Source organism: Vibrio sp. 2132-1, assembly GCF_033344315.1.
The window spans coordinates 57672-115342 of record NZ_JAWPON010000015.1 but is presented as its reverse complement, the minus strand read 5'-3'; the positions used below and the strand labels follow the sequence as shown (position 1 = coordinate 115342).

The 57671-nt window shown below is 46.1% G+C and carries 58 protein-coding genes (2 of these 58 cut by a window edge); 32 read left to right on the top strand and 26 right to left on the bottom strand.

Translation table 11 applies throughout. From position 1 onward, the window contains the following. Together R8N47_RS17415 and R8N47_RS17410 are read right to left on the bottom strand one after the other, a co-directional pair. Positions 1 to 2230 carry the 5' portion of a trimethylamine-N-oxide reductase 2 gene (locus R8N47_RS17415; protein WP_064354464.1) on the bottom strand. Its footprint begins 218 nt before the window's first position, so the window shows 2230 of its 2448 coding nt (coding positions 1-2230); its start codon is at positions 2228 to 2230; its stop codon lies beyond the left edge, outside the window. A 22-nt stretch (positions 2231 to 2252) separates the two neighbouring features. Beyond that, complete coding sequence (locus R8N47_RS17410; protein WP_053304006.1) at positions 2253 to 3347, bottom strand: NapC/NirT family cytochrome c; 1095 nt, start codon at positions 3345 to 3347, stop codon at positions 2253 to 2255. 270 nt (positions 3348 to 3617) lie between these two features. Here R8N47_RS17410 and R8N47_RS17405 point away from each other — a divergent pair, with 270 nt between their 5' ends. From R8N47_RS17405 to R8N47_RS17385, 5 genes are all read left to right on the top strand, one after another. Further along, complete coding sequence (locus R8N47_RS17405; RefSeq protein ID WP_054575246.1) at positions 3618 to 4133, top strand: GNAT family N-acetyltransferase; 516 nt, start codon at positions 3618 to 3620, stop codon at positions 4131 to 4133. A gap of 9 nt (positions 4134 to 4142) precedes the next feature. After that, entirely contained in the window at positions 4143 to 4874 is a 732-nt protein-coding gene (locus R8N47_RS17400) for a glucose 1-dehydrogenase (protein ID WP_005383319.1), read from the top strand. 1 nt (position 4875) lies between these two features. Then, on the top strand, positions 4876 to 5346 hold the full coding sequence (locus R8N47_RS17395; RefSeq protein WP_005374310.1) for a GNAT family N-acetyltransferase: 471 nt from the start codon (positions 4876 to 4878) through the stop codon (positions 5344 to 5346). Between the two features lie 119 nt (positions 5347 to 5465). Further along, on the top strand, positions 5466 to 5933 hold the full coding sequence (locus R8N47_RS17390; protein ID WP_064354463.1) for an HAD family hydrolase: 468 nt from the start codon (positions 5466 to 5468) through the stop codon (positions 5931 to 5933). Positions 5934 to 5966: 33 nt separating this feature from the next. After that, positions 5967 to 6494, top strand: a complete 528-nt coding sequence (locus R8N47_RS17385) for a GNAT family N-acetyltransferase (RefSeq protein WP_047102510.1) — start codon at positions 5967 to 5969, stop codon at positions 6492 to 6494. 37 nt (positions 6495 to 6531) lie between these two features. On the opposite strand, the gene R8N47_RS17380 is transcribed toward R8N47_RS17385, so the two are convergent. The 3 genes from R8N47_RS17380 to R8N47_RS17370 all read right to left on the bottom strand — a co-directional run bounded on the left by R8N47_RS17380 (position 6532) and on the right by R8N47_RS17370 (position 8529). Then, positions 6532 to 7122 (bottom strand): type II secretion system protein, encoded by a 591-nt coding sequence (locus tag R8N47_RS17380; RefSeq protein WP_225455765.1) that lies wholly within the window; start codon positions 7120 to 7122, stop codon positions 6532 to 6534. Positions 7123 to 7275: 153 nt separating this feature from the next. Continuing rightward, a complete protein-coding gene (locus R8N47_RS17375) occupies positions 7276 to 7563 on the bottom strand; it encodes a hypothetical protein (protein ID WP_005374318.1) in 288 nt (95 codons plus the stop codon). A gap of 66 nt (positions 7564 to 7629) precedes the next feature. Then, the gene (locus R8N47_RS17370) at positions 7630 to 8529 is read right to left on the bottom strand and encodes a DMT family transporter (RefSeq protein ID WP_005374320.1); all 900 of its coding nucleotides are present in this window, start codon (positions 8527 to 8529) and stop codon (positions 7630 to 7632) included. A gap of 92 nt (positions 8530 to 8621) precedes the next feature. Between R8N47_RS17370 and R8N47_RS17365 the strand changes: the two genes are divergently transcribed. After that, complete coding sequence (locus R8N47_RS17365; RefSeq protein WP_054575249.1) at positions 8622 to 10058, top strand: PLP-dependent aminotransferase family protein; 1437 nt, start codon at positions 8622 to 8624, stop codon at positions 10056 to 10058. Positions 10059 to 10153: 95 nt separating this feature from the next. Here R8N47_RS17365 and R8N47_RS17360 read toward each other — a convergent pair whose 3' ends face one another. The 3 genes from R8N47_RS17360 to R8N47_RS17350 all read right to left on the bottom strand — a co-directional run bounded on the left by R8N47_RS17360 (position 10154) and on the right by R8N47_RS17350 (position 13960). After that, a complete protein-coding gene (locus R8N47_RS17360) occupies positions 10154 to 11290 on the bottom strand; it encodes a glycerate kinase (RefSeq protein ID WP_042522351.1) in 1137 nt (378 codons plus the stop codon). 16 nt (positions 11291 to 11306) lie between these two features. Beyond that, positions 11307 to 12659 carry a GntP family permease gene (locus R8N47_RS17355; RefSeq protein ID WP_318070361.1) on the bottom strand — a complete coding sequence of 451 codons (1353 nt, stop codon included), beginning with the start codon at positions 12657 to 12659 and terminating at the stop codon, positions 11307 to 11309. A 158-nt stretch (positions 12660 to 12817) separates the two neighbouring features. Beyond that, a complete protein-coding gene (locus R8N47_RS17350; protein ID WP_081248201.1) occupies positions 12818 to 13960 on the bottom strand; it encodes a sugar diacid recognition domain-containing protein in 1143 nt (380 codons plus the stop codon). 234 nt (positions 13961 to 14194) lie between these two features. On the opposite strand from R8N47_RS17350, the gene R8N47_RS17345 reads away from it, so the two are divergent. After that, entirely contained in the window at positions 14195 to 14368 is a 174-nt protein-coding gene (locus R8N47_RS17345; protein WP_141135655.1) for a hypothetical protein, read from the top strand. 70 nt (positions 14369 to 14438) lie between these two features. Here the strand turns inward: R8N47_RS17345 and R8N47_RS17340 are convergent, their stop codons facing one another. Beyond that, complete coding sequence (locus tag R8N47_RS17340; protein WP_017634365.1) at positions 14439 to 14801, bottom strand: hypothetical protein; 363 nt, start codon at positions 14799 to 14801, stop codon at positions 14439 to 14441. 276 nt (positions 14802 to 15077) lie between these two features. Here R8N47_RS17340 and R8N47_RS17335 point away from each other — a divergent pair, with 276 nt between their 5' ends. From R8N47_RS17335 to R8N47_RS17310, 6 genes are all read left to right on the top strand, one after another. After that, positions 15078 to 16925 carry a M3 family metallopeptidase gene (locus R8N47_RS17335; protein WP_033907196.1) on the top strand — a complete coding sequence of 616 codons (1848 nt, stop codon included), beginning with the start codon at positions 15078 to 15080 and terminating at the stop codon, positions 16923 to 16925. 69 nt (positions 16926 to 16994) lie between these two features. Next, entirely contained in the window at positions 16995 to 17531 is a 537-nt protein-coding gene (locus R8N47_RS17330; protein WP_064354462.1) for a DUF924 family protein, read from the top strand. Positions 17532 to 17555: 24 nt separating this feature from the next. Beyond that, complete coding sequence (locus tag R8N47_RS17325) at positions 17556 to 17885, top strand: DUF4144 domain-containing protein (RefSeq protein WP_053350102.1); 330 nt, start codon at positions 17556 to 17558, stop codon at positions 17883 to 17885. A gap of 139 nt (positions 17886 to 18024) precedes the next feature. Then, complete coding sequence (locus R8N47_RS17320; RefSeq protein ID WP_025768760.1) at positions 18025 to 18510, top strand: VOC family protein; 486 nt, start codon at positions 18025 to 18027, stop codon at positions 18508 to 18510. Between the two features lie 174 nt (positions 18511 to 18684). After that, positions 18685 to 19110 carry a VOC family protein gene (locus R8N47_RS17315; protein ID WP_017821017.1) on the top strand — a complete coding sequence of 142 codons (426 nt, stop codon included), beginning with the start codon at positions 18685 to 18687 and terminating at the stop codon, positions 19108 to 19110. Between the two features lie 59 nt (positions 19111 to 19169). Continuing rightward, complete coding sequence (locus R8N47_RS17310) at positions 19170 to 19682, top strand: macro domain-containing protein (RefSeq protein WP_064354461.1); 513 nt, start codon at positions 19170 to 19172, stop codon at positions 19680 to 19682. Between the two features lie 133 nt (positions 19683 to 19815). On the opposite strand, the gene ygjK is transcribed toward R8N47_RS17310, so the two are convergent. The 3 genes from ygjK to R8N47_RS17295 all read right to left on the bottom strand — a co-directional run bounded on the left by ygjK (position 19816) and on the right by R8N47_RS17295 (position 24982). Next, positions 19816 to 22506 (bottom strand): alpha-glucosidase, encoded by a 2691-nt coding sequence (gene ygjK / locus R8N47_RS17305; RefSeq protein WP_064354460.1) that lies wholly within the window; start codon positions 22504 to 22506, stop codon positions 19816 to 19818. A gap of 115 nt (positions 22507 to 22621) precedes the next feature. Then, entirely contained in the window at positions 22622 to 23389 is a 768-nt protein-coding gene (locus R8N47_RS17300; protein WP_064354459.1) for a hypothetical protein, read from the bottom strand. Between the two features lie 456 nt (positions 23390 to 23845). Further along, entirely contained in the window at positions 23846 to 24982 is a 1137-nt protein-coding gene (locus R8N47_RS17295; protein WP_064354471.1) for an MBL fold metallo-hydrolase, read from the bottom strand. A gap of 180 nt (positions 24983 to 25162) precedes the next feature. Here R8N47_RS17295 and R8N47_RS17290 point away from each other — a divergent pair, with 180 nt between their 5' ends. After that, positions 25163 to 25408 carry a Rho-binding antiterminator gene (locus tag R8N47_RS17290; protein ID WP_005460845.1) on the top strand — a complete coding sequence of 82 codons (246 nt, stop codon included), beginning with the start codon at positions 25163 to 25165 and terminating at the stop codon, positions 25406 to 25408. 96 nt (positions 25409 to 25504) lie between these two features. On the opposite strand, the gene R8N47_RS17285 is transcribed toward R8N47_RS17290, so the two are convergent. The 3 genes from R8N47_RS17285 to ompW form a co-directional block, all read right to left on the bottom strand. Continuing rightward, positions 25505 to 26995, bottom strand: coding sequence for an MDR family MFS transporter (locus tag R8N47_RS17285; protein WP_005383288.1), 1491 nt, complete (start codon positions 26993 to 26995; stop codon positions 25505 to 25507). Then, the gene (locus R8N47_RS17280) at positions 26992 to 28017 is read right to left on the bottom strand and encodes an HlyD family secretion protein (RefSeq protein ID WP_064354458.1); all 1026 of its coding nucleotides are present in this window, start codon (positions 28015 to 28017) and stop codon (positions 26992 to 26994) included. Before R8N47_RS17280 ends, R8N47_RS17285 begins: the two co-directional genes overlap by 4 nt. 214 nt (positions 28018 to 28231) lie before the next feature. Continuing rightward, complete coding sequence (ompW, locus tag R8N47_RS17275) at positions 28232 to 28876, bottom strand: outer membrane protein OmpW (protein WP_064354457.1); 645 nt, start codon at positions 28874 to 28876, stop codon at positions 28232 to 28234. A 495-nt stretch (positions 28877 to 29371) separates the two neighbouring features. Here ompW and R8N47_RS17270 point away from each other — a divergent pair, with 495 nt between their 5' ends. From R8N47_RS17270 to R8N47_RS17260, 3 genes are read left to right on the top strand one after another with little or no spacing between them, the layout of a single operon-like run. Then, on the top strand, positions 29372 to 30022 hold the full coding sequence (locus R8N47_RS17270) for a Qnr family pentapeptide repeat protein (RefSeq protein WP_005374358.1): 651 nt from the start codon (positions 29372 to 29374) through the stop codon (positions 30020 to 30022). Positions 30023 to 30031: 9 nt separating this feature from the next. Beyond that, positions 30032 to 30343 (top strand): cupin domain-containing protein, encoded by a 312-nt coding sequence (locus tag R8N47_RS17265; protein WP_005383281.1) that lies wholly within the window; start codon positions 30032 to 30034, stop codon positions 30341 to 30343. 38 nt (positions 30344 to 30381) lie between these two features. Next, on the top strand, positions 30382 to 31002 hold the full coding sequence (locus R8N47_RS17260; protein ID WP_053308043.1) for an HAD-IB family hydrolase: 621 nt from the start codon (positions 30382 to 30384) through the stop codon (positions 31000 to 31002). A 115-nt stretch (positions 31003 to 31117) separates the two neighbouring features. Here R8N47_RS17260 and R8N47_RS17255 read toward each other — a convergent pair whose 3' ends face one another. Further along, positions 31118 to 32296, bottom strand: a complete 1179-nt coding sequence (locus R8N47_RS17255) for a lytic polysaccharide monooxygenase (RefSeq protein ID WP_031813569.1) — start codon at positions 32294 to 32296, stop codon at positions 31118 to 31120. Between the two features lie 214 nt (positions 32297 to 32510). Then, positions 32511 to 32951 (bottom strand): Lrp/AsnC family transcriptional regulator, encoded by a 441-nt coding sequence (locus R8N47_RS17250; protein ID WP_005482841.1) that lies wholly within the window; start codon positions 32949 to 32951, stop codon positions 32511 to 32513. A 114-nt stretch (positions 32952 to 33065) separates the two neighbouring features. Between R8N47_RS17250 and R8N47_RS17245 the strand changes: the two genes are divergently transcribed. Both R8N47_RS17245 and R8N47_RS17240 read left to right on the top strand, forming a co-directional pair. Further along, positions 33066 to 33650, top strand: coding sequence for a LysE family translocator (locus tag R8N47_RS17245; RefSeq protein ID WP_005482872.1), 585 nt, complete (start codon positions 33066 to 33068; stop codon positions 33648 to 33650). Positions 33651 to 33829: 179 nt separating this feature from the next. Further along, on the top strand, positions 33830 to 34603 hold the full coding sequence (locus R8N47_RS17240; protein WP_033907208.1) for a siderophore-interacting protein: 774 nt from the start codon (positions 33830 to 33832) through the stop codon (positions 34601 to 34603). Positions 34604 to 34702: 99 nt separating this feature from the next. On the opposite strand, the gene R8N47_RS17235 is transcribed toward R8N47_RS17240, so the two are convergent. Together R8N47_RS17235 and R8N47_RS17230 are read right to left on the bottom strand one after the other, a co-directional pair. Beyond that, positions 34703 to 35575 (bottom strand): LysR family transcriptional regulator, encoded by an 873-nt coding sequence (locus R8N47_RS17235; RefSeq protein ID WP_017633836.1) that lies wholly within the window; start codon positions 35573 to 35575, stop codon positions 34703 to 34705. An 80-nt stretch (positions 35576 to 35655) separates the two neighbouring features. Beyond that, on the bottom strand, positions 35656 to 36462 hold the full coding sequence (locus R8N47_RS17230) for an arylamine N-acetyltransferase family protein (protein ID WP_053308041.1): 807 nt from the start codon (positions 36460 to 36462) through the stop codon (positions 35656 to 35658). A gap of 293 nt (positions 36463 to 36755) precedes the next feature. On the opposite strand from R8N47_RS17230, the gene R8N47_RS17225 reads away from it, so the two are divergent. From R8N47_RS17225 to R8N47_RS17205, 5 genes are all read left to right on the top strand, one after another. Beyond that, positions 36756 to 37904: an S-(hydroxymethyl)glutathione dehydrogenase/class III alcohol dehydrogenase gene (locus tag R8N47_RS17225; protein ID WP_017821027.1), complete on the top strand. Its 1149-nt coding sequence runs from the start codon at positions 36756 to 36758 to the stop codon at positions 37902 to 37904. A 62-nt stretch (positions 37905 to 37966) separates the two neighbouring features. Beyond that, positions 37967 to 38806 carry an S-formylglutathione hydrolase gene (fghA, locus tag R8N47_RS17220; protein WP_064354455.1) on the top strand — a complete coding sequence of 280 codons (840 nt, stop codon included), beginning with the start codon at positions 37967 to 37969 and terminating at the stop codon, positions 38804 to 38806. 444 nt (positions 38807 to 39250) lie between these two features. Continuing rightward, on the top strand, positions 39251 to 39706 hold the full coding sequence (locus tag R8N47_RS17215) for a hypothetical protein (RefSeq protein ID WP_005374384.1): 456 nt from the start codon (positions 39251 to 39253) through the stop codon (positions 39704 to 39706). A 5-nt stretch (positions 39707 to 39711) separates the two neighbouring features. Continuing rightward, a complete protein-coding gene (locus R8N47_RS17210; protein ID WP_053303994.1) occupies positions 39712 to 40809 on the top strand; it encodes a GGDEF domain-containing protein in 1098 nt (365 codons plus the stop codon). 24 nt (positions 40810 to 40833) lie between these two features. Beyond that, complete coding sequence (locus R8N47_RS17205) at positions 40834 to 41223, top strand: hypothetical protein (RefSeq protein WP_017633832.1); 390 nt, start codon at positions 40834 to 40836, stop codon at positions 41221 to 41223. Positions 41224 to 41316: 93 nt separating this feature from the next. On the opposite strand, the gene R8N47_RS17200 is transcribed toward R8N47_RS17205, so the two are convergent. Both R8N47_RS17200 and R8N47_RS17195 read right to left on the bottom strand, forming a co-directional pair. After that, entirely contained in the window at positions 41317 to 42120 is an 804-nt protein-coding gene (locus R8N47_RS17200) for a Cof-type HAD-IIB family hydrolase (RefSeq protein WP_005374389.1), read from the bottom strand. 94 nt (positions 42121 to 42214) lie between these two features. Next, positions 42215 to 43102: a LysR family transcriptional regulator gene (locus R8N47_RS17195; RefSeq protein WP_064354454.1), complete on the bottom strand. Its 888-nt coding sequence runs from the start codon at positions 43100 to 43102 to the stop codon at positions 42215 to 42217. Between the two features lie 126 nt (positions 43103 to 43228). On the opposite strand from R8N47_RS17195, the gene R8N47_RS17190 reads away from it, so the two are divergent. The 3 genes from R8N47_RS17190 (at position 43229) to R8N47_RS17180 (ending at position 46506) form a co-directional block, all read left to right on the top strand. Continuing rightward, on the top strand, positions 43229 to 44095 hold the full coding sequence (locus R8N47_RS17190) for an MBL fold metallo-hydrolase (RefSeq protein WP_064354453.1): 867 nt from the start codon (positions 43229 to 43231) through the stop codon (positions 44093 to 44095). Beyond that, the gene (locus R8N47_RS17185) at positions 44089 to 44709 is read left to right on the top strand and encodes a DsbA family protein (RefSeq protein ID WP_064354452.1); all 621 of its coding nucleotides are present in this window, start codon (positions 44089 to 44091) and stop codon (positions 44707 to 44709) included. The genes R8N47_RS17190 and R8N47_RS17185 overlap by 7 nt, the downstream gene beginning before the upstream one ends. 117 nt (positions 44710 to 44826) lie before the next feature. After that, positions 44827 to 46506 carry an RluA family pseudouridine synthase gene (locus R8N47_RS17180; RefSeq protein WP_137282906.1) on the top strand — a complete coding sequence of 560 codons (1680 nt, stop codon included), beginning with the start codon at positions 44827 to 44829 and terminating at the stop codon, positions 46504 to 46506. Positions 46507 to 46603: 97 nt separating this feature from the next. Here the strand turns inward: R8N47_RS17180 and R8N47_RS17175 are convergent, their stop codons facing one another. Beyond that, complete coding sequence (locus R8N47_RS17175) at positions 46604 to 47944, bottom strand: MATE family efflux transporter (protein WP_064354450.1); 1341 nt, start codon at positions 47942 to 47944, stop codon at positions 46604 to 46606. 507 nt (positions 47945 to 48451) lie between these two features. Here R8N47_RS17175 and R8N47_RS17170 point away from each other — a divergent pair. Then, positions 48452 to 49600, top strand: coding sequence for a GGDEF domain-containing protein (locus R8N47_RS17170; protein ID WP_053308037.1), 1149 nt, complete (start codon positions 48452 to 48454; stop codon positions 49598 to 49600). Positions 49601 to 49603: 3 nt separating this feature from the next. On the opposite strand, the gene R8N47_RS17165 is transcribed toward R8N47_RS17170, so the two are convergent. Continuing rightward, positions 49604 to 49885: a hypothetical protein gene (locus tag R8N47_RS17165; protein WP_005374405.1), complete on the bottom strand. Its 282-nt coding sequence runs from the start codon at positions 49883 to 49885 to the stop codon at positions 49604 to 49606. A 132-nt stretch (positions 49886 to 50017) separates the two neighbouring features. Then, on the bottom strand, positions 50018 to 50302 hold the full coding sequence (locus R8N47_RS17160; protein WP_005383244.1) for a pyrimidine/purine nucleoside phosphorylase: 285 nt from the start codon (positions 50300 to 50302) through the stop codon (positions 50018 to 50020). A gap of 328 nt (positions 50303 to 50630) precedes the next feature. On the opposite strand from R8N47_RS17160, the gene R8N47_RS17155 reads away from it, so the two are divergent. Beyond that, complete coding sequence (locus tag R8N47_RS17155; protein ID WP_005374408.1) at positions 50631 to 51134, top strand: DUF2850 domain-containing protein; 504 nt, start codon at positions 50631 to 50633, stop codon at positions 51132 to 51134. A gap of 369 nt (positions 51135 to 51503) precedes the next feature. After that, entirely contained in the window at positions 51504 to 54050 is a 2547-nt protein-coding gene (locus R8N47_RS17150; RefSeq protein ID WP_064354449.1) for a glycosyl hydrolase family 18 protein, read from the top strand. Positions 54051 to 54218: 168 nt separating this feature from the next. Here the strand turns inward: R8N47_RS17150 and R8N47_RS17145 are convergent, their stop codons facing one another. After that, positions 54219 to 55076, bottom strand: coding sequence for an alpha/beta hydrolase (locus R8N47_RS17145; RefSeq protein ID WP_064354448.1), 858 nt, complete (start codon positions 55074 to 55076; stop codon positions 54219 to 54221). A 128-nt stretch (positions 55077 to 55204) separates the two neighbouring features. Continuing rightward, positions 55205 to 55795 (bottom strand): TetR/AcrR family transcriptional regulator, encoded by a 591-nt coding sequence (locus tag R8N47_RS17140; RefSeq protein ID WP_005374416.1) that lies wholly within the window; start codon positions 55793 to 55795, stop codon positions 55205 to 55207. A 250-nt stretch (positions 55796 to 56045) separates the two neighbouring features. Here R8N47_RS17140 and R8N47_RS17135 point away from each other — a divergent pair, with 250 nt between their 5' ends. Both R8N47_RS17135 and nhaD read left to right on the top strand, forming a co-directional pair. After that, the gene (locus tag R8N47_RS17135; RefSeq protein ID WP_005374418.1) at positions 56046 to 57071 is read left to right on the top strand and encodes an acyltransferase; all 1026 of its coding nucleotides are present in this window, start codon (positions 56046 to 56048) and stop codon (positions 57069 to 57071) included. A gap of 420 nt (positions 57072 to 57491) precedes the next feature. After that, positions 57492 to 57671: the start of a sodium:proton antiporter NhaD gene (nhaD, locus tag R8N47_RS17130; RefSeq protein WP_005374422.1), read on the top strand. The gene runs 1251 nt beyond the window's last position; only the first 180 of its 1431 coding nucleotides appear in the window; the start codon lies at positions 57492 to 57494; its stop codon lies off the right edge, out of view.

The window sequence follows — 57671 nt, the reverse complement described above, 5'->3', positions numbered from 1 at the left end:
TTCGGTCAGTCACTTCTGCACCAACCAATACTTGGCCACGGTTGTTAAACGCACGAACTAAATCGCCCGTTTTAATACCACGCGCTTTCGCATCTTCAGGGTGAATCCAAATAGGTTCACGGTTTGCAATTGCGTACTCTTCGCGAATCTTCGCGTAGTTAAACTGGCTGTGTAGACGATGCGCTGCGTGCGCGGTCATTAGCTGCAACTCGCCGTCTTTTGCATTGCCAGTGTACTCGGTTGGTGCCATCCACGTTGGGTGTGGAGGACAGTCTTCCAACTGATAACCTTCAATGGTTTTCGAGAAGATTTCGATCTTACCACTTGGTGTACCGAGTGGATTCATGATCGGGTCTTCACGGAAATCTGCGTAACGAACAAACTGTGCGTTCTTCTCGTTCCACTTCATCTCGATCAGTTGGTTATCTTCCCAGAACTTGCTGAAGTTCGGCATTGCTACGCGAGAGCCACGGCCACCTTGTTGCGCCGCCTTGTAGAAGCCGTACAGCCATTCCATTTCAGTTTTGCCTTCGGTGTATACGTCACGGCCACCCGGAGCTAGCATCTCGGCCATGTCCGCGAATACATCGAAGTCATTACGCGCTTCACCTTGCGGCTCAACCACTTGCTTCATTGGCACCAAGTGTTGGTTACTGTAGTCACCCGTCATCGTTAAGTCGTTACGCTCGAACGATGTGGTGATTGGCAGAACAATGTCCGCGTGCTTCGCAGCCGCCGTCCAGTAAGGCTCTGAAATCACGATCAGCTCAGGCTTTTGCCACGCTTTGATCAGACGGTTGGTGTCTTGGTGGTGAGTAAAGTTCGCACCACCTGCCCACCAAATCATCTTGATGTCCGGGAACGTCAGTTCATGACCGTTATGATGGTAGGATTGACCTGGGTTTTCCAACGCCTCGACAATACGCGCCACAGGGAAGCTTTGCACCGCGCCAGACACCGCCCAGTCGTTCCCCGCAGAAGAGCCGCCACCCAGCGATGCCGAAATCGCAGGAAGTACGCCAGCATCACGAGCAGGGTTACCACCGTTTGAGTAGTGGTAAGAGAAACCAAAACCACCGCCCGGTAAACCGATTTGACCCAACATTGTTGCCAGTGTAACCAGCATCCAGTGACGCTGCTCACCGTATTGTTGGCGCTGCATGCCCCAACCAGCCATCAGCATGGTGCGGTTTTTACTGAAGATGTCAGCCAGTAGCTCAAGTTGCTTCGCAGGTACGCCACAGATTTGTGATGCCCATTCTGCTGATTTTTCTACGCCGTCTTCTTCGCCCATCAGGTACGCTTCAAACTTGTCGTAACCTGCGGTGTATTTATCGAGGAAGGCTTTATCGTGCTTACCTTGTTTCACTAAGGTGTGTGCGATACCCATCATCATTGCCACGTCGGTCATTGGGTGAGGAGCAATCCACTCCGCATTCTCGCCAAAGAACTCGATGGTTTCAGAACGAATTGGGTCAATCGCAATGATCGTCTTGCCTGATTTTTTCAATTGATGGAAGAATTCAAGACCAGCACAGTCTGTTGAGCTCCACGCGATTTTTAGGGTGTTGATTGGGTTTAAGCCCCAAAGCACAACCACATCACTGTGCTCTAGTACCACTGGGTACGTGGTTTGTTGCTCGTACACTTCGATAGAGCCCACAACGTGCGGCATGATGATCTGCGCAGCACCCGTTGAGTAGTCACCCAAGTGGCCTGAATAACCGCCCGCCATGCTCATGTAACGTTGCAGCAAGGTTTGTGCTTTGTGCAGCACGCCACTTGAACGCCAGCCGTAAGAACCAGCAAACACAGAAGCCGGGCCATATTCTTTACGAATGCGCATGTGCTGCTCGTGTATCAGCTTGTAAGCTTCATCCCAAGACACCCGTACAAATTCATCGCTGCCACGAACTCCTTCGGGAGCTGATGGGTTTGCCAAGTAACCTTTGCGAACCATTGGGTACTTAACACGCGCTTTAGTGTGCACTTGGTCAGGACCGGTGCTTTGTAGGCTGTTTGGTACCGTTTGTGGCAATGCGTTCGTGGTTGAAACCAGCTTACCGTCTTGCACTTCACACAGCATTGGGCCCATGCGGCCCGCTGTCAAAATGCCCTTGCCACGCTGGTTTGAAGACGCAACAGACATAGGTGCAAATGAAGTGAATGCCATTGCACCAGCCGCCATACCAGTGCCTTTTAGAAATCCGCGACGGGTCATATTAGTCATAATCTTATCCTTCTATTTATCGTTAGTGACCAACCACATCTTTCGCGTGGTGCTGGAAGAACTTGGTTAGAATTTCTAGGTTCTCGGCTGAAATATCAGTTCGATCACCCATACTTTTCGCTACCGGTCCCCATGCATTCACTGTGAAGTGATTTGAAGGAATTTTCGCGTGACAAGTTGCACAGTAAACGTTGTCCAACTCTTCTGCGTATGACCATACTGGTTCAAGCGTGTCAACAACTGGAGAATCAATAGCGCCAGTTAGAGAAACCGCGCGCCATTCGTTGCCGTAAACATCTGCCTCAAATTCACCAGTTTCAAGCGCTTGTTGGCCTTGCTCTGTTAGCGTTGCTACGATGGCACGTTGACCTTCTCCCATGTAAAGCACTTGCTCTGCGCCTTTCATTTGGAATGCGTTCAACTTAACAGTGCGGTTGTCGCCTTCAGAGCTGATTACTTCCAACTTCGTCGTTGGGTTAATTTTACCCATCTCACCCATTGCGATTTCAGTCACAGGGTAAACGACTTTGGCACCAGGTGATGTTTTTGTGGTGAAGCTCATCAACGTTTCAAATGCCTTGCTGTCTAGCTCTGCTTCTGGTGCAAAGTGCGCCACACCTTTATGACAATCGATACACGTTTGATCGTTTGCTTTCGCGTAAGCGTGCATCTTCGCCGCATCACGTGATTGCTCAAACTCTTCCATTGCATCGAAATCATGACACGAACGACACGTCGCTGAATCATTTTCACGGAACTGAGCCCATACCGTTTCAGCCATATCTTTACGATGTGCTTCATATTTCTCTGGCGTGTCGATCTTACCTGTCACAAATTCATGGTAGATATCTTTCGACGCGCGAATTTTGGTGATCAGGTAATCCATTGGTTCTTGAGGAATATGACAGTCAGAACATTCCGCGCGAATGCCTTTCGCATTACTGAAGTGCACTGAGCCTTGGTACTCTTTGTAAGGGGTTTCCATAGAGTGGCACGAGAGACAAAATTCAGTATCTGAGGTGTAATGCATTACTACCGCACTCCCCCCCAAAGTTAACCAGCCCACACCAATGCCGGCAGCAACCAGCAGGGCAACATATCGTTTTTTTATTGACATAATTAGCAACACTTCCAAATAAAATGTAATTATAGGTCGCAAGTTACTACTTTATGGGTAGTCCTCTCTTGATCCACATCATTTCCGTGTTGCTCTGTATGCCTCAAGTATGAAATTTTGTTATTTGCATCTCAAAGATGAATATATGGCAATAATCCATTACCCAGCCAACTATTCACCACATAAATCACTTTTATGAATGCAACTATTTGATTAAACAGATAAGAGGATGAGAGACTGAATCTCCACATTGATGCAGTAAGGACACGCATGTCAGTTTATATCGAGACGCACAGAAGCCAATTAAGACCCATCAAAGCCAGTGACTGGGAACTCTTTCAACGATTACTCTCCGAACAAGAGGTTATTGCGCTCTGTTTCGATCGTCCCAGCGAAACAGAAATAAGAGAAAAATTTGCTTCGCGATTATTACCATGGACCCCAAATTGCCAGCATTGGCTTTGCCTTGTAATACTCGATAAGCAATCTGAACAACCCATCGGCATCACTGGCTTTGCTATTGAAAACGGTAAGGCAGAGGTAGGTTACTTACTTTTGCCGGAATTTCATGACCAACAGTTTGGAACAGAAACTCTTCAAGCGCTTCTATACTGGGCAACCTCGACACATAACATCAACCACTTTTCCGCGACGGTCACTGAAGGCAATATTGCGTCAGAACGTGTCCTGATAAAATGTGGTTTCGAACTCATTGAGGTCATTCCAGACGCATACCAAATTGGTGGCAAACCCTACGCCGATAAAATCTACTCACTACAAAAATAAGGACGTATTTTGAATAAAGTAGTCATCATTACCGGCGCAAGCCGAGGCATTGGAGCCGCAGCGGCGAAAAAGCTGGCCGAGCAAGGCTATCGCGTTTGCGTTAATTACCGCACTCAGCAAGAGGCCGCCGACCAAGTTGTGGCAGAAATACAAGCAAACGGTGGCAAAGCGATTGCCATCGCCGCAGACGTAGCCGATGAGAAGCAAGTGCTCTCCTTGTTTGATGAAACAGAACGTGAATTTGGTGCAGTGACGCACTTGGTCAACAACGTTGGCATCCTATTTACTCAATCGCCTTTGTCAGAAATCAGCTTGGAACGCTTTCAGAAAGTAATGAACACCAATGTGAATAGCTGTTTTCTCTGCTGTCGAGAAGCGGCGAAGCGATTCAGTGCAGGCGGTGCAATTGTGAATGTCTCCTCTGGAGCGTCGCGCTCAGGCGCGCCATTTGAGTATGTCGATTACGCCACATCAAAAGGCGCGATGGATACCTTAACTAAAGGGCTCTCGCTAGAGTTGGCAGAGCGCAATATTCGCGTCAATGGCGTTCGACCTGGTTTCATTTACACTGATATGCATGCCGACGGCGGAGAACCAAACCGAGTAGATAGACTCAGCCCTCAAATTCCTCTTAAACGCGGTGGCACGGTAGAAGAAGTGGCAAATGCGATCGCTTGGCTATTAAGTGACGAAGCCTCTTATGTCACAGGATCATTTATCGATATTGCAGGGGGCAGATAGAATGCAAGTCCATATCCGACAAGCGATTCCCGATGATTTAGACGGAATTTTTCAGCTTAATTTTCAAATTAATTCACTGCATTTTGCGAATGCGCCAGAAGCCTTTGTTGCGCCTTCAGAAGCTGACCGTGAATTTCTTGCACAAGCACTAGAGAACAAAGAGCGACTCTTTTTGATTGCCGAACGCGAACAGCAAATTCTCGGCTTCTTAACCGCGATGATCACCCAAAACGACACCGTCAGTTTTCTGATCAAAGACCCAATTTGTCGCGTGGGAACAATTGTTGTCGATGAAGCGCAAAAGCAGCAAGGAATCGGCCGCCAACTGCTCCAAGCCTGTGAGCAATGGGCGCGCGATGCCAATGCCACACAAGTTCGATTGGAAGTGATGGAATTCAATCAGCCAGCACAGCGCTTTTACGATAATCAAGGTTTTAAAACTAACTCACGCATTATGCTGAAACATTTGTAACGATAACGACAATTAAGCGCTTTTCACGACTAAACCCACCTAAATCGCATTTATCGATGCAATTTCCCCCCCTGATTTTAGAAAAAGACGATATGATGTGCGGATAAGGAGATTCGAACATGATTTATCTTTTCGATTGGGGGAACACCTTGATGGTAGATTTCCCTCACGCACAAGGAAAAATGTGCGATTGGGAACACGTAGAAGCAGTTCCTCAAGCCAGAGAAACACTGGCAATACTTTCCCAAAATCATCCCATCTACATTGCGACCAGTGCATCTGATTCCAACATGGAAGAGGTTCAGCGTGCATTTGTTCGCGTCGACTTAGACCAATACTTAAATGGCTATTTTTGTTTTGCCAACCTCGGTATCGCTAAACACCAACCTGAGTTTTATCTCGCCATCGCAAAACAGTTAGGGGTTAACGTGAGTGGAATAACCATGGTTGGCGATTTACCTCACAAAGATATTTACCCTGCGATGAAAGCGGGCGTAAACACAATTTGGTTTAACCCAACGGGCGCTGATGCACCAGCCGAAGCCATTCCTAACCAAATTCGTTGTTTATCTGAGCTTATCCCCTAACCGTTACTAACCTGCACTAATCAAGGAAGATGAATGCAAATCAGATCCATCAAGGTGAGCGATATCGCGCGCTTCACCGCGCTGTGGAATCGAGTGTACTCCGAAGGGGAATTTTTGATTTCTCCTGCACCCGATAACGCAACGCTTCGCAGAATCCTGCAACGTGTGGAAAACGAGTCCATCCCTCAGTTTGTCGCGTTTGACCGCCAAAAACTTATCGGTAGTGTTGAAATCTACCCAGCTGAGATGTGCGGTTACGAAAGAGGGCAACGCCTTCGCGTCGGTATTCTTGGTATTCACATCGACAAAAACTACCGAGGCAAAGGATTGGGGCGGAAACTATTGGCAGTCGCGATCGCACGTGGTTGGGAATTTGGTTACGACCAAATCGCACTCTACGTATACACAACCAACACACCAGCGATTGCTTTGTATGAACGGTTTGGATTTGAACATCAGGGAGAACTTGGGGAAGTGACCTTGCCAAATGGTAAAGTCTTGATGAGTCAAAAAATGATATTGTATAAAGCGCAAAGCCGTTCGAAAAGCCCAGATTTGTAGAGTCACGATAACCGTTGTTCGCAACACTTATTCGGGGTTAACACCCTTGCGTCACATGCCCTCGAACAATTGAATCGTTAGAGGCTTGATTCACGTAGTAGAAATAGCATGCTTCTTCTGCCAGTGTGTAACCTTGCGGCCAAATGTACACCACGCGATCAACACCCGATTTATCTAAGAACTGATAATCAGGAATAGCGACAAAATGAGCACTGTTTGGGTGCTGCTGACCGATGATGCAAAAATCACTGCCTTTGCACGGCACGTCAATTTTCGAATAACCTCTGGCTGGTAGATCGATTTCTAACAAAGCTCGAATACTATCGGCACTCGCTTCTGGCATGCCTTTGCGTGTTTTGACATGTCGGTCAATGTAGTGAACGTGCTCTTGGCCGTAAGCGTTATCAATCACTGATTGAGCATGAAAGAATTTGAGAGCCGTACCCAAAGAAGACTGAGAACTGTGCAGCATCGCAGCGTATGCTTGGCGATGAATATCGAGTAGTACTGGTAAAGCAGCTAATGCGATGAAAGCCAAAGTGGTAAGCACTATGGTGATTTCCATCAGCGTAAATCCCTTTGATTTCACGTTTCTTATCTCAACTAGCCCAAGACAATAGCCCCACATCCATGTGAGACCGAGCCAATATATCGCCAATTTCTTACGATTAAAGGCTTAAGGGGTAAGAAGAGACAAACACCACGCAAACTTGAGAACAGCAGCCAAAGAGCAGTGTAACAAAACGACGCTATGTGTCAGATATTAGACGGTTTTTACTCTCTAGTTACTGAGTAAAGGCACATTATTTCGCACCAGACCACGACGAACATTCGTGCACATTTTGCCAAAACGACGAATCTCATCGAACTGCGGAACAATGCCGCGCTCCATGGCTGACTCCCAATAAGTGACTTCTGAATCGACCATTTCCAACAATTTCTTCGGACAGCCAATGCACTGCCCTTCTGGTCCACATACAAACGTTTCTGGTTCATAAATTGGTAGTTCCGCTTTTACTTGCTCGATGATGCTACGCATGGCGGTCATTCGATCTGGCTTTACCTTCATCATTCTGCTCCACGGATTAAGATGAAGCAGATTGTACCCACTGATACGCAAATGTCCCTACCCAATTTAGGTATATTCTGTTTGAATCGATTTCTTTATCGTCAGATCCGGCTTTTTAACCACCAAATACACCGCCGTAGCTGCCAGTACGAAACCAGAAATCCCCATCCAATCAAATGACTCTCCAAACGCGAGCCAAGCCTGAATCGCCGTCGTTGGCGGCACCAGGTAGAATACAGAAGCTACGCTCGATGCAGCACCGTTCTTAACCATGTACAGCAGCAGTAGAATAGCTACACAAGAGAGCACGACGACCAACCACAACACAGTCAAAATAAACTCCAGTTCCCACTGCACTTGCATGGTTTCAAACTGCATCGCAACGGGCAGAAACATGACGAGCGCGGCCAAATATTGCACCGTCGCACCACCCACCATATCCACTTGTTGGCAATGTTTTTTCTGATAAAGCGTCCCTAGCGTGATACCAACCAAAGCCAACAAACACAAACCAATGGCCAACACTTTATGCTGCTCGGATTGCCACTCCATTTTGCCCATCAACACCATAGCGATACCGACAAAACCAAGAGCCAAACCCAACCATTGCGAGGGTTTAAATTCCTCACGAACAAACACCACCAGCAAAGCCGCGGTTAAAATCGGTTGAATACCCACCAGCAACGAACTCAACCCCGCAGGCATACCTAAGGCGATAGCGAAATAAGTACCGCCCAGATAGAAACCGTGGATCAATGCACCAACCACACAGCTGTGCCATAAATCTTTTCCTGTCGGCAACCTTCTACGCAATACCGCCACAAGAACCAAAAACAATAAGACATTGAATGCCATACGGATAGAAAGTAGTGTCGCTGGCTCGGCATATTGCAAACCAAAACGCGCACCAACGAATCCAGAAGCCCAAAGGATGACAAATACAAAAGGGATGGCTCGGATTAACATGATCGCCTCACTCACGCTTGTTTTATGTTTTGAGATACTGCTAATGTAATTAGGTACAGTGTTTTCAAAAAGTGACAGATGGAAGTGTTTTTATGGGTACAGATTTATTGGGAAGCGGTGAAGGGAATAAGTACCTCGTGGTGGAAAAACACCTCAAACAAGCCATCAGTGGTGGCGTTTATCAGGCGGATGATCGACTGCCCTCCATTCGCTCGTTGAGCCAAGAATTAAACGTCAGTAAAAATACCGTGATTCGTGCGTATCAAGAGCTGGAAGCACAAAACTTGGTGTACTCGGTTCCCAAATCGGGTTATCGAGTTAAAGTCGCTTTGCCGACCTCTCGCTCAATTCCGGATCCGACTCGCGTGGATTTGCTCTCGATCTGCAAAGAAATCCTTACTTATCCTGAATACCAAGAGCGTTTGCCTACCGGTTCTGCCCACCCAAACATTGACTCTCCCGCGATCAAAAGCTTGTACGCCGAGATCGGCCGCCACAGCCGCCAGCAAACGCATGTACCGAGCCATTACCAATTACCACCCGGTGATCACCTCTTAATCAAACAACTAGCGAAAATCACACAAGATTTGGGCACGCCAGCCAAGTTGGATGAGATCATGGTGACGCACGGCGCGCAACAAGCCATTAGCCTAGCGCTGCGCGCAACGACACAAAAAGGCGATATCGTCGCGGTGGAGTCCCCTTGCTATTTTGGCAACTTATTGATGCTAGAATCACTCGGCCTCAAAGTGGTGGAAATTCCGAGTTGCCCACGCGACGGTATGTGCCCCGAAGCCTTAGCAAAAGCAATGGCGACATGGGACATAAAAGCGATCATCGTAACGCCAAACTTCACCAATCCAACTGGTGCCATGATGCCGCTAGAAAAGCGTCAACAATTACTATTGGCGTCCGGCAATATTCCTATTATCGAAGACGATGTGTTTGGCGGGTTAAGTTATGATAAGCCGTTGCCAAGCTTGAGATTGCTCGATGACAAGCAACGCGTAATTTACGTGAATTCGTTATCCAAAACGCTCGATTCGCGTTTGAGAATTGGTTGGATGTTGGCGGGGCGATATCGAGACCAAATTGAACAATATCTACTGTGTGAGAACATGGGCAGTTTGAACCTGATGCAATCCGCCGTGGCAACGTTTCTAACGTCAGGCAAGTATCGAACGCATACTGCGCGAATGGGTCGGGTTTATCAAAACAACATGCGACGATTTATCCAGATGCTTCATCAATACTTGGATGAATACGAACCTCTAAAAAATCGATACCAGATCAACGCCGTACAAGGCTCGTTCTTACTTTGGTTGCGACTGCCCGAAGACACGGACAGCTATGCGTTGTATCAAGCATGCAATAAGCACAGAATCAGCCTACTTCCCGGCACCGTATTTGGCACTCAAGGGCAATATCGGCATTGCGTACGCCTCAGCGTGGCAAACTTTGGTCATGAAACCGATTGGAGTCAAGCGATGCAAACACTGGCAAAATTGATAGCAAAGCATGCCTGTTAACTCGCTCTTGCTAAATGAACTTATGCCTACACACGCAAACACGTAACAACAAAAAACTCCACGCAGAGGTGGAGTTTTTCATATCGTCATCGCCTTCAGTGCGACTTAATTTGCCACATTCTCGCGACGTTTTCGGCTAAGTTAGCAACGTTGACGTCGGCCTCTTTCATGGCCTCAGGTAAGCTCATCGCCCTTGGTACACAAGCAAACACCGCATCAATGCCGCACTCATAAACCGCCTGATAGTTGTCGCCCACACAGCCTGCTAATGCAATGACTGGTAAATTACACTGCTTGGCGACCTGAGCAACGCCCATCGGCGTTTTGCCATGTGCGGTTTGATGATCGATTCGACCCTCGCCTGTAAATACGATATCCGCATCCGCAACATGCTGAGCAAGTTTGACCGTTTCAAGCACAATCTCAATTCCCGGTTGCAAACGTGCTGGCGTGTACCCGAGCAAGGCCGCGCCCATACCACCAGCAGCACCCGCCCCTTCACGAGTCAGTACATGCTTACCCGTCGCTTGTTCCGTCAACTCGCCAAACTTGCGCAATGCGTTATCGAGCAGAGTGACGTCTGATACGGTCGCTCCCTTTTGCGGGCCAAAGATAGCCGACGCGCCTTTGTCACCACAGAGTGGGTTATCAACATCGCACGCTACCAACACTTCGCAAGTTGCTAAACGAGGGTCAAGACCAGAAATATCGATGGACGCAAGCGCCGCTAACCCGCCTCCATTTGGGGTAATTGCATGACCAGACTCATCAAGAAACGCCACCCCCAACGCGGTCAACATGCCCACGCCACCATCATTGGTAGCGCTGCCGCCCAAACCAATGATTAAGCGTTGAATACCTCTATCTAGCGCGTGTTTGATCAGCTGTCCGGTACCAATGCTACTGGTCAGTTTTGGGTCGCGAGCATCACTCGGCACAAGGTGTAGCCCACTGGCCTCCGCCATTTCAATAACCGCAGTTTCGCCGTCGCCGAGGATGCCATAAAACGCTTCAACATCATTCCCTAATGGCGCAGTCACTGTTGTGAAGACTTGTTCGCCTTGAGTTGCATCTATCAAAGATTGAACCGTGCCTTCGCCACCGTCTGCGACCGGAACCGTAACAAACTCAGCATCATGCCATACGCGAGCAAGACCCGTTTTTATCGCCTCGCTCACTTGTTTGGCGGTTAAGCTTTCTTTAAATGAATCAGGTGCAATTACCACTTTCATACGTATTTCCAGAGACTTATAAGAGAACGAGGCTCAAAATGTACACCAATGCCATTGCCGTGACACCTTGAACGAGCGTAGCCATGGTTTGCGCGCGGTACGCTAAGCCCACTGACATGCGGCTAAACTGCGAAACTACCCAGAAGAAGCTGTCGTTTGCATGAGAAACCGTCATCGCACCTGCACCGATCGCCATCACCGTTAATACGCGGCCCATTTCTGAATCTAGCCCCAATTGCGTAAGCATAGGCGCAACCAAAGCCGATGTGGTCACCAATGCAACCGTTGATGAACCTTGCGCCGACTTTAGCGCAGCCGCAACGATAAATGGCATGAAAATACCCACGCCCAGCGCCGATAGCGTCGTACCTAAGTATTCACCTAGCGGCGTGGCTTTTAATACCGCGCCAAATGCGCCACCAGCACCAGTAATCAAAAGAATAGGCGCAGCAGCCGTAATACCTTGGCTGATTCGCTCGCCAAATTCTTCAATCTTGTTGTCTGATTTGAGTAGGCGAACAGAAAGGAACAGGCCAATCACCAATGCCGTTAGTGGCTGCCCTAAGAAAGTCAGAACATCAAACACAAAACCTTCGCCCTGCGGTAGGCTTGGGAATTTCGCGATAGAGCCAAAACAGATCAATAAGATAGGAACAAAAATAGGAGCGAATGCTTGGCTCGCCGTTGGCAATTTGCCGTAAGACGCTTTGAGTGCTTGCCAGTCTTGCTGAATTTCTTCTGCGGCTTCAATGCCATCTGGTTCAACATGTTGGAATCGGTTCGCCCACAACATCCCCGCTAACGCCGCAACCGCTGCAACAAACACACCCACACCAATCACTAAACCAAGGTTAGATTCCAGGCCTAAGTTACCCGCAGCGGCAATCGGGCCAGGAGTTGGCGGCACAAACGTGTGCGTTGCGTATAGGCCAGTTGCCAACGCCACACTCATCGCAACGCTTGAGGTTTTTAAACGCTTAGCGAGTGATTCTTTGAGCGAGTTCAGAATGACAAAGCCTGAATCACAAAATACTGGAACAGAAACGATGTAACCGATGATGCTCATGGTCAATGTTGGGAAACGCTCACCCAACACTTTGATGACCGTATCGGCCATGGTGATCGCCGCACCACTTTTTTCCAAAATAACACCAATGATGGTACCCAAAACGATAACCAAACCAATGTAACCAAGGATGCCGCCAAAGCCAGAAGCAATGGTTTTGGCAATGCTATCTGCCGGTAAGCCGTAAGCAAATGCCGCAAGGAACGCCGCGATGATCAGCGCTAAAAAGGGATGTAATTTGAGTTTGGTGGTCGTGAGCACAATAAATGCGATCACCCCAAGCAGGATTAATATAAGGTTCATGATAACTCCATTTATTCTTATTTTGCTGAGCGAGTCCGTGTTGGCTCACTCAACATGTAGGGACGCATGAATTATTAATCGTTTGCTTTCGAATTCCTTTAGGCGGAGTGACAAATGATGTGGTCAAAAAATAACGCGTATTGTGCAAATGCACAACATCACGCCATTTTTGAGAGCCGAGTCGCAATATAAAGCTCCGCTAACCCCACAAAATTGGTGGTTGGCAACCCTGTTATCTCGGTGATTTTCTCTAACCGATAGCGCAGAGTGTTCCGGTGAATAAACAGCATTTTAGAGCATTCTGTTACATTGCCATTGCATTCAAACAGTGCATCTAGGGTTTTCAATAATTGCCCAGATTTGTCTTTCTCTTTCAACCGTTTCACACCATCAATAATTTGTTCACCTTGCCAAATATCCGCCAACGGCGCTAACAAAACAGGCAAACGAAGTTCATCGAACAGGTACTTACGTTTCTCTGGGTAGAACTGCTTGCCAATAGCTAATACCTGCTTCGCGCTTTGGTATGACAACGCGACATCTTTAGGCTCATTAAACAGCTGTCCTAGCGCAATGTGAAACGTATGCGAATCGTGATCGCTTAAACGCGACATCAACTTATCAATGCGCTCACTTTCAACTTGGCTATCCCACTGCTTGACGGAATGACACGGTTTCAACACCACAATTTCATTCACCGAGACAATCGCAACTAGGTTGTTACGCTCTGGGTATTCAAGCAGCTCAACAATATTGCGCACACTCTTCATGCTTTTCGAGGCGGACGGCGTCGAGACTTCAATCACCGTTGCCACCCGTGGTTGAGTAACATCGATAGAAAGACGCATCGCCCAATCTTTCAGCTCTTCATCGGTCAATTTCCCATTGATCCAAGCCAGAATAAACTCTTCGCGATGACGTCTGTCCCACTGAAATTTTTCCACCAGCGCAGCTTGCTCTATTGTTAGTTCAGCGGTCATTTTAACCAGTTTGGCAAAATCTCGGATTTTCTCCGGCTCTCCTGTGACACCAACAATACCAACCACGTCGCCATGTAATTTCAACAACATATTGATACCGGGTTTGACACCCTGCAACGTCAAACATTGCTGCTCATTAAGCTCTAGCGAATCGCCATGATTCAGCGCCAGTACCGCGCCATCATGCACTTGCCCAACACGTTTAGGGTCGCCACTGCCAATGATGATGCCTGCCGAGTTCATCACATTCACATTGTGACCAATGATGGACATGGTTCGATCAACAATTTGTTGTGCTAAAGCGTGGTCGAGAATCACCATTTCGAGTTTCCAAATTGACCGTTTAATCACTCAATAAATCACAAATGGCAAACTATCGCGATGCTGCGGTTCTAAATAACGGAAGCAGCTCAAAGCATTATCCAATTACCCATATTTAAAAAGTGGATTAAACCTTCATTTTTAGCAGCGGGTTATATACTTAGAACAAAGGTTACCAATGCATTCTTCACTGTGCATTGATGCCACTCGTCTACCTACAGAGGAGAGATCAACATGGAGTTACGGAATAAATCGGGGGAAGTTGCAAATATTGCTGATAACCTCACTTTGAAGGAAATCACAGAAATGGGCTACACCATAGATTTATGCGATGAAGCATTTGCTCCTGGAGAGCATTGGAAAGCGGAAGGTAAAACGCAAGGTATGGGCGAGTATCCAGAGGAGTAAACGTCCTGACGAGCCAGCGCACAAAAGCGTTCCACAAACAGAAAAACCGAGCGACTTAACGCTCGGTTTTTTACTTTTGAACTTCTTGAATAAACAAGCTCATCTCTTCAAGATAATTGCCGTTTGAGCATCCCCAGTCGGTGACCTCAATCAACTCAGTAACTAACTGTCCAGACTCATCATCTTGCACTCTCTGCACAAACGCTTCAAAACGTTCCAGTTGTGCCTGACTCTTAACGCCATGCACGGCATATTCTACAAGCAAGCCGTTGTACGTCTGCCAGCGCTGGTCGCCCGCAACATCATTGCTTAAAATCACAGAACACTTTTGTTGAATGCTTTCAACCGCATCATTTCTTGGTGGCGCGACTGTGGAACATCCAACTAAAATCGTACCTACCGCCAATAACGTAACTTTTGTCTTATTTATCATATCGTTTCCAACTGTATCGCCACGATATGGAAATCTTATTACACCTGATAAGGATCATCGATAGCGCACCGCAGATTAATTACTTAATAAACTGTAAACTCCATACCAGTCTTAACACTGCAAGCTCATAACTCCTATTAACTCACCCAAATGTAAACAAATAGTAAAATCACCTTTACGCGATGCAAAATCGACAAATGAGATTAGCGTTCCTTTCTCGCGACCAAGCGTGCAATAATCAACTATCTACATAACGAAACCATTTGAAGGATCAAAATGACCGCAACGGATTACCTCAACGACCTCAATCAACGTTACCTTGCGATTCACCGCACCAAAGAAGATTTCTTTTGGGAAACTTATATGGGGATCAGCGATGACCATGATGGCTCGACGCAAGCACAAACGGCATGGACAAGCTTTTTAAGCAACGCCGAGCAAATTACTGCCATCAAACAACAGCTTGAAGCCGCGGACTCAATTACCGACCCACAAGAGAAACAACAAACCATTACGGGTCTATCTGGTTGGCTGGTGATGTTTGAATCTCACGCTATCGAGGGCGAAAAAGCACAAGCGTTGAAAAATCAGCTCATTGCCTTTGAAGCTGAGCTCTTCGAGAAAAAACAGAACCACGTACAAACATTTACCGATGAGAACGGCGAGCAAGTAGAAGGTTCACTTCCAGTATTAAGCTCAACCATTCGCACCAGCAATCATGAAGAAGTTCGCCAATCGGCTCATCAAGCGTTGCTGAACCTTGAACAATGGCTACTGCAAAACGGCTTTATTGAACTGATCAAACTGCGCAACCAGTTCGCTCGCTCACTGGGTTATGCGACTTTCTTTGATTACTCCGTGCAAAAAACGGAAAAGATGAGCACTGAGCAGCTATTCGAAATTTTGGAAGATTTCGAACAACGCACGCGAGATGCGCATCTAAACAGCTTAGAAAACTTGGCGAAAGAGAAAGGCGCAAGCGCACTAGCAGGCTACAACTTTGTTTACTCATTCGCGGGTGACGTCATGCGTGACCTTGATCCATACGTGCCGTTCTCTAAATCTCTGAGACGCTGGGTAGAATCGTTTGGTCGTCTAAATATTGATTACTCTGGCGCGACGCTAACGCTGGATTTACTAGATCGCAAAGGTAAGTACCCGAATGGGTTCTGCCACGGCCCTATCCCTTCTTTCTATAATCAAGGCGAATGGGTCGCAGCGCAGGTGAACTTCACCAGTAATGCCAAACCAGACCAAGTGGGCAGCGGCTACGATGGCATTAACACGCTGTTCCACGAAGGTGGCCACGCAGCACACTTTGCGAACGTAAAAATGAACGCGCCTTGTTTCTCGCAGGAGTTTGCGCCGACGTCAATGGCTTATGCAGAAACTCAGTCGATGTTCTGTGATAGCCTGTTAACCGATGCCGATTGGCTAAAACAGTACGCACTGGATGATGAAGGGAATTCTGTGCCTGATGAGATTATTCAAGCAATGATCAACAGCCGTCAGCCATTCAAAGCTTATGAAGAACGTAGCATCTTGGTTGTACCATATTTTGAGCGCGCGTTGTATCAATTGAGCGATGACGAGTTAACGCCAGAGCGCATCACTAAGCTCGCTCGCGATTGTGAAAAACAGATCCTTGGTTTGGAATGCAGCCCTCGCCCACTGATGGCGATTCCACATTTGCTATCCGACGAAGCGGCTTGTGCGTATCAAGGTTATCTACTCGCGCACATGGCGGTGTATCAGACCCGTGCATACTTCCTTGAGAAGTTTGGTTACCTGACGGATAACCCAGAAATTGGCCCACTGCTGGCAAAACACTACTGGCACGCAGGCAATCACTTGTCGCACAACGAAACCATTGTCAGCCTGACTGGCGAAGGCTTCAATGCCAAATACCTTGCAGACGTGTGTAACCTGTCGCCAGAACAGGCATGGGAAGTGCAGCAGAAGAAAATCGACTCACTTGCGACGCGAGAGCGAGCATCAGTCGCTTCACTGAACGCCGCGATTAAAGTCGTCGACGGCAGTAAAGAGCTGGCAAGCAACGCCATCTCTGACGAACAAATGTGTGACGATTTTGAACATTACATCATAGAGACTTACGGTCGATAACACGCAGAAAGCCAGGAGCTTGCCTTCTGGCTTTTTATTCTTTAGCTAATGCAATAGGAAGGAAGATCCATGTACCAAGAAGTCATCAAATTTTGGTTCGAGGAGCTATCGCCCCAAAATTGGTTTGAAAACAACCCAGAACTGGACAAGCGTATTGCATCGCGATTTGCCTCGGTATTAGAACAAGCCGCTCGTTGTGAACTGTTTAATTGGCGTGACAGCGCACAAGGACGATTGGCCGAAATCATCGTCCTCGACCAGTTTTCACGTAATGTGTATCGCAACACCCCAAAAGCGTTTGCACAAGACCCACTCGCATTAGCATTGGCTCAAGAGGCTATTCGGTTAGGTCACGACAAAGAATTAGCGCCCGAGCAGCTAAGCTTTTTGTACATGCCGTTTATGCACAGCGAATCTCGCCTCATTCATGTCCAAGCTGAAAAATTGTTTCGCGCATCAGGGCTTGAAAATAACTACGATTTTGAGCTAAAACACAAAGCCATCATCGACCAGTTTGGGCGCTATCCTCATCGCAATGCGATACTGGGAAGAAAGAGCACTCCCGAAGAGTTATCGTTTTTGCAACAACCTGGGTCAAGTTTCTAAATAACAATGAATAATGAGTTAACCATGAGAGACCACGCAGTATGTTGGCCATGCTTGCTAAAACTAGACGGCGACGATGAGCTGATCTACACGCATTCCCAGTCCGACTTAGACTCTGAATGCGAAGCCCTCATTTTTGGGCAAGATGATTACGTTATCGACTCAAATGGCAACACGTTCGAATTGGAAAATAATGGTTCGAACGCCACTCTTTTACATCCAAAAGAACGAACGCTGTCCGTAGAAGAGGTTACGTCATTAATCCAATCGCATGAATTCAGCCTCGCGCAACGGTGCATTATCAAGATTCATTTCACCTCGGTGAGGCAAGCTGTTGAGGCCTTAGCTCACTAAATCAATCCCAACATGCACATCATTAAATAAAATTATCATTTTTATAATTTATGATAATTTCATGTAATCAACATCACACCATATACTCTCCCACATCGAAACAAGACAACGTTCAAACACACATGTTGGGAGCAAACAAATGAAAATGAATCATGTCGGTATTATGGTCGGAGATATGGACAAAGCGGTTGAGTTTTACACGCAAGCGCTAGGTTTAAAAGTCGTTATGGGCAACACGAAAGTGATTGAAGAACGCGAAACGGCAATTGGCAGAATGTGTATTGCGGTCTTTGGGGAAGGCTTTAAAGGCTTCAACATTGCGCACCTTGTGACAAGTGATGGCATCGGCCTTGAATTATTCGAAATGAAAGAGCGTCAAGAGCGCCATGAAGTGGATTTTTCTCGCATCGGTATCTTCCATTTCTGTTTGCAGACAGACGATTTTGAAGGTGCTATCAAACGCACCGAAGCACTAGGTGGCAAAGTGCGCATGGACATCATGCGTTACCACCCAGAAGACGATAATAAGCCTGCGAAAATGGTTTACCTAGAAGACCCATTCGGCAACCTATTCGAGCTTTACTCACACTCATACGAAGAAACTTACGCTTCTGATTACGAGTAATAGCCCCATCCATATTCCAAAAGGCTAGCAATACGCTAGCCTTTTTTGTTTGCTTTGAGTTGCAGTGTTTCTGCACTCGCTCTAGCAAAAAAACATCTGGAATTTGATCATTTATCTCACCACTTTTAAGGTCACTTTATACTTACCTCAACACAATGCAAAAAGGAGTGAAGCATGCCCACCAAAAATCCAATCGCCATCAAAGCGCTTGATCATGTTGTATTAAGGACCTGTAACCTCGATGCTATGTTGCATTTCTATCGAGACATTTTGGGCTGCCCTGTCGAACGCGAAGTAACGGAACTTGGTTTAACTCAACTTAGGGCAGGTAACGCATTGATTGATGTAGTGACGGTAGACAGCGAATTGGGCCAACTCGGCGGTAAGCCACCAGTTCAAAATGGTCGTAATATTGACCATTTTTGCCTGCAATTGGCGCCTTTTTCCGAGGATGAATTACTGGAATATCTGCGTTCGAACGGCATTGAAACCGAAGAGTTTGCGAAACGCTACGGCGCACAAGGGTTCGGTAGATCACTCTATATACATGATCCGGAAGGAAATGTCGTCGAGTTAAAACCTCAAGTGATTGATGAGTAAGCTACACTTAACTGTGTTACTGACCATTTGTTTCTCACCATTGTAGAAGGCTCAAAAAAATGAACGCGATCTCGTTAGTCCAAGGCGACATCACCACCGCCCATGTCGATGCCATCGTGAATGCAGCAAACCCGAGAATGCTCGGCGGAGGTGGCGTCGATGGTGCCATTCATCGCGCAGCAGGGCCTGCGCTTATCAATGCGTGTTATGCCGTTGATGATGTCGACGATATTCGATGCCCGTTTGGTGACGCACGCATTACTGAGGCTGGCAATTTAAACGCGCGTTACGTCATTCATGCCGTTGGCCCGATTTACGATAAATTCGCCGATCCAAAAGCGGTGTTGGAATCTGCATATCAACGTTCGCTGGATCTCGCGCTCGCCAACCACTGCCAAAGTGTGGCGCTGCCTGCGATTTCTTGCGGAGTGTATGGTTACCCACCTCAAGAAGCAGCAGAAGTCGCGATGGCCGTTTGCCAAAGACCGGAATACGCGGCACTCGACATGCGCTTTTACTTGTTTACTGAAGAGATGCTTTCGATATGGCAACACGCCCTGACCCAGCACTAAAATCTTTGTGACAAGAGGCATAAAAAACCGGACTGCTAACACAGTCCGGTTTGTCTTATTTGTCACTGAATTATCGTTCGTTAAGCGCTACGAATGCTAGGGGGGGTCATCCAAAGCGCCTAATGTGTGCGATCTAGTTTTTGAAGAATCCGTTGTACATCATGTACAAATGCGCTGCAGACCAAGAGAAGTTCGACGCACCTTGTACCGCGCCCGTCTCTGGGTTGTAGTTTTCACGGATTGGCATGTCACCCGTCATACCTTCTGCGTTGTTAAACAGTTCATTCGCCATTGCAATCGCTTCTTCTTTGTAGCCGTAGTTTTCCATCGCACGGAAGCCAAAGTACACTTGATCTAGCCACACGCGACCACGCCAGTACACATCTTTACCGTAAGCAGGGTTGGTTTGCGATGCGGTCGGCAAAGGCACTCCCGTTCCTTGGAATTTATCTGGCGTGTTGAACTCGTCTTGATCACGCATCACCGCGATCACTTTATCGGCATGCTCTTGCGTTGCTGCACCATTAAACAGCGGCGACCAACCTTCAGGACCACGTCCACGCTCTACAATCGGCAAACCCGCACAACCATTTGCAAGAGGCGCAGGAGTAGTGCCATCTTCAGCCACATTCAAGTGAATGTCGTAGAAGAATCCTGTGCTTTCATCAAACATACATTGGTTAATGTAAGTCTTGATTTTTTCTGCGCCATTAAGGAATTCTTGCGCACGATCTTTACCTTCTACGCCATCAGACACCAACTTCGCCATTTCCGCTAAGTATTTGTTGTCTGAGTACATGTAAGAGGCTTGATCCACCGATTCTTGCAGCATAGAGAAGCCAAGCAGCTCACCGTCCGCTGCGTTATTGTTGGTGCGGTTTTCTGCAAAACGAACTTCCCAATCTTTCTTCGCTAGATCGAGTTTCGCTAAGTTTTCCGCTGACGTATTGCTGTACACCCACTCTTCGCCTTCCAGCTTGATGCTGTTATCAAAGCCGTACGCACTTGCCGCGTAGCGACCAAGTTGATCCACATTTCTGTCTGGGTTGCTGATGTCTTCAGCTTGCGAATTCATGTTGTGGATGTTGTAGATAAAGCCAAAACGAGCCGCGTTATCCATGCCCGATTCCCAGCCCGCCGCTTCTTGTGCGCCGACGTGAATCGTCATGTAATCCACTTCATCGAGAATCTTATTGTAAGACGCCATGCCTTTTACTTTATAAGAATTGCCGTTTTGCTCGATGATGTCTTCTGCAGGAATAATGGTCGTGAAGTTAGGATCGCGCGTTTCTACCCAAACGTACATCACGCCTTCTTCCGTGTTGTGTGCTGGGTCTACTGCCGCGCCGTATTCAGGCACACCATTTTGGTTGTGGTCGCGGTTGGATAGCCACCAATCGTGGTATGCCACCAACTTCGGATACATTTCATCAATGAATTTTTGCGCGTCTTCTGGGCGATCAAACTGGTTCACGAGAGCGTAATACACCTCCATCACAGACCATGCCGCCAACGATGGTTTCGTATTGCGTTCGTTCCAGTTTTCAGAGCCAGCACCACCACGACTAACAGGTTTGGTGTACGTCAACACATCCAGCAAGTAGCCTTTATCTTGCGGACGGATCTTGTCATCAGCTTGAACTTGCTCTTGGAATACCGTGCGAATGTTGTCCATCGCAACATCTGGGTTGAAATGCGCCATCGCGTACGCTTGTTTCCACGAATCCCACGGCCACGTTAAGTTACCAGAGAACCAACGCGCAGTGACCGATGGCGTGACTGTCGCTTGTTCAATATCGCCCGCCGCAGAGCGCCAGTTACCGTTTAGGGTCTCCATCGCTTTTACCGCTACGCGAGCTTGGTCTGCTGTCGCTTCTTTGTTGATAAGACCATTCGCTAAATAGCCGTCCCAACGCGCTTTCGACGCTTCCATGTATTGAGTTGGATTCGCTAATACATCTTGCAATTTCAACGATTCTGACTGCACTTCTTTCGCATTGTGCAGGTTAGAATACGCCGTATAAACCGCCGATGTTTGCTCAGCTGGTAGGCTCATCTCCGCGGTAGAACTGAATGAGGTTTCGTTGGTGAACGTCTTCGTCGGTAGAGAACGAGTAATGCGGAACTCGGCATCGCGGTCATTACGAATCGCCCAGTTGTCTTTCATCTCGCTAAAGTTAATTTTAATGCCGTTTTCGATGGTCGAAATCTGGCGCTTGTAATCTGGGTAGTACTGCGCCACGGTTTGGTTTTTGCGCGTCGACAGCGCGTATTTCACCAACTCGCCGTCCCACTCCAACGCCAAGTTCATATCACGATCAGTTTTGTTAGTGATGAGCGTTTCCACCAGCGAAGAGCGATCAGTCACGAAGCGCAGCACCATTTGCACGTGAATATCGTCCAAGTCCAACACCTGCACTAACGCACCTGGAATGGAATAGACTTTCGCTTCTGCGTTCGATAAATCGTAAGTTTGGCCACTCACTTTGTCGGTCAACGTGAGCTTGTCGAACGTTTGGCCAGACATAAAATGCGCGTACTCTTGCGTCACTTGCATAATACCGCCGAAAGCGCCATAACCCGCCGCATCTTCAGGTAGCAAATGGCCATGCCACGCGCCGTTGTCCGTGAGTGCGTTGTACTTCAGGTTCGAATAACTGTCGTAATCACGCAGGTAAGTTGGATTACCAGTACGATCAATCACGTTAGTAAATTCCGAAGTTGGCGCCTGTGGTAAACGGATTTCAGTTTTATCATTGGAACCACATCCAACAAGCGAAATAGTAGCCCCGATCAGAATGGCAAGTGTGCTCTTTTTAAACATACTTTTTCCCTATTATTTACGTCATTTTTATATTCTAATTTATATAAATGAGTATTTTTAGTGTGCAGAAGCTCGGCTCGCACTAAATAAGCACGAGCTTCCAATAATTATTCTTTTATTTTTCTTTAGCGATAGTGATGGATTTTAATAAATCGCCATTAATATTCGGAATTGTGTCAGCCAAAAATATCTGATTACCAGGCGTAAAAGTGAGTAAAACATTTTTTAGTCGTTGACTGTTTTCACTGGTTTTATTTTGAACATCAAACTCAATTAATTTGTTGTACACTTCATTTGCCAGTTTTTCTTCTTGTTCTTCGGTAATAGCAATGCGTCCAACACAAATTGGAGGCCGAATATCGTGGCTAAACACTTCTTCACGAAAGCGCTGTGCAAATAGCGTGTCTAAATTTGAACCTTCTTCAAAAATAAAGCGGCCTGTATCTTTAAATTGATAGTGTTTATCCCCTTTCAGTTCAATGTAATCCATCATTTCTAGTGCACGTAAATAGAGCGCAACGGAAGTATCACTCAGCTGGTATCTCCGTGCGATCTCTTCTAAAGACCACTCAGGTCGACGCAAAAGATAAAGAAAATCAAATAAGTGAGGATATTGATGGAAAATCTCACTGTTGGTGTCGGTGATAAACTGTTCATTCTCTTGCTGCAGCTGCTTACCTCGCATGGATAACTCAACCAAATCCGTATCAAGGTGCGTGGCGTACAACAAGATTTTATCTAAACCAAGAGACGTATTGTGAAGCTGCCTTTTTATGGTAGAAAGCGGGATTCCAAGTCCAATAGAAAGCTCGGAATATCCAATGCCTTTTTCTTTTATTTTTTCTCGTAAAGCAGCAAGTAAATACGTTGCAGAATTATTCATCGAACAATGCCTGTATTTTATTTATTCAGCATCCATGATGATAAATTCAAGAGAGTCCTACTCTTGTGATTTTGGTCTCAATATTCTATCTTGTTGGCGTAAAACATGTCTTATCCATTAGATTTTTTTACTTTTCTTTAACTGGATACATTTTACCCATCAAGAACAAGCTATAGCCATTGCTCTATGAGCTTATCAAGATAATAGTCAGTATAATTGTTTTGAAGAGTAAAATTAAGATGGCAAAGATTTTTACTAAAACTTTTCTGATAAGAGCGCAAATTTTCAGATCAAAAGTATCAAAAAATGACACCAATCGATTTATAAAAGCGTGAGATCACAATTGGAAAGTGAATCTATGGAAATTTTTAATTTCAATGACCAGTAAAATCCTTGTTATATTCTGAAAATAACAAGGTTAATTTCTAAAATAATTATTGAAGTAAGATCATATTATTAAGTCAAAATTCCAGCTGGATCACATATTTCTTTTTCTCGCCACCATTGTTTATTTATATGTTCTTGATGAACGTAAAAACTTTCCCCCGGCATTGGCGTCAGCAGCGTTATATGTTCTTTTTGACAATGGGCAAGCAAATCTAAAATCGGTTCGTCCCAGCGGTGAGTAAATAGCTCGTATGTAGCCCAATGTACTGGCAACAGTTTTTTCGCATTTAAATCGCGAAACGCTTGCACGGTATGATGAGCCTGCATGTGCCCCCAGTTTTCGACCGGATAACCTTGGCCTTTCACATCGGCAGCCACTTCCAAACAGGCAATGTCGATTGGTCCACATCGCTGTGCGATCTCGGAAAAGTGCGAATCGTAAGCTGAATCGCCACTAAAATAGAGCGTCTCTTCTTTGCCTTTGATGACCCAAGAAGCCCACAGGGTCGCGTTTTTATCGAAATAAGTACGACCCGAATTATGGTTAGCAGGCGTACAAATCAGTTCGATTCCAGCATAGTGCACGCTATCCCACCAATCGAATTCCACGATGTTGTCTGCGTAAACGCCCCACTTTATCAGATGCTTGCCAACCCCTAAGGGTACATAAAACGTCACGGGTTTATCGGCGTAAAAACGTATGGTCGATGCTTCTAAATGGTCGTAATGATCGTGCGAAATCACAATAATTTCAGGAATCGGCAAACGATCTCTGGCATGGGTATTGGGAATATTGCGTTCAAACCACGCTTTTGCGATGAACGGAGAAGCGTAATCAAATAACGGATCGGTCAGAATTCGAATGCCATCGACCTCCACCAGCATGGTGGAATGGCCCAGCCAAGTAACGCGCATCGATTCACTTCGCTGCGCAAACTGCGTAGGTTGAATTGGGAAATGTGGCAGATGTTCGTTAGGACTCAATGGCGTTCTACCACCAAGATAGCTCCAACACACCTGCCAGAATGATTGCGGGCTAGGGACATTTGGCATCTCGTTTTTAACGCGGCCGTTTTCAAATTGAGGCGAGTGGTGAACACGGTGCGCCAACTGCGCATCGTAGGTTTGAGGGGAAATCAGTGAACTTGGCTTTTGTGTCTTTTGTTCACTCGTTAGGTATGTGCGCTTAAGTATCGTTTCAGACATATCGTAGTTTTGTCTCGCTTGCGAACGCTCAACAGTAGGTTTATTAAAACGTGCGTGTATGTCTATTTCGTGACCAAAATGAGGTGTAAGATGAAGATTCAGTTTCAATCAAACGTCTTCTATTTAAGGATACGGTTCTCAAACCTTCTGAATACTGCGTCGGTTTGAAAGGAGAAAACTATGGTGACTTGCAGCCAATACGATTTTATTGAAATCGCCTGTATGTTTAAGCTCCCTATCGAGATCACACTAAAAAATGGTGAAACTCATCAGGGCAACGCGTTCGACACAGGCTACGACATGCAGCGACAAGAGTGTTTGTTTTTAGATATGGATGGAGAGCACACCGCCTTCCCGACTGAACAATTAGTCGCAATGCGCGCGCTCAAAGCCAATCCGCATTTTGACGAAGTGACGTTTGAGTAAACGTCCTTCTTTCACTGACACCGTCCAATAAAAAACGCCTCTCAAGCTGACACAACTTGAGAGGCGTTCTCTTACACTATTCACCGGAACTTCATGTTATTCACGCGACCGAATGAAAACCAGCATCGGCATCATGATCACGAACATCACTCCCACAAGCTGGAAGGTGTGCACAAAGGCGACCATTTGCGATTGCTGCTGCAACATCTGTTGGTATTGGTCTAACGCAACCGGGTCGGTAATAGAAAGCCCCTGATTGGCCGCCCAGTCATGCAAGTTAGGATTATAAGGATTAATACCCTCTCCCAGCGCATGCCATTGCTGCTGACTATCACGATATTGGAACGTGGTTGCGATAGAGATACCAAACGAACTACCAATGGTACGGAACAGATTGTAAATACTCGCCGCCGCAACAGATTGCTCTTTCGGAATCGTTAAATACGCCAAGGTGGATAGCGTCGAGAAGGTTAAACCAAGCCCCATCCCCTGAATCATACTCGGCATCACAATCCAAAATGTATCGATCTGCAGTGAGTACTGCGTCATCAAATAGCTACCAATCCCGATGCAGCTCAAGCCAAAGACTATTTTGATTCTGGGATCGAATTGCGGATTGAGCTTAATCACCAAAATCAACATCGCCGCTGACGCCAACCCACGCGGTGCCATTAATAAACCAGTGGTTGAGACCGGATAATCCAGCAAGCTTTCCAACAGCATTGGTTGTTGAGTCGTCAGACCAAACATCGCCATCGACACCACGGCAATCATCAATGACGAGACCATAAGGTTTCGGTCTTTCAGTAGCCACAATGGCGCTATTGGACTTTTGGTTTTCCAACTGCGATATATCCACATCACCAATCCCATGACTGCGAGCAATATCGCCGTCTGAATCATACGTGAGTCGAGCCAGTCGTCTTCATTCCCTTTATCCAACACAAACTGCAACGCGCCCACACCTAACGCCATGTAACCGATGATCCACCAGTCAAAGTTAGGTTTGGATTTGTTGTCGATATGGATATAGCGATAAATCAAAGAGGTACAGATCAAACCGAATGGCAAGTTGATGTAAAAAATCCAGCGCCAGTTAATGTTGTCGGTGATCACACCACCCACAACTGGGCCCAAAATAGGACCAAGCAAAATGCCGATGGAGAAAATCGCCATCGCTTTGCCTTTTTGCTCATACGGATAAATCTGCACTAACGTCGACTGCGCCAATGGAATCACCGACGCGCCGAAAGCGCCTTGGATAATGCGAAATAGCACCATCTCTTCAAGAGACTGTGCTTGCCCACAAAGCGCACTGGCAATCACAAAACCGATCACAGCAACCAACATGACTTTGCGTTCACCAAAACGCGACACCCAGAAACTGGTCATCGGAATGAAGATCGCTTCCGCCATGCTGTAACCCGTCAACACCCACGTAATTTGGTCTGCCGTTGCGCCCAACGCGCCCATCATGTGCGATAGCGACACGTTCGCAACGGTCATATCGATTAACACCATGATGGCAGAAAGCATCACGGCGACGGTGGCAATCCCCCGTTTGTCTGCCGTAATTTGATGGCTCATTGCACGCTACTTTGCAAATCAATGGTGACTTCTGAGCTCGCACCCACGCGAAGTTGCGGCGCATCGGCCGGTACTTCTAATGCCAAACGTACAGGGAAACGCTGTTTGATTTTAACCCAGTTACCCGTTGCGTTTTCTGGTGGCATCAAGGAGAACGATGTACCACTCGCAGGCGATAGTTGTTCTACCGTTGCTTTCCACACCACGTCTGGGTACATATCAATCACCACATCCGCATGCATGCCAGGTTTAATATGAGTAAGATCGGTTTCTTTAAAGTTCGCGCGTACCCAATAGCTGTCTTTTAAAATCACAGGGAACAACGTTTGACCCACGCTAACGACCGAGCCTACGTGCGTATTGATCTCACCGGCAATGCCATCCACTGGTGACGTAATGTCGGTGTAGCTCAAGTTCAGCTCTGCTTGCGCTAACTGTGCTCCCGCTTGTTGAACAACCGCAGCCTCTGCGCCTTCTTCACCACGGTTCGCAATGGCTTTTTCTACCGTCGCGCGCGCTTGCTCCAGGCTCGCTTGGGCATTGGCTAGTTTGTTTTTTGCCGTATCTAAATCTTGGTTCGACGCCAGTTTGCGTTTCACCAAGGAATCCGTACGTTTGTACTCCACTTGCGCTTCTATCAGGTTAGAGCGCGCCGCATCTAAGCCCGCAACAGCTTCAGTTACCTGCTTATCGGCAACATCATGTTGCTGGACCGCCAATTGGTATGCCGCTTTTGCTTGCTTCACTGCCAACAAATATGGGCGTGAATCTATCTTCAGCAGTAGGTCACCTTTGTTAACAGATTGGAAGTCTTTGACATCCGCGGAAACCACTTGGCCTTTTACCTGAGGCGCTACCGACAAAATTTTTGCCCTAACGTAGGCATCTTCCGTGCTTGGGTGACTGTCTGAATACTGCCAAGACCAATACATCGCACCAAATGCGATAACACAGAGAGTAAAGAAAAGAGTTTTTACCAGCTTAGATCTGGAGGAGGAATGCTTTGCGATGTCGTCGCTCATTTATATTGTCCACTTGTTCAATTATGTGATCAGTGTAGGACTTTTCGATCTTCCGACAATAAAATGATCTGCAAGGTAAAGATCCAATTTTGCATGTTGCTAAGTGGAGTAAATGATGTGCAATCAAAACGAGGATAAAAAAGAGGGGCAGTCCCCGTAACCGCCCCCAAAGTCATGCCAATAATAGTAATGTGCGTGTAACTACTGGTTTTTCTTAGAACTTGTAACCGCCGCTGATCATAAATACCCAAGGGTTAATTTTGACGTCGGTTTTTTGCTTCTCTCCACCTGCTTTGTAAGTTGCTTCTGTTTCAATGTTTGCGTACCACGCAGCAGCGTTGAGGAACCATTGATCGTTGATCATGTAGTCCACACCAATATTCGCTGCTAGACCGAATGAGTCATCCAACTTAAGATCTGAAAGACCAGCGCCTTTACCCGTGCTATTGAAGCCCTCATCAAAGAACATGGTGTAGTTGAGACCTGCACCCACGTATGGACGGAACTTACTTTGTGGCTCGCCAAAGTAGTACTGCACCATAAGCGTTGGTGGAAGGTGTTTGGTGTCCGCGATATCACCAAGACCTAACAAGTCTGTTGAAATATCGTGGCTGAATGGTGTTGCTGCTAGAAGCTCTAAACTGATGTTGTCTGTAAACATGTAGCCAAACGTCAAACCAAGCTGCGTATTTGAATCCACTTTCAATTCTTCTTGAGAACCAAGAATCTTATCGCTGCTGTCGTTTGGAACGACAGACGCCGCACCAACACGAAGAACGAAGTCACCTTGTTTATGAGCGAAAACACTTGGTGACACGAGTGCAGCAACCACTGCTAGACTGCAGATTGTTTTTTTCATTTTTATTTCCTTTCGTAGGGCTTCGTTATGTCGTACCCAAAGGGGTGCCTGCTAACTGATCTGAGATTTCAAGTAAACTCAGCGCCTTGAAGCACACGGGTATCTATATCTTTTTGAGCTGTGCGCAATCTAGCACATAGAAACCCTACTATTTTGATGGAAATCAATTTGTGAAAAATATAGGTTTTTTGTATGGAGAAACGCCATATTGATCAACAAATTATGCAAATAGGATACAATTCTGTAATGCAAACTGTGCGTGTGAGTTGCCATGCATACCCATAAATGCGAATCCTCTCGTTAAGGCTCGTAGCCAGTAAAAACTTTTTTCGTCCTCTACTTCTTCTATTTTCAAAAAAAAACCCACTTAAAAAGCTCGTTTGACCCCTTAAAATCGCGATTTGAGGGGTTTGTAAAACACTGAAATACAAGAAGTTATTTTTATGGAAAATCAGTCACTTGGAGTGCTAGTCTGCTCGCAGCTAAGGAGAAGACATGTTAAAAACCGACCTCATTTTTGAACGAGAAAACTTTTCTCATCACGATTTTCAGAATGCCACCTTTAAAAACTGCCACTTTTATATGTGCTGTTTCGACCATGCCGATCTGCGCGATGCTAAGTTCATCGACTGTCGCTTTATCGAATCCAAAGCGCTAGAAGGGTGTAGTTTTCGCTTCGCGAACTTAAAAGACGCCAGCTTTACGAACTGTATGTTGGCGATGAGCCTGTTTAACGGCGCAAATTGTATGGGCTTGGAGCTGCGTAAGTGCGATCTCAAAGGGGCAAACTTCCAAGGTGCGAACTTTGCTAATCGCGTCAGTAACACCATGTTTTTCTGTTCTGCTTTTATTACTGGCTGCAACCTCACCTACTGTAACTTCGAACGAGTGTTACTAGAAAAATGTGACCTCTTTGAAAACCGTTGGAACGGTGCGAACCTCGCAGGGGCAACTCTCAAAGGCTCGGATTTATCTCGCTGCGAATTCTCGCCAGAACAATGGGGAACCTTTAACGTTGAGCAATGTGATCTGACTCATGTCGAACTAGACGGGCTGGATGTTCGCCGCGTTTCTCTGTTTGGTGTTAAAATTTGTGATTGGCAACAAGAGCAATTGCTTGCGCCTTTTGGATTGATCATTCTCTAAGGAAAGGCCATGAACCTGTTTAAAGACTTACCGAATAACCTCGACGAGGAAGTGTTCGAAGACCTGCTGACCCACAAAAACCTGCGTATAGAACGCATTGTCTCAACAGGGCAAACCTCGCCCGAAAGTGGCTGGTACGATCAAGAAGAACATGAATGGGTCTTGGTTCTTAAAGGAGCTGGAGAGCTGACTTTTGAATCAGGTGTAGTGCAACGACTTGAGGCAGGCGATCACGTTACGATTCCAGCTCATACCAAACACAAAGTGAGCTGGACTGACCCAACGCAAGAAACCATCTGGTTGGCGGTGTTTTATCAATAAACACAAAACGATCTTAAACCCAAAAATAGGCGCTGAGTTTGCTCGATACTACTAAGCCGTCACTGGCACTGTTTGATTTTGATGGCACCATCACCCGAGAGGATATGTTTAGCCTTTTCCTCCACTATTCTGCTTATGGCCTGCGCAAACGAGTAGGAAAGGTCGCTATCATGCCATTTTATGCGCTGTACAAACTCGGAGTGTTACCCGCTCGTGTTATGCGCCCTCTCAGCAGTTTTATTGCATTTTCAGGGAAAGAAACGCAGAAAATTGAAGCGATTGGCACTCAGTTTGCCCATGAAGTGATCCCGCTGTACTTACGGCCAGAAGCGATGGAAAGGTTGGCGTGGCATCAACACAGAGGCGATACCATTGTGGTGGTGTCGGCATCACTCAATGCATATCTCAAGCCTTGGTGTGAAGTGAACGGTTACCACTTGCTGTGCAGTGAACTGATCTCAGAACAGCCAAAACTGAGTGGCTTTTACCAGCAAGGTGATTGCAGTTTAGAAAGAAAAGTCTCGCGCGTTAGGGCCACGTTTTCGCTCGACGAGTTTGCGTCTATTTATGCCTACGGTGATACGCACGAAGACATTCCGATGCTAAAACTGGCAGACTACGCGATGCTCAACTGGAGCGAGTGGAGAGCAAGCGAATAACGATATGTGCTCTGATTTTCAAGACAACCACTCAACCAAAGTGATCGTTTTAGACTGAAAAAACAAACCCTTCTCACATGAGAAGGGTTTACTGTTCAGGGCCCAAATAACTGGCTTAACGCCATACACCCCATTGACCCGTTGTGCCTGGTTCCTCACCAGACGTCCACCACTGGGCAGTCCATTCTTTGCCGTTGTGTGTCACCACATCACCTTGGTTGTAAACGGCCGTCTTGTCCCACAAGTTGGTTGGTTCAACTGGTGGCGGTACATCCGCTTTGATCAGTGACAACGCATAACTGAAGTCTGCACTTGGCGCTAATACTTGGTTTGCATTCACGTTCTTACTATCGAACATGTAGTGGTTCATCTCTTGATGCCAAATGCCAACATACCAATCGCCCGTTTGCTGCGCGTTAAATTGATCTGCTATTTCTGCAGCCCAAGTCGCCGTATTGTTTGCGCTGATTGGTAGTGAAATATCGACAATTTCATTCCCCGTCGCATTAAACGTACGGAAACGCACCGTATCGCCAGACTCTACTGGCCCAAAACCTTGCTGAACAAAGTAGCCTAGAGATGTCAGATTGTTGCCTGGTTCGGTTGGATCAACAGGGTCAGTCGGTGGCGTCGTACCCGTTCCGTTTAACGTAATGTCACTACAGTTGTAGAAGCCTTCCCCAGCGACATCAATGCGCTGCCAACGAGTATAAAGCACCGCATCGCCGGAACGATCAGCAGGGAAAGTCACCTGAATACGGTAGCGTTTTTCCGCATCAACATACACATCACCTGCGGTGTCGATCAGCTCTAAATCACTCCAAGTAAGAGGTTTTGAATCATCATAAGTTGGCTTGGTGAGATAGAATTCCCAGTACGATGGGTTGTGCGGCGCTTTGCCGTAAAACACCAATTCAATCTGGTTATTTGCATCTGGCGTAACATTGGTGCGCTGCCAGTTTGGAGAAGGAATGTTCAAGCCTTTCTTAGCTGCATCGCCAGCAGAACATAGCTCACCGTCGCGAACCACGGCTTTCACATGCTCCATATCTCGGTAATTTGGTACGTTTGCTGCAATTTCGCTACGCTGCACAAACGGATACGCGCCAGATTCTTCAAAAGCCGCTTTACACGCTTGGTTAGGGATCTCGTTGGTCCAAAAACCACCGTCTAAATAACACGTATTCTGACGAGCACTTGGAAATTCTACCCAGCCGTGGGCGTTGACGTTAAATGAGCTCAATGCGGCAACAGCGCTTAAGCTCAAAAGAGGAAGTGTTACATGTGATTTCATCGTTCATCCTTAATTTTGCTGACTCGCCGCTCTGAAACACAAGCGGTTTAAGCAAAACTAGCAGGATGGGATTATTTAGAAGGTGAGAATAAATATGGAAATTGTAAGAGTGCCATCTGCTTTCCAGCATTTGTTGTGAACCATTCTCATACTCGACTGACTCTTTCGAGTCACTTCAAATTCGTGTGCCACAAAAACTGTCACTCTCGTTTGGCTAGCGCTCGTCTTTTGGTGTGTCCATCACCACCATGGTTGTGATCGACTTGACGTGTTCGCACTCACCCAACACATCAGCGTGAAACGCTTTATAAGCGGCGAGATCTTGCGTTTCCACACGCAGCAAATACTCGTTCGCACCAGTGATGTTGTGACATTCCACCACCTCGTTTACAAAACGCACATGCTCTTCGAAACCCAACTGCGCCTGCTTAGAGTGCGAGGCCAAACCAATCGACACATAAGCGACAAAACCCACGCCAAGTTGCTGATTATCCAGTACCGCTCGGTAGCCTTTGATCACGCCTTTACGCTCTAAATCTTGCACTCGGCGTAAGGTTGCAGACGGAGATAAACCAACGCGTTCCGACAGCTCCACATTGGAGATTCTTCCGTCTCGTTTGAGCACTTGCAATATTCTTTCGTCAAATCTATCCATGATGATGTTTCATTGCTTATTTAGTTTCTAATCATCAAATAAAAGCACAATATTGACCTCAGTTCTACTTATAGTTGTTCTCAACTTATCGAGAACTGATTCAAGGAACAATCTATGGAATATCATCAACTGGGCGCTTTGGCGTTGTTCGCTTTTGTCTCCACTTTTACGCCGGGTCCCAATAACATTATGTTGATGACCTCAGGGGCAAATGTCGGCTTTAAACGCACTATCCCACACATGTTGGGCATTACCTTCGGCTTTGGTGCCATGCTAATTTTGGTGGGTATTGGCTTGATGAGCCTGTTCCATGCCTACCCGCTAACCCACTCGATTTTAAAAGTATTGAGCTTGAGTTATTTGCTGTACTTGACGTACAAAATCGCCACCAGCGACAAAACAGAAGCAAAACACGATTTTCGCCCGATGTCTTTTTTAGGGGCTGTTGCATTCCAATGGGTGAACCCAAAAGGTTGGTCGATGGCGTTGACGGCCATTACGGTATACACCAGTGGCGGTTCTTGGCTCGAACTGACTTTTATCGCCGGTATCTTCTGTTTAGCTAACTTGCCATCGGTGACATTTTGGACGGCGGCAGGTATGCAATTGCAGCGTTGGTTGACCACCGATAAACGCGTTAAGGGGTTCAACTACAGTATGGCTGCGCTGTTGCTTTTGTCTACGATTCCAATGATATAAGTCCATTTATGGTTAAAAAACGACTCACTTTACGTGGTTAGAGAAAGGATAGAGGTAATATTTTTCTTGAGGCTTTGGCGTTAATTCACAGTGTAAATTTGTTTAAAGACGCTACCCTCTTGTTAGGGAACTTGATAATCTTTAAATGAGAAAGAGAATAATTATCGAGTAAAGTAACAATGAAAAAGAAGCCTCAACCTAAAACGCTTGTTGTCACAGACACAGAAACCATCACTCCAAACATGCAGCGCATTACCTTGCAAGGTGAGGCGCTGAGCCACTTTCCTCGTGACTGCGAAGGCAGTTACATCAAATTACTGTTTAACGATATGGGCGGCGCGGATCTGAGCATCCTGTCAGAAGACGACCGACCAATCATGCGCACCTACACTATTCGACGCTTTCATCCAGAAACCAGTTCAATCGAAGTGGATTTCGTCCGACACGTAACGCAAGATCTGCAATGCGGATTTGCAGCGCGTTGGGCAATGGCCGCGCAAAAAGGCGACACGATCAGCATTGTTGGGCCAGGTAGCATCTCCAACTTAAATACTGAGGCGGATTGGTTCTTCATGGCTGCCGATATGACAGCACTTCCAGCACTTTCTGCGAAAATTCGTACGCTGCCAGAAGAGGCCAAAGGCTACGCTGTGATCAGCGTGATGTCTCCAGCCGACATTCAACCCCTAAACACGCCAGCCGATATGGAGTTGATTTGGCTAACCGAACAGCAAACCTTGGCTGATAGCGTTCGCGAACTCGAGTGGTTAGATGGTAACGCTTCGGTATGGTGTGCGTGTGAGTTCGATTCAATGCGTGCGCTGCGCCAATATTTCCGCAACGAAAAAGAAGTCGATCGCGAGAATATCTACATCAGCAGCTATTGGAAGCAAGGCGTGTCTGAAGATGGGCACAAAGTGATTAAACGTGAAGACGCGGAATCCAACCAATAGTGATTCATGTCTTTTCGATTCCAGCTCTCATCCTAATAAAAACGCCCGGCATCACCGGGCGTTTTAGCAACTTCAGTTGTATTAAAGTTCATGAAAACTCTAATCCGCTAGTTCCTGCGCTAAAAAGTCGATCAACAACCTCACTTTGGGCGATAAATTTCGGCTTTGTGGATACAGTGCCCAAATGCCTTCACGGTCGTCTCGGTAATCGGTCAGCACCTCGACTAGCTCACCGTTATCTAGAGCTTCTTGAACGTAATAGTCCGGCAACTGCACTAAACCCAAACCACGTTTGGCGGCGCCCATTAGCGCAAAACCACTATTGCATTTAATTCTCCCCGATACGCGCAAAGACTTATCGCGTTTATTTTCCTTAAAATGCCAATAATCGACCGAACCAACTAGGCACTGATGTCGAGCCAGTTCGGATAATGTGTGAGGCTCGCCAAATCGCTCCAAATACATAGGGCTAGCACACACGTAATTTTGACGCGACGAAAGACGCTTTGCGATCATGCTGGAATCTTGCAGGCGGCCAAGACGAATCGCCACGTCTACCCCTTGCTCTATCAAATCCAGTTTTTGATTGGTCAGAACTAAATCGAGATCCACACGCGGGTACTTCTCCAAAAACTGATGCAAGAGCGGTGCGAGGTTCATTTCCCCATAGGTCACAGGCGCTGTCACACGCAGCAAACCTCGCGGTTCGGTTTGCATTTGCGTTACAGCAAGCTCAGCTAGTTCTAGCCCTTCGACCAAGTGTTTGCACTGCTGATAATAAAGCTGTCCAGCTTCAGACAGAGAAACTTTTCGCGTCGTGCGATGCAGTAACTTAACCGCAAGACGCTCTTCAAGTGCCGATACGCGGCGACTGATTTGTGCCACTGACGTTTTCAGTTTAGCCGCGGCAGCTGTAAAGCTGTTAGTTTCCGCTACGGCAACAAACTCGCTGACTCCTTCCCAATTCGCCATGCTGTATTCCTGTCGACCTCTTCTAGACAAATAGTGATTACATTGTTCTCGTCGCGCTACGCTTTGAAAACTGGAAAACTTTACGCGTCAGGTAACGGACGAAGATCGTCGTATTGCGCATCAAGCTCAATGCCAAAATATTCTTTCAACGCATCCAGGTAGGTTTGACCTGGCTCTAGCTCTATTTCTGTTAGCGCTTCATGATTGGTGCATCTGAGTGTGTAGTTAAGCAGCGTCACCAACCCACTTTCTGTCGCTCTAGCAGCGACTCTTGCGCTAGTAAAACGTGAATTAGGCGAAGTCGAGGTAAAGAAGTTGCTACATGCAATGTCACCAGCACACACGAACTCTAGGTCAAAGCTGTATAGATTGTTCCACACGTCTGTTCCATCGGTTGAAAGCACTTGGAGGAAATAACCAAACTGAGCATCTTTGACAAAACGGAAGGTTTGTAAATCCGTCTGAATCACTTGGTCAAGGATAAATGGCAATGGCGCTCGAGGGGTATTGGAGCCAAAACCCACATCGACAATCCATGTTTGTTCCTCTAACGTCACTAACGTGATTTGATGACTACGACCTGTTGGTGTACCAGACACATGTACACGCCCTAGCAAACTTCGCGCTTCAAACCCAAGAGTGTTGAGCACATCAAGCATTAAACCATTTAATTCAAAGCAGTAACCACCGCGAGAGTGGTACACGGTTTTTTGAATAATATCTTCAATCTCAACAGAGACGCCTCGCTGCAATGCGATGTCAAAATTCTCAAACGGCAGGCAACGATGCTGCGCCACGTGAACTCTGTGCAATGACTCCAAATCGGCGGGCAATTCACTAGGCAAGCCTAGCTTGGTTAAATAGGCACTCAGATCCGTCTTATTCATAATCACTCTTACTTAGCTGATGGTTTGACAGTTTTCTACTTTAGCCCCTCTATCTAACTTCAGGTCAATCACCTTTTCCATTTCCCTTCCGCTTTAAGGAGGCATCGCACTCTTTTTACACGCTCACCTTATCATTATTACGCATATGTAAAAATCATTTTCAAAATGGACGGATTATCATTTTTACTGAAACACCTAAAATGAGCACCAACAAAACGACGAAGCGCGGTAAGCAAACCTTAACTACGCTTATTACGTCACTCCATATACTGAAAATATAAAGGAAACATCCAATGTCGCTTGAAATCAAACCTGGTCAAACTCACATAAAATCAAAAGCAATGGTCGCTTGGGCTGCAGGTGAGCCGCTTAAAATGGAAGAAGTGGATGTACAACTTCCAAAAGCCGGCGAAGTGCTAGTACGCATCGTAGCAACTGGTGTTTGTCACACTGACGCATTCACACTATCAGGTGACGATCCAGAAGGTATCTTCCCTTCAATCCTTGGTCACGAAGGTGGCGGCATCGTTGAAATGGTTGGCGAAGGCGTAACAAGCGTTGAAGTTGGCGACCACGTTATCCCACTTTACACTGCTGAATGTGGTGAGTGTAAGTTCTGTAAATCTGGCAAAACGAACCTATGTCAGGCCGTTCGTGAAACGCAAGGTAAAGGCCTAATGCCAGATGGCACAAGCCGATTCTCTATCAACGGCGAAACTATCTTCCACTACATGGGTTGTTCTACTTTCTCTGAGTACACGGTTCTTCCAGAAATCTCACTAGCGAAAGTAAACAAAGAAGCACCACTTGAAGAAGTTTGTCTTCTAGGTTGTGGCGTAACCACTGGTATGGGTGCGGTATTAAACACAGCTAAAGTTGAAAAAGGCGACACAGTGGCAATCTTTGGTCTCGGCGGTATCGGTCTTTCTGCAATCATCGGTGCTCGCATGGCTGGTGCCAGCCGCATCATCGGTGTAGACATCAACGAAAGCAAATTCGACCTAGCGAAACAACTTGGTGCAACTGATTGCATCAACCCACAAAAATTCGACAAGCCAATTCAAGAAGTGATTGTTGAAATGACAGACGGTGGTGTTGACTACTCATTCGAATGTATCGGTAACGTAAACGTGATGCGCCAAGCACTTGAGTGCTGTCACAAAGGTTGGGGTGAGTCAGTCATCATTGGTGTTGCTGGTGCAGGTCAAGAGATCTCAACTCGTCCATTCCAACTGGTAACTGGTCGTGTATGGCGTGGCAGCGCTTTCGGTGGCGTTAAAGGTCGCTCTGAGCTTCCAGAAATCGTAAACCGTTACATGGCTGGTGAATTCGGCTTACAGGAGTTCATTACCCACACAATGGGATTAGCAGACGTCAACAAAGCGTTTGATCTGATGCATGAAGGTAAGAGCATCCGAACAGTTATCCATATGGATCAATAATGCTGCCTCAGGCTCTCCTTTTGGGGAGCCTGAATTCCTTCTGCTAATTAGAGAGTTTATTCATGACCATTGAAAATGTAAGCCAAGCCAAAGTGTTTGGCGGTTGGCACAAGCAATATACACACGAATCCAATGCCCTAAACTGCACCATGCGCTTCGCAATATTCTTGCCACCTAACGCAACGAAATCAAATCCCGTACCCGCGCTATACTGGCTCTCTGGTTTAACGTGTACCGATGAGAACTTTATGCAGAAAGCGGGCGCATTTCGTATGGCAGCCGAGCTTGGCATTGCGATCATTGCACCAGACACAAGTCCGAGAGGCGAAGGTATCGCTGACGACGAAAGCTATGACCTAGGAAAAGGAGCTGGCTTTTACCTTAATGCGACGCAAGCACCTTGGTCACTGCATTACTGTATGTACGACTATGTGACTGAGGAGTTGCCTGCGATCATCGAAAGTAACTTCCCAGTCTCTGACGTGAAGTCAATTTCCGGTCACAGTATGGGCGGCCACGGAGCGCTCACCATTGGTCTGAAAAATTCAGAACAGTACCGTTCTATTTCAGCGTTCAGTCCAATCAGTAACCCAATGCAATGCCCTTGGGGACAAAAAGCCTTTACTGCTTACTTAGGCAAGGAGCTTGAAAGCTGGAAGCAATACGATGCAAGTGAACTTCTAAAACAACAACAATCACCATTACCAATTTTGATTGATCAAGGTGATGCTGATGGCTTCTTAAATGAGCAGCTTAGACCGGAAGCGCTGATTGCTGCGGCAAAAATACACGATTCAAACCTAACCTTGAGAATGCAACCAGGCTATGACCATAGCTATTACTTCATCTCAAGCTTTATTGAAGAGCACCTCAACTTCCATGCAAAATATTTGTTTGCATAGTTAATTTAAGTAAGCTCATGAAATAAAAAATAAAGTCACCAAAACCAGGTGACTTTATTTTCTTTACGTACTAACAAATACATATCTGAATATCGATGATTTAAATATGTAAAATAATGTAACTTAAGAACAAATTCGACGTCCATTTCTCGCCTTATTAAATTCTCATTTCCGACACAGCATCTTTATTAAAAATGAAACAAAGTTGCACTAAAAACCAATTAAATACCGCGAAATCATTACGAAACTCTACCATCATCCCAATACTCTGAGCTTTTAATTAAGAAGCAACTTAATAACCTTGACGTGACGTAAACCGACAGTTATTTTTGAAACATAACGTATTATAAAATCTCATCCGGTTGGCTCTATAATTATAAATAAATTACCGCTAGCACCTTTGTCCTAGCTAAGAAAAAAGAATAAAACTCAAAAGGGCATATGATGAAAAAGATAGTCGCGCTAGGTCTGTTTTTTGTTGCGCCATTCTTGTCTGCAAATACGATCGTATTTAGTAGTAGCCAGCAGCCTAGTGTCATACTGGAACTGGAAGAGATCCAAGCTTTACCTACCACTAGCTACACGATGACATTGCCTTGGCTTCCTGCCTCGTCAGAGTTTTTAGGCGTTAAACTCAGCACGCTTCTTACACACGTCTATGGAAAGGTACCAGAGCAGGTTGATATCAGCAGCTTAAACGACTATCACTCGACATTGTCCCGACAAGATATTCTTCGATATCAACCAATACTGGCTTATCAACAAGATCAGAATTACATAAAAGTCAGGAATAAAGGCCCTTTCTGGGTGATATATCCACTCAATCTCTATCCAGAGCTAAACTACAATAAATATCATGCGCAAATGGTATGGCAAGTAAATGAAATAAAAGAAAAATAATAAGAATGAAGTTATCAGAACCCTATTCTAAGAAACAAAGAATATTGCAATATTCTACCACCAGCAAAATGCTGCTGGTGGTGTTTGCCGTTTCTTTGCTTCTCGCGAATGTCGTGCTTTTACAGCAAACACGTTCACTCTCACAAAATTTTAATAACGAACAAAAACAAGCGACTTGGTTTTTATTCCAACTCTCCAAAGAACTATCAGAACTTGTCGGCGAGGCCAGACGGTTAGATGAAAACGTATTGAATATTGACGGTGCAGAGCTTCAATACGAGTTAGCGTGGAGTCGCTTTGACTTATTGACCAGTAGCACGAAAGCCAATAAGTTCTTTTCTCGGAACAACATGCACCTTTACTTCATTAACCTTTTTGAAGAGTTCAAAGAGCTAGAAAAACAACTAGTAGAAGCTAGAACAGGTGATAGCCAAGCTGCTGCTGCATTTTATCGTTCAACTCAAACACTATATTTAGGCTTAATAGACTTCGTTAATCAAAACTTCCGTCTAAGTAGTAAAGCTTATGAAGCACAAAAAGGTCAAACCCAGCGCTTAATGCAAGCACAATATATGTTATTTGCGACGTTCGTTTTGTCGATTATCTCTCTAACTTATTTCTTTTATCGTGAATCCCATTTTCATAGAAAATTGGCGCTAAGCGACCCTTTGACGAACCTAGGGAACCGCAATGCACTATTCATTACCCTAAACAAATTTACTCAAGAAAAAAGGCCCTTTTCTCTCTGGATTCTAGATTTAAATGGTTTTAAAGAAGTCAACGACACACACGGACACCAAGTTGGCGACACTGTACTGCGGGAAATCGCTAGGCGGCTTAATTCTATGACACTCAATGATTTTACTGTTTATCGCATGGGAGGAGATGAGTTCGCGGTTATACTTGAAGGTGAACATCTCAATGAAGAGAACGTACGTGAGCAGATAAATACCGTCTTTGATGCACAAATATTAAACTCCGATAAAGTCTCAACACTTTCAACGAGCATGGGCTTAGCGCAATACCCTAAAGACAGTGACAATGTTGACTTTCTTATCAGCATAGCGGATAAGCGCATGTACAAAATGAAATTTCAACGTTAAACGGTATATATGATGAGAAAGTTCATGCAAGTACTGCTTCTACTGGCAGTCATTGCGGCAGGTGTGTTGGCTTGGGTATTTATTCCATCGCACGAAACCATCGGGCAAAAAACGCTTGAGCAAGCACTCAACGACGACTACAGCCTAGTTGGGCATCGAATCTACTCAACCGATCCGGATGCTGGCAACCGATTCGGCTACTTCGTATTGGCAACGGGCCAGAGCATTGAAGAGCAAGAGCCGTTTTTGGTCACTTCGGATCAGTTTATTCGCATGGAGCAAACGGGTGATAATACCTTGTCTGTGACCATCAATGGCCGTATTTACCATTATCATAACGACTTGTGGGTGCCAAAATCAGACGGGAAATTGCAACACTTTTTAGTCAGCGCAACCGCCAAGTACGTACGCTAAAACGGGAACCTTACTCCCCCCAAAAAAACAAAGCCCCGCAGTGTATGCGGGGCTTTTTACGTGAAGAAGAAAATAACATCGAAAAAATGAGCGTTACTTCGCTAACACTTTCTCTTTAATCACTTTGAGTACCCCAGCCTCTTGGTTGCTTGGCGCAGAATAACGAGCAATTTTCTTAATCTCTTCGTGCGCGTTGGCAACCGCGTACGAATGCTCACTGACTTGCAGCATTTCGAGGTCATTGAGGTAATCACCAAACGTCATTGTTTCTGCCGGAGTAAAATTCATCGTCTCTTGAAGGTGCTGAATGGCCGCGCCTTTAGACGCCTCGGCATTCATCACATCCAGCCAAATTTTTGCGCTCACTACGACTTTATGCGTTGCGCCAAACTTCGCGTTCATGGTCGGGAACAGGAGCTCTTCCGAACCGTCAAAGTGACAAATTGCTACCTTAATAAACTCGTCTTCGACCTCAAGCAAATCCGGCACATATTCACAGCGGTGGTAGTACTTTTGAAATTCTTCCAGCGATTGCTGATCATGCGTTTCGATGTACGCCGAGCGCTTGCCACACAATACGATGTTCGCTCCGTCAATTTCACGAGCCGCTTTCACAATCTCCGCCACTTCCGCTTTAGGAATGGTGCAACTGTAGAGCTCTTTGTCTTGGTACATCACCAAGGTGCCGTTTTCAGCCACATACAACAGTCTATCTTTGATTGGCGCGAACGTGTCTCGCAGACTGTAATACTGACGACCAGACGCAGCGGAGAACAAAATACCTTGCTCTTCCAGTTGCAAAAACAGATCGAAAAACTCCGGATCCAAACGACCGTATTGGTCAAGCAATGTGCCATCCATATCGGAAGCAATAAATTTGATGCGAACTTGTGACATTAACTAAAACTCTAAATGACGCTGCGAAAATATATCCATGTAAGGTACAGGATCTTGTATGAATCTCAAGTCGGGATGACGACGCCTTTCGCTATTACCAAGGATGCTGTTTAAAGTAATCTTCACTGTGATCGATGAAAGCTCTCACCGCAGGAGACAAGTGTTTACGTGATGAATACAGCGCGTAAATGTTGAGATCATTTGGCTTCCAATCCGGCAACACCGACTCAAGCTGACCCGATTTGAGATAGATATTGCTCAAGTAAGTTGGCAACATCGAAATACCCATGCCTTGTAAAGCGCCATGCAATAACGCCGTGGCCTCATTGCTGGTTAGGCGACACTCAATTCCCACCGATTCGAACTGGTCGCCCTGAGACAAATGCCACACGTGACGCTCAAAGTTTTTGTATCCCAAACAGTCGTGTGAAGATAAATCTCGCGGATGCGCGATCGCGTGGTGAGTTTGCAAATATTGCGGTGATGCTACCAACACCGATTCGCACACCGCAATCGGCTTACCAATCAAAGAAGGATCGGGATCTGACGCAATTCGGATCGCCAGATCGATACGTTGTTCGGTTAGATCACTCACTGAATCTTGCAGATCTATGTCGATATGCACTTTGGGGTGCTTTTGCATAAAACTGTTTACTACGGGGATCAACTGTGAGAATCCAAATGAAGTACTAGACGCAAGACGGATTTTTCCGGACAGCTCACCATCAGCGGCAATGTTCGACGTTAATGTATCGGCCTGTTTTAACCAGCGCTCAATCTGAGGCAAGCTGCGCTCCCCTGCGGTGGTGAGCGACACCTTGCGCGTAGTGCGGTGCAACAAACGAGTTTGCAACCAGTTCTCCATCGCCTCTACGTAACGAGTCACCATTGGCCGAGACATGTCTAACCGTTCTGCGGTCGCGGTAAAACTGCCAGAATACACCACATCTACAAATACTCTTGCTGCCGTTACTCTATCCATACATTTGCTCGAAATAAGAAATAGTGATGCACATTATTGTGTATTTTTCCGAGCGTATCAATTTCCTAATATAGCTCCCGTTCCCAAGCCATGGTCGCTTGGCCCCAAATTTTTTAGGAGCTTATTATGAAAAAATTCACTTTGATTGCTGCATCCATTTTAATGGCAAGCCCTGTTCTAGCGGCAAACCACTCTCCCCTTACTCTTGAGGTTTACAACGCCGACGGTAACAGCTTCCACGTAAACTCAACCTTGGTATACGGTGAGACTGACGCCATGGTTATCGACACTGGCTTCACCAAAGCTGACGCGATGCGCATTGCCGCTAAAGTACTGGACTCAGGCAAAACACTTAAAACCATTTTTATCAGCCAAGCGGACCCAGACTACTACTTTGGCGCAGAGGCCTTACACCAACAGTTCCCTGATGCGCAAATCATCACAACGCCTGCGGTTCAAAAAATTATTAAAGAGAAATTGGCTGGAAAGCTGGCGTACTGGGGACCAAAGCTTGGCGCAAACGCACCGGTAAAACCAGTGATCCCTGTCGCGTACGATAAAGCATCATTAGAGCTAGAAGGTCATAAGATTGAAATTCGTGGTAACCATGGCACATCAGCACACCGCCCTTACCTATGGATTCCAGATAACAAAGCGATTCTAGGTAACATAGCCGTGTACTCAAACGTACATTTGTGGATGGCAGATGCCGCTGACCAAACCGCCATCAATGCTTGGGAACAGCAGCTTAGCGAGATGCTTGCGCTTAAACCTCAAGTGGTCATTCCTGGTCACATGAAAGCAGGCACAAAGCTGAACGCAGACACCATTCGCTACTCGCAACAATACTTGCAGGATTTTCAGCAAGCGAAAAAACACAGCAATAACAGCGCTCAACTCATTGACACCATGTCAGCGAAATACCCAGAAGCTCAATTGCCAATCGCGCTAGGAATCGGTGCGAAAGTGCATACTGGTGAAATGTCATGGTAATCGTGCATTACTTCTTCGATCCCATGTGTGGTTGGTGCTACGGGGCATCACCACTCATCGAAGCATTGATGGACACCTCTCAATTTAAGGTAGAGCTTCATCCCGGCGGTATGATTGAGAAACGCGCGATTGAACCTGAATTTCGTCAGCACATCATCAACAGTGACGCTCGTATTGCAACCGAAACCGGAGCGACGTTTGGTGAAGCATATCTGCAACGCGTGAAAAGCGAAGATGCGTTTGTTCTTGATTCTTATCTACCAACACAAGCGATCTTGAGTGCGGAAAAAATGGGGCTGAATCCATGGCACATGCTAAAGGCCATCCAATCTGCGCATTATCAGCTCGGGTTAAAAGTGAATGAAGCATCGACGCTCAAAGCCATTGCAGAATCGCTAGGTTTAGCAAGTGATGCGTGGGAGCAAAACATGACGTTAAGCGAAGCCGAACTAGGTGAGAGAATTCGCACTAGCCGACAATTGATGCGCCAGTTACACGTTGGTGGTTATCCAACCATGATTGCAGAAGTAAATGGCGAGTACTTGACCTTGCCGCACTCGACCTACTACGACAAACCGGCACAGTGGAAGCTTGCATTACAAAAACTGCAATAAGCTCTTCCCCACTCGCTCTTGTTCTTAATCCAAGAGCGAGTGCCAACACCGACATGGCAATCCTGACTCAAACAGGTACAATCCTCGCTCGATTTTTTACTCTCGCGGATACCCACCATGCACTCGCCTGAACATTATTTTACTCGTTTTACTGCTGATATTTCTGGCTATGAATCGCCAACGCAGTTTACGTTTCCGTTCTACTACACGCCGCATCCTCTTTGCGTTATGGCCGCAAAGCAATTGCAACAGCACTTATTAGCGCAAACCGACTTCGAACACGATTTTGGTTTGGTTAATGAAGAAACGGGGCGAGGCAAAATGTTTGGCGTATTGCTGGTAGAAAGCCCTCAAGGCGAGCTCGGCTTTTTAAGTGCGTTTTCTGGCAAAATTGCTGACCAAAACTTGATTCCAGGATTTGTCCCTCCTGTGTACGACATGCTGACCGATGAAGGCTTCTTCCGCGCAGAAACGGATGCCATCAACGCCGCCAATACGGAGTACAAAACCTGTGCCGCGAATCCGGAATTGGCGGATCTTAAAGCGCAAATCCAAGCCGACCGCGCCGCTTATCAGCAAGAGGAACAAACACAGCGCCAAGTGATGATTGACGGCCGCGCCGCACGCAAACGACAGCGTCAACAGGGCGAGCAAACACTCAATGCCGATGACCTCAAAATCTTATTGGATGAGTTGGGTAAGCAAAGTGTCGCCGAGAAAAACGTTCTCAAATACTTAAAGCAAGCGTGGGATGAAAAACTTGCAATCAAAGAAGCGCGCTTGGCTGAGTTAGAGCAGCAACTTGCTCATCTGAAAGAACAGCGCAAAACGCTCTCCAACGCTTTACAGCACAAACTGCATAAACAGTACCGCTTTCTAAACAGCCATGGCGAAGCACGCGACTTGGTGGACATTTTTGCGGACACCACAAACCCAATACCACCAGCAGGTGCAGGGGAATGTGCTGCGCCAAAACTGCTCCAATACGCGTTTAAATACGGATTCAAACCGCTGGCGCTGGCAGAATTTTGGTGGGGTGTGTCGCCAAAGTCTGAAGTTCGCCAACACAAAAAATTCTACCCATCGTGCAACAGCAAATGTCAGCCGATTTTGGGCCATATGATGCAAGGGCTGGATGTCGAACCTAATCCATTGGCGGAGAATTGGGCAGAAGACAAAGAACTAGAGATAATCTACCAAGACGACGCTATGGTCGTCGTCAACAAGCCCTCGGGCTTACTTTCAGTGCCTGGTAAAACTATCAAGGACTCTGCTTATACGCGCCTACAAGCGATGTACCCTGATGTGGAAGGGCCGTTTGTGATTCATCGTCTCGACATGGCGACCTCTGGCATTTTGGTGTTTGCCTTAACTAAGCGCGCGAACAAAAGTCTGCAAAAACAGTTTATGGCTCGCGGCGTACAAAAACGTTATATGGCACTGCTCGAAGGCGTATTAAACGAGCCTGAAGGGGAAATTTCACTGCCAATGCGTGGTGACCCCGACGACCGCCCACGTCAACTGGTGTGTTTTGAACACGGGAAACATGCAGAAACCTACTGGCAACTGATTGAAGTCAAAGATGGGCGCAGCAAGGTATACATGTATCCGAAAACCGGGCGAACTCACCAACTACGTGTACACAGTGCTCATCACATGGGGTTAAACATGCCGATGGTTGGTGATGGTTTATACGGCGAAAAAGCCAACCGCTTACACCTGCATGCTGAGATGCTAGAGCTGGATCATCCATACAGCAAAGAGCGCATGGTGTTCAAAGCTGAGTGCGAATTCTAACGTCTTCCCGAGTTTAAATAACAAAAAGGCACTGACTATCAGTGCCTTTTTTGGTTTCTAACAACAGAATAAGCGTGATGCGCGATACCGAAAACCGTTAGCTCACCTTAAACTTGGTCCACACCTGAGAGCGCCAACGCCTTGCCATGATGATACCACGCACCCATTCATCGAGTGCGATTGCCATCCAAGCCCCTAAAACGCCATACCCCATGTGAATGCCAAAGATGTAAGAGAAAAGCACACCTAGTCCCCACATACTCAAAATCCCCATTTGCACTGGGAACTTGATGTCACCCGCGCCTTTGAGCCCCGCGATAAAAATCAGGTTAAACACACGTCCGGCCTCGAGCAAAATTGAGCCCATGACTAACGAACCTGCCAATGCGAGTATCTCTGGTTGATCGGTAAATACGCGCAGAATCTCTTCTCTAAACAGGTAAATCAGTGTGGTTGCCGCCGTTGATGCCACAAATCCTACTAAGAAGTAGATTTGTACGCGTTTTAAAATGCTGCTCACCCAACCTTTACCGATGTAGTAACCAGTCTGAATTTGCGCTGCCTGACCAATTGCCAGCGCGAAAGCAAACGAGAAACGGGCAATGTTTTGCGCATAAGTGAAAGCCGCTAACGATGCCGTCCCCATTTGCACCACAAAATACACAATGCAGATTTGCGCCACGTTGTAAGACAGCACCTCACCCGCGTTCATGCCGCCGATTTTTAAGATCTTTTTGTAAATCTCTACGGGCACTTGTTTCATGGTCGACATTGGTAGCTCAATGCTGCTGCGCGCGAGAATAAACCATAACATTAACGTACCGATGACTTGGCTGACGACGGTTGCTATTGCCACGCCTTGCACGCCATACACAGGTAAACCAAATGGCTGGTAAAGCGCAATATAGTTACCAATGATGTTGAACACACCCGAGATCAAATTCACCACCATTGGGGAACGTGAATAACCATGACTACGCAGAATAGTTGTAAAAACAACGCCAATCGTAACGTTAAACGTCATCGCACCGCTTATCAGCAGATATTCATGAGCGTACTGCTCGACTTGCGCTTCCAAGCCGTAATACGGGAGTAGATATATCGCACCAAGCACGGCAATCACACTCAATAGCACACCGACGAGCACAGACAACGCAATACTCGCAACACCAACGCTCACTGACTCTTGCTCGCGTCCAGCGCCATTGTATTGGGCAATCAAAATCCCCGTACCGCTACTGACAAAGGTCGAAACGATGATTAAAAAGAAGGTAATCTGCGTGATCACACCAACAGCGGATACGGCTTTGTCTGAGTAGCCACTCAGCATGAACACGTCACTGGTTCCTAAAGCCGTCCGTAGCAAAATTTCGACAAGAATTGGCCAAGCTAATGCCACGATGGACATTCGTTGGTTGATGTTTTGGCTTTTAGGCATGCTTGTAACCTTTCCTACAACTAAAAACTGCCTCACAATATTTGTGAAGCAGTTTAAAAATAGTGACTCGAACGAAGCTCGATATGAGGTTGTGATTTAGCGCGGATTCTAGTCGCATATTGGTCATAACGACAACAATATTTCGCCCTGTTTCGGAAAAATATTTCTAATGCATTTTCGAAACGACATATGCCTTGACGATACGTAGAGCAGAGATTGGTGAACAATACTCTCAATCAACGAGCACCGAACAGAATCAGGATAATCAATAGAAATATCTCCAACTAGATACATTACTTTGAGTTATCAGTCCAACCATATAGAGCCATGAAGAACCGTCATGAAAACCTGCATGCGCCACCATTCCTCTTTGAACACTCGCACCAAATCACACTGATGGCTTTGCACTAAAAATGACTGATATCACATTTGGAAACTTTGTTGTTCTATTTATCGCGAAAATACCGCCTAGAATAAGCGTACACGTTAATTAAGCAAGGATACGTAATGTCGACATTGGCTGGGGCGCGCTTAGAAGAAATGGCGGACATCCGCTCAACAAGAAAAAAGAAAATTGTCTTTTTATGCTCCAGTATCGCCGCTGCCTGTTTAACTTATGGTTCCATTGCTCAATCACTTGAGAATAACTGGGGTTTAAGCTTTTTCCATGCTTTGTGTGCCTTGGCATGCTTAGCAATCAGTTATGTAATAAAAGTCCAGCGGCACCATCAATACGCCGACTTATGGCTAAGTGCTGTCTTAATGTTCGAAGGGTTATTGTTACTTCTGTATAACGATGCTCCGTCAGGCAAAATGTTATGGCTATATCCTATTGTCGCCACTCTGGTATTAATTAATGAGTTTAAGGTCGGTCTGTTGTTCAGTGGCACCTACATTTTACTGATCTTTTTTGGGGTCGCTTTTTTAGATCGACTGCCAGCAGCCACAGAAATCATAGAGCGGAGATTGATGCTGACCCTGATAGCGACCGCGTTTGTGTGTCACACGTTCTCGTATTACTACACGAAAGTCCTCAATTACATTCAAACACTGTATCGTGAGGGGATTGAGGAGTTAGCATATTTTGACCAGCTCACTGGGCTTGCCAATCGCTGGAGCTTTGAGACTTGGGCGCGCGCAAAGCTCGATGAAATCAAGCACTCATCTGATGACAGCATCACCGCATTGGTCTTTCTCGATATCGATAACTTCAAGCACATCAACGACACCTACGGGCACGATATTGGTGACCAAGTACTTCAAGCCTTCGCCACTCGATTAAAAAATAACATTCGCAACAAAGACAGAAAAACAGATAAACACGACTACTCCATCGCTCGATTTGCGGGCGACGAGTTTGTAATCATGCTTTACGATGTAAAAAGTAAAGATGACCTCGACAGCATCCTAAAACGGATCGTAAATCTGTTTCCGACAGGTTACCGAAGCTACGATATGATTAACGAGTTAACGATGAGTGTAGGTGCTGCTATCTATAAGCAAGATGCAAAGGATTTGTCTGAATTGACTCGATGTGCAGATAAAGCAATGTACGCAGCTAAACATACTGGTAAAAACCAGTACGCCTTTTATGAGCACTGCAATACGGAAGAACAGTCAACATCTGATGCACCAGCGGTACCAGAAGCTTGCTAATGACTAAGCGAACACATGCATCACCCAAAGCCCCACAACGAGGAATACGATTAACCACACTACTTGCAACGTTCTGTTCGGCTTGTCTTGCTGACGAGTGGGGTGATCTTTAAACGCACGGCCCTTCATTTTGCCCATTAAGCTCTTTCCTAGAGCACGTCGATAAAATTCACGTCTCTTATGAGCGGCGTTGGCAACTTCGGTAAAGCGCTGTCTTTGCTCATTGGTGAGATCTTTATCCTCGTAACGAGGAGGGAGATCAGAATGCTTGCGTTGTACTGCCATCACTTCCTCCCTGGTCGATGGGTACATTTTTATTAAGTATATACCCAAATAACCAAAAAGATGCGTTATAAGTGAAGCACATAGACGAAAAAACCACCCGAAGGTGGTTTTATGACGAGCAACAAATGAACGCTAGAAGTACTCACATAAATACGCAGTCGCTTCTTTCACTTGAAGCTCAAATGAAGAATTACCTTCCACTTCAAAAAACTCACCACTTTGATAAGTCGTCCAATCGCTCTCGCCAACACGCTTGACCACAAGCGCACCTTTTACAACCGTCATACGCTCTGGTGCTTGAGTACCAAACGTGTACTCACCAGGAAGCATCACACCAACGCTAACATCCTGATCTTTCTGGTTAAAGCCTAGTGATTTTACACTACCAGCAAAATAGCTATTTTCCTTAATATTCATTATTGGTTTCCTTATCAAAAGTCCGCTCTTTTTTACCTTGTTTCTTTCCGTTACTCAAGCTTTGAAAGCCATTAAACTCAACGTAGTAACGCACATCCTTTGCTACTGAGCGAGAACCTCTTTTCGCGAGGATTAATCAGGCGACCTAAACCGAGCAAGAAAACCTGCGAAGTAATGAATGTGAGCAAACAATAAAACCATCAATAAGATGTGTATCTGAATGTAAAAGTGGACATTAGATCATAGTTTCGTCGTCTCAATGGCGGGATTGTTTGTTTTTAAAAAGGAAGGTTTCCACCATGTTAAAAAAGTGGAGAAAATTAGATCTATGACGGACTCGACTCGCCGAAGGCGAAAAGCACGACAAGAACCAAAACTTTCATTTTTGGCTCGCCACCAATCCAAAATCCTCAAGAGTACATTTGTCTGCTTCGGGATGGGTCTGTTGACGTTTTTTGGCTATCAAATCCACCTCTCCTATCAAGACCACATTGATCCGGAAAAGGTGTACGGCGAATGGATTGAGATTGGCGCGCCACCCTACCAAACAGAACGTCTCGTTTTCACTGAAGATGGGGTATACCGAAACCATCGACTTATTACGACGGAATTTGAATTCGATGGCAAGGTCATCACGTTGAATACCGGATTAGGAAAGACCGCGTATCAGATCTCGGGCTCTCATCTTTCACCTCAAATACGCCGTATTGAGCCTCTTATTCCAGATCAGCGATTCATTCGTAAAGGATTTGAGCATACCGTTCAGGGCTCAGAAACCGGCGCAGCCTCTAAACGTCGTGCCGCGTTGAGTGAACACTTCAGCCGTGACTAATACGTCTTCACGGCTATTTTTCCTTTCAATTCTCTTTCTATATCAATGAAACAAAACCTTAATAAACAACAAAATAAGGCCTTCATCGCATTTAGCCAACTCGTTACTGAGTAAACAATAATTTTAGTTTCTGCTGAGATTTTATAAATTATTGACTCAGTCTGACACTTTCTGTGTAACAGAGTGCGAGTTTTAGTTAAGTTCTCTCAAGTGCCTCGAAAACCGTCTTAATTTTTTTTGACGAAAAAAAACTCTCTGAAATGCTGAGTGTGATGCTTTTGCACGTGGAGTAAATCCAATCATCTTATCTGGTGCAAGAGCAGCCTATGTTCTAGGTAGAACATGAATCCAAGGATTGAGAGAGAAGTTATGATTCGATTTAACCTATGTGCAGCTGGAGTTGCTTTAGCGCTATCAGGTGCTGCAGTTGCGGCTCCAACCGCACCAAGTATCGATATGTACGGTTCCAACAACCTTCAATTTTCTAAAATTGAACTCGCGATGGAAACCACGTCAGGCTACTACGACATGGTGAAATACCATGATCAAGCGAAGATCACTGTTAAATTTAACCAGTGGAGTGGCACACCTGGTGACACTTACAACGTCTATTTTGATGGTGTAAAAGTAGCAAGCGGCCCTATCACTGGTAGCCAAACGACAGCTTCGTTTGAATACGGCCAAGGTGGCTTATACCAAATGGAAATCGAAGCATGTGATGCGACAGGTTGTGCGAAAAGCGCACCAGCTGAAATCACAATTGCAGATACCGATGGTTCTCACCTGAAGCCACTAACGATGAATGTTGATCCAAACAACAAAACCTACAATACCGATCCAAGCGTCGTGATGGGTACGTATTTTGTTGAATGGGGCATCTATGGCCGTGACTACACCGTCGATAATATGCCGGTCGACAACTTGACTCACATCCTTTACGGTTTTATCCCAATTTGTGGCCCAAATGAGTCTGTGAAGTCTGTTGGCGGCAACAGTTTCAACGCGCTACAAACTGCTTGTACAGGTGTGCCTGATTATGAAGTCGTTATCCATGACCCTTGGGCTGCTTATCAGAAGAGCTTCCCACAAGCTGGTCATGAATACAGCACGCCTATCAAGGGTAACTACGCAATGCTAATGGCATTGAAACAACGTAACCCTGATCTAAAAATCATCCCATCGATCGGTGGTTGGACACTGTCTGACCCATTCTTCGATTTCGTGGACAAGAAAAACCGTGACACATTCGTCGCATCAGTTAAGAAGTTCCTGAAAACTTGGAAATTCTACGACGGTGTTGACATCGACTGGGAATTCCCTGGCGGCGGCGGTGCAGCAGCCGATAAGGGCGACCCTGTAAACGATGGCCCAGCATACATCGCACTGATGCGTGAACTGCGCGTAATGCTTGATGAATTAGAAGCTGAGACAGGCCGTACTTACGAGCTAACGTCCGCTATCGGTGTCGGTTACGACAAGATTGAAGACGTAGACTACGCAGATGCAGTTCAGTACATGGATTACATCTTCGCAATGACTTACGACTTCTACGGCGGTTGGAACAACGTTCCTGGTCACCAGACTGCGCTTTACTGTGGTTCATTCATGCGTCCTGGTCAGTGTGACGGTAGTGGCGTTGATGAGAACGGCGAACCGTACAAAGGTCCTGCTTACACAGCAGATAACGGCATCCAACTTCTTCTTGCTCAAGGCGTTCCTGCGAACAAGCTAGTACTTGGTACAGCAATGTACGGTCGTGGCTGGGAAGGCGTAACTCCAGATACGCTAACCGATCCAAACGACCCAATGACAGGTACTGCTACAGGTAAACTGAAGGGCAGCACAGCACAAGGTGTTTGGGAAGATGGCGTAATTGACTACAAAGGCATTAAGTCATTCATGTTAGGTGCAAACAACACTGGCATTAACGGCTTCGAGTACGGCTACGATGCACAAGCAGAAGCACCATGGGTATGGAACCGTACTACGGGCGAGTTGATCACATTTGATGACCACCGTTCAGTGCTAGCAAAAGGTAGCTACGCGAAATCTCTGGGTCTTGCTGGTCTATTCTCTTGGGAAATTGACGCGGATAACGGTGACATTCTAAACGCGATGCACGAAGGTATGGCTGGTGGTGTGGTTCCTCAACCAAACCGTAAGCCAACCGCAGCCGCTGGCGCAGATCAATCGGTAACAGGTCCTGCAAATGTGGTTCTAGATGGCAGCCTGTCAAACGACTCTGACGGCACCATCGCAAGCTACGCTTGGGAACAAGTATCTGGCACAGCAGTGGTACTAACAGGTGCAAACTCAGCGAAAGCAAGCTTTGATGCAGCAGAAGTTACTGTTGAAGAGCAATTAACTTTCAAGCTGACGGTGTCTGATAACGAAGGTGCAACGGCATCTGACCTCGTTGTAGTAACAGTGAAACCAGCAGGTGTTGTTGACCCAGTGAACAACGCACCAGTAGCGCAAGTTGTTGCTCCAGCAACAGCAAACGCTGGTGACGTTGTGGTTGTAGATGCATCTGCGTCTAGCGATGCAGACAACGACACCCTGACATTCAACTGGACTCTACCTCAAGGTCTGAATGCAACGGTTGAAGGCTCTAAAGTCACGTTCACTGCTGCGGAATACCCGCAAGACACAAGCTTAAGCTTCACTGTAAGTGTGAGCGACGGTAAAGCGTCTTCATCGGCAAGCGCGACAGTGGTTGTTGCACAGCACACAACCGATCCGAACCCTGGTACTTGTGACAACGCATGGGATGCGAGCGCAGTGTACACAGGTGGTAACCAAGTGACTCACGCAGGTAAAACGTGGGAAGCGAAATGGTGGACTCAGGGTGACGATCCTAGCCAATCTGGCGAATGGGGCGTTTGGAAAGAAGTTGGCGTAGCTAACTGTAACTAATTTCAGCCTTGCAGACGTTCTGCTAAATAAACAAAGGACAGCTTCGGCTGTCCTTTTTGGATTTAACCTCTTAACGAGAAGAGCAACACCAGAGACGAAAAAGTCTGAGGTGTTACTTTCAAATCGAATTAGCGCAAAACGGAGCGAATCAATCAGTAAAAGTAAGGGTTACCAAGCACTATCGAGCAAACGGTCAAAACTACTGAAGACTTGCTCACACTTCATCACTCGACCATGCCCCTGACCTTGTGTTGTCACTAACTCAACGTTTTTAATCTCTTCAGCCGCTTTTGCCGAGACACTGTATTTGGTGAACTTATCTTGCTCATCATGAATAATAATGGCGTGAGACGGACGCTCAGACAAACGCTTCATCGGATCAATGGACTGTAACGGATAACTAAATTGGTCTTCAACTTCTGAAACCACAGCATTAAAAAGCTTCATCGAGTAACCGGAACGCGCAATGCTACCGAATAAGTTCTCTACGTAATTTAATACCGGAGCAATAAGCAGCAAAGGCTTGTTTTCTAATTTACTGTGCCTACACTCAAGAGCAGAAGCGGTGCCCATGCTGTGCCCAACTAGGCCAACAATATCCTCGACCGTATCCAACACATCTTCTAATCCTCTGACAAACCCCGGAATGTGCCCATACTGCCCCTCACTCTCACCATGTGCCGGATGATCGTACGCCAAAGCAGTAAACCCTTTCGACGCAATATGTTCCATCAGTGGATAAAACTGACTTGCCGTTCCAGACCAACCATGAGTTAGCACCCAAATAGGTCCAGAGCCCAAAGTATAGGTTTTGATGATGCCTGCATGCCCTTTAATTTCACCTTTGATAAGCCCTTGAGGCTCAATATTTTTAGGTTGCGTACGAGCCGGTGTCAGAAGAAGCTTGCGCGCGGTCTTCTTTGCATGTGACGGGGCCAGTGTATGGTGTAACCGAGTACTAATGTTCACCAAACTGCGCTTAATACTGAAACGTTGCGATGTATTAAAGTAAATTTTTTCACTCATAATCATGTCCTTAACTATCAGCTTTGCACAAAATAGAACGGTCGTGCTTTTTATACTGATAAGAAAGAGCGAACTCAGCCGCTCTTTGTGATTTTATGTCTACGAATCTGGGAAGCGAATAACCGATATTAGCCTTTCCAGCGAGAAAATAAGTTGTCGATCCCTTGCCAAAACAGACGCAAGCTTTCTTGCTCACCTTTAATTGAGTAAAAAACATGCGCACTCAAATAGAGACCGTACAAATCAAACGTTGCTTGGCGTGTATCTAAGTCTGCTGCAAATTCTTGCTTCTCTTTGCCTTTCGCTATTTGGATCTCCAAATAACTCAGCCAAGTGTCTATGGATTTACGCAGTCCGGCCTGAAGCGGGCAATCTTTATCTGCCGTATCATTCCAAGCGTCAAGAAACATACAACTTCCTTGGAATGCGTGATTCCAAGTCATCCAAGAGTCGAGCAACCCTCGAATTTTACGCTCGATATTGCCATCCCCGAGTTCTCGAGCAGGCTCAATAACCCGATCAGCGAACACTTTATTGGCGTGATCAAGCACCGATAGCTGTAAATTCAACTTCGAATTAAAGTGGGCAAACAGACCACTTTTCGACATACCGCATTGCTTGGCTAACTCTCCAATCGTAAGACTTTCTAATCCGTCTTCGCTGGCGATCTCAAAAGCCCGCTGCAGAATAAACTCTTTTGTCACTTTTCCTTTTTGCATAATCTTATTTTTAGCACGATCGTTCTTTTTTGCAATCTCGAGTTAACTGGTCTAACCATTATTCAGTGCTATTTTCGACTCACGAATCAGGTATTGATTGCGTTAATAGGTTAATAATTAAGAAGTTTGAAGTAAGTCTTAATTTTCAAAACAGCTTCAGTGTAAGCGCAAGTCTGTTGACTTTTTCACGTATTACTTCAGTAACAACCTGCTATTTTCACCTAAGTTTTTTATTTAGGTAAACAATGTAATGGCAAAGAAACAAAAAATAGCCAGCTTAGAGTTTGCACGTATCATTGCGATGCTTGCGATTGTGGGTTTGCATTGCCAGATGGCACTGACGTACTGGCAGTGGAATGGGATACCATGGGTTGGCTATATGCTCAACCAACTGGCTCGTTTTGCTGTTCCGCTGTTCTTTCTCATCTCGGGTTATCTAATCCAGCCGAAGTTGAGTCATTCACCTATCGATACTCTTAAGAACTACGCCAAACCGTTAATGAAGGTTTGGCTCATTTGGAGCATGATCAGTTTACTGATGCCATTCCAATGGCAGACGGTCGCTGAGGCTGGGTATCTCGCCGAAAGGCAAGGTTATTGGGGGTACCTAATGTCAACCCCGATCAATTCACTCATCGAAGGCGGACTCGTTCATCTGTGGTTTATTCCGGCTCTGGTCATTGCCGTAGCGTTAATTGCCTTTCTCGTGCATATCAATATGGCGCAACTGATACTGCCAACCGCAGTATTGCTATACATATACGGTGCTTTTGCTGGCAGTTACGCGACCATTACCGACCTGCCAGCGCCTTTCTTTACTCGTAACGGGCCTTTTTTCAGCACGTTGCTAGTTGCTCTAGGTTATTTCGCACGAGAAGTGCAGTGGCGGTGGTCGCGAAACAATACGGTTCGATGCATTATTCTTGGCATGGCACTGCATTTTGGTGAAGCTTACTGGCTGATGCAACATGACATCGCTTTCAACTCGCACGACTTCCTATTCGGTACCGTTATCTGGGCTGTAGGTGTCTTTATGTGGCTTTTGGCTCACCCTCATTTTGGCGACATGCCTTGGGTCTTCAAACTATCTCCTAGCGTGTTAGGAATATATGTTAGCCATCTGCTTATCATAATTGTCATGATGAATGTCGCTGAATTTATCGGGCTGCAACACCTCGCGAAAGATGTGTTTATTTATCCTGCAACGATTGTTGCAACCATACTGCTTGTGAAAGCAATTGACGCTTCACCGTTGAAAAAATGGCTCCTACGCTAAATGCATTCAGCTCTAGATATAGCTAGCTTTAACTCAAAAGGGTTAGAGCTAGCCAGTTAAAAATGAGATTTCTCTCTCACTGACCAATTTTTGACTTTCTAATCCTTCAGAATTTGCTTTCACTCACAAAAAACATTGTTCATTTCCTTTAAATTGGCTCGACTATTACAACATTGCTCATTAAACGGAGGCTGTATGTGGGCAGGTCAAGGACTCGTTCCTTTTTTAGAGATTAGTCACTGGTTAACTTACGGTTTATATGCCGCTGCGGTTTTATTCGGCGCAGCAAGCATTGCGTCACTCAGAAAATAGTGGCGCACACTATCATTTCCTAACTCCTACTGTTAATTCGAGCTCTCTCACAACTAACTCATTCATTTGTGGCTAATATTTCTCCAACCAGACAAAGGAGAAATGTCTATGCCAATCTATCCAATTGTGGCTTTCTGCTGTTTGTTGTTCTCTAGCGCCACCTTTGCTGCATCAACCAATGAACTGAACCTTGTTAATTCTGGTGTCGGTTACGCGGCTCTGATTATCTTTTCGATCGCTTACATACTGGTTATGTTGGAAGAGTATCTGAAAATGAGAAAATCCAAG

Bases quoted from the DNA above. Each gene is read 5' to 3' on its own strand.
- R8N47_RS17410 (WP_053304006.1), bottom strand. From the start codon at position 3,347: ATGTCAATAAAAAAACGATATGTTGCCCTGCTGGTTGCTGCCGGCATT.
- R8N47_RS17405 (WP_054575246.1), top strand. From the start codon at position 3,618: ATGTCAGTTTATATCGAGACGCACAGAAGCCAATTAAGACCCATCAAA.
- R8N47_RS17395 (WP_005374310.1), top strand. From the start codon at position 4,876: ATGCAAGTCCATATCCGACAAGCGATTCCCGATGATTTAGACGGAATT.
- R8N47_RS17390 (WP_064354463.1), top strand. From the start codon at position 5,466: ATGATTTATCTTTTCGATTGGGGGAACACCTTGATGGTAGATTTCCCT.
- R8N47_RS17385 (WP_047102510.1), top strand. From the start codon at position 5,967: ATGCAAATCAGATCCATCAAGGTGAGCGATATCGCGCGCTTCACCGCG.
- R8N47_RS17380 (WP_225455765.1), bottom strand. From the start codon at position 7,122: ATGTGGGGCTATTGTCTTGGGCTAGTTGAGATAAGAAACGTGAAATCA.
- R8N47_RS17375 (WP_005374318.1), bottom strand. From the start codon at position 7,563: ATGAAGGTAAAGCCAGATCGAATGACCGCCATGCGTAGCATCATCGAG.
- R8N47_RS17370 (WP_005374320.1), bottom strand. From the start codon at position 8,529: ATGTTAATCCGAGCCATCCCTTTTGTATTTGTCATCCTTTGGGCTTCT.
- R8N47_RS17365 (WP_054575249.1), top strand. From the start codon at position 8,622: ATGGGTACAGATTTATTGGGAAGCGGTGAAGGGAATAAGTACCTCGTG.
- R8N47_RS17360 (WP_042522351.1), bottom strand. From the start codon at position 11,290: ATGAAAGTGGTAATTGCACCTGATTCATTTAAAGAAAGCTTAACCGCC.
- R8N47_RS17355 (WP_318070361.1), bottom strand. From the start codon at position 12,659: ATGAACCTTATATTAATCCTGCTTGGGGTGATCGCATTTATTGTGCTC.
- R8N47_RS17350 (WP_081248201.1), bottom strand. From the start codon at position 13,960: ATGGTGATTCTCGACCACGCTTTAGCACAACAAATTGTTGATCGAACC.
- R8N47_RS17345 (WP_141135655.1), top strand. From the start codon at position 14,195: ATGGAGTTACGGAATAAATCGGGGGAAGTTGCAAATATTGCTGATAAC.
- R8N47_RS17340 (WP_017634365.1), bottom strand. From the start codon at position 14,801: ATGATAAATAAGACAAAAGTTACGTTATTGGCGGTAGGTACGATTTTA.
- R8N47_RS17335 (WP_033907196.1), top strand. From the start codon at position 15,078: ATGACCGCAACGGATTACCTCAACGACCTCAATCAACGTTACCTTGCG.
- R8N47_RS17330 (WP_064354462.1), top strand. From the start codon at position 16,995: ATGTACCAAGAAGTCATCAAATTTTGGTTCGAGGAGCTATCGCCCCAA.
- R8N47_RS17325 (WP_053350102.1), top strand. From the start codon at position 17,556: ATGAGAGACCACGCAGTATGTTGGCCATGCTTGCTAAAACTAGACGGC.
- R8N47_RS17320 (WP_025768760.1), top strand. From the start codon at position 18,025: ATGAAAATGAATCATGTCGGTATTATGGTCGGAGATATGGACAAAGCG.
- R8N47_RS17315 (WP_017821017.1), top strand. From the start codon at position 18,685: ATGCCCACCAAAAATCCAATCGCCATCAAAGCGCTTGATCATGTTGTA.
- R8N47_RS17310 (WP_064354461.1), top strand. From the start codon at position 19,170: ATGAACGCGATCTCGTTAGTCCAAGGCGACATCACCACCGCCCATGTC.
- ygjK (WP_064354460.1), bottom strand. From the start codon at position 22,506: ATGTTTAAAAAGAGCACACTTGCCATTCTGATCGGGGCTACTATTTCG.
- R8N47_RS17300 (WP_064354459.1), bottom strand. From the start codon at position 23,389: ATGAATAATTCTGCAACGTATTTACTTGCTGCTTTACGAGAAAAAATA.
- R8N47_RS17295 (WP_064354471.1), bottom strand. From the start codon at position 24,982: ATGTCTGAAACGATACTTAAGCGCACATACCTAACGAGTGAACAAAAG.
- R8N47_RS17290 (WP_005460845.1), top strand. From the start codon at position 25,163: ATGGTGACTTGCAGCCAATACGATTTTATTGAAATCGCCTGTATGTTT.
- R8N47_RS17285 (WP_005383288.1), bottom strand. From the start codon at position 26,995: ATGAGCCATCAAATTACGGCAGACAAACGGGGGATTGCCACCGTCGCC.
- R8N47_RS17280 (WP_064354458.1), bottom strand. From the start codon at position 28,017: ATGAGCGACGACATCGCAAAGCATTCCTCCTCCAGATCTAAGCTGGTA.
- ompW (WP_064354457.1), bottom strand. From the start codon at position 28,876: ATGAAAAAAACAATCTGCAGTCTAGCAGTGGTTGCTGCACTCGTGTCA.
- R8N47_RS17270 (WP_005374358.1), top strand. From the start codon at position 29,372: ATGTTAAAAACCGACCTCATTTTTGAACGAGAAAACTTTTCTCATCAC.
- R8N47_RS17265 (WP_005383281.1), top strand. From the start codon at position 30,032: ATGAACCTGTTTAAAGACTTACCGAATAACCTCGACGAGGAAGTGTTC.
- R8N47_RS17255 (WP_031813569.1), bottom strand. From the start codon at position 32,296: ATGAAATCACATGTAACACTTCCTCTTTTGAGCTTAAGCGCTGTTGCC.
- R8N47_RS17250 (WP_005482841.1), bottom strand. From the start codon at position 32,951: ATGGATAGATTTGACGAAAGAATATTGCAAGTGCTCAAACGAGACGGA.
- R8N47_RS17245 (WP_005482872.1), top strand. From the start codon at position 33,066: ATGGAATATCATCAACTGGGCGCTTTGGCGTTGTTCGCTTTTGTCTCC.
- R8N47_RS17240 (WP_033907208.1), top strand. From the start codon at position 33,830: ATGAAAAAGAAGCCTCAACCTAAAACGCTTGTTGTCACAGACACAGAA.
- R8N47_RS17235 (WP_017633836.1), bottom strand. From the start codon at position 35,575: ATGGCGAATTGGGAAGGAGTCAGCGAGTTTGTTGCCGTAGCGGAAACT.
- R8N47_RS17230 (WP_053308041.1), bottom strand. From the start codon at position 36,462: ATGAATAAGACGGATCTGAGTGCCTATTTAACCAAGCTAGGCTTGCCT.
- R8N47_RS17225 (WP_017821027.1), top strand. From the start codon at position 36,756: ATGTCGCTTGAAATCAAACCTGGTCAAACTCACATAAAATCAAAAGCA.
- fghA (WP_064354455.1), top strand. From the start codon at position 37,967: ATGACCATTGAAAATGTAAGCCAAGCCAAAGTGTTTGGCGGTTGGCAC.
- R8N47_RS17215 (WP_005374384.1), top strand. From the start codon at position 39,251: ATGAAAAAGATAGTCGCGCTAGGTCTGTTTTTTGTTGCGCCATTCTTG.
- R8N47_RS17210 (WP_053303994.1), top strand. From the start codon at position 39,712: ATGAAGTTATCAGAACCCTATTCTAAGAAACAAAGAATATTGCAATAT.
- R8N47_RS17205 (WP_017633832.1), top strand. From the start codon at position 40,834: ATGCAAGTACTGCTTCTACTGGCAGTCATTGCGGCAGGTGTGTTGGCT.
- R8N47_RS17200 (WP_005374389.1), bottom strand. From the start codon at position 42,120: ATGTCACAAGTTCGCATCAAATTTATTGCTTCCGATATGGATGGCACA.
- R8N47_RS17195 (WP_064354454.1), bottom strand. From the start codon at position 43,102: ATGGATAGAGTAACGGCAGCAAGAGTATTTGTAGATGTGGTGTATTCT.
- R8N47_RS17190 (WP_064354453.1), top strand. From the start codon at position 43,229: ATGAAAAAATTCACTTTGATTGCTGCATCCATTTTAATGGCAAGCCCT.
- R8N47_RS17185 (WP_064354452.1), top strand. From the start codon at position 44,089: ATGGTAATCGTGCATTACTTCTTCGATCCCATGTGTGGTTGGTGCTAC.
- R8N47_RS17180 (WP_137282906.1), top strand. From the start codon at position 44,827: ATGCACTCGCCTGAACATTATTTTACTCGTTTTACTGCTGATATTTCT.
- R8N47_RS17175 (WP_064354450.1), bottom strand. From the start codon at position 47,944: ATGCCTAAAAGCCAAAACATCAACCAACGAATGTCCATCGTGGCATTA.
- R8N47_RS17170 (WP_053308037.1), top strand. From the start codon at position 48,452: ATGTCGACATTGGCTGGGGCGCGCTTAGAAGAAATGGCGGACATCCGC.
- R8N47_RS17165 (WP_005374405.1), bottom strand. From the start codon at position 49,885: ATGGCAGTACAACGCAAGCATTCTGATCTCCCTCCTCGTTACGAGGAT.
- R8N47_RS17160 (WP_005383244.1), bottom strand. From the start codon at position 50,302: ATGAATATTAAGGAAAATAGCTATTTTGCTGGTAGTGTAAAATCACTA.
- R8N47_RS17155 (WP_005374408.1), top strand. From the start codon at position 50,631: ATGACGGACTCGACTCGCCGAAGGCGAAAAGCACGACAAGAACCAAAA.
- R8N47_RS17150 (WP_064354449.1), top strand. From the start codon at position 51,504: ATGATTCGATTTAACCTATGTGCAGCTGGAGTTGCTTTAGCGCTATCA.
- R8N47_RS17145 (WP_064354448.1), bottom strand. From the start codon at position 55,076: ATGAGTGAAAAAATTTACTTTAATACATCGCAACGTTTCAGTATTAAG.
- R8N47_RS17140 (WP_005374416.1), bottom strand. From the start codon at position 55,795: ATGCAAAAAGGAAAAGTGACAAAAGAGTTTATTCTGCAGCGGGCTTTT.
- R8N47_RS17135 (WP_005374418.1), top strand. From the start codon at position 56,046: ATGGCAAAGAAACAAAAAATAGCCAGCTTAGAGTTTGCACGTATCATT.